The following is a 57,177-nucleotide window of genomic DNA, read 5'->3' as shown; positions in this document are numbered from 1 at the left end:
CCGGCGTTGGTCGTCGTGCCCGCAGTGTTGGTCAGCAGGCCGGATACCGTGCCGCCGGCGTTGTTGTTGAACGTCGCCGCATTATTCACTACGCCAGTGATGGTCGCGTTATTGTCGACGGTGCCGGCGCCAGAGATGTCGACGGTACCGGCAATCAGGTTGTTGTTGACGACCGAGCCGCCGGTCACCGTGGCGCCGCCGTTGAGCTGGCCGGCGTTGGTCGTCGTGCCCGCAGTGTTGGTCAGCAGGCCGGATACCGTGCCGCCGGCGTTGTTGTTGAACGTCGCTGCATTATTCACTACGCCAGTGATGGTCGCGTTGTTGTCGACGGTGCCGGTGCCGGAGATGTCGACGGTACCGGCAATCAGATTGTTGTTGACGACCGAGCCGCCGGTCATCGTGGCGCCGCCGTTGAGCAGCCCATAGTTGGTCGTCGTGCCAGCGGTATTGGCGAGCAGGCCGGATACCGTGCCGCCGGCGTTGTTGTTGAACGTCGCTGCATTATTCACTACGCCGGTGATGGTCGCGTTATTGTCGACGATGCCGGTGCCGGAGATGTCGACGGTACCGGCAATCAGGTTGTTGTTGACGACCGAGCCACCAGTCACCGTGGCGCCGCCGTTGAGCTGACCGGCGTTGGACGCCGTGCCAGCGGTGTTGGTGAACAGGCCCGATACCGTGCCAGTACTCTGGTTGACGAAGGTGCCGGCATTCAAAATCGTGCCGGTCCAGGTGCCGGCGTTGCTCAGCAAGCCGCTGTCGTTGATCGCATTTCCGATCCAGACGCCGCCATTATTGTTGTGAATGGCGCCGCCAGCGCCGTTGCTGGCGATGTCGCCGGTCCACACTCCCGTGGAAGTGTTAGTGATGGTGCCGGTGTTGGTATTGACCCTGGCGTTGTAGGCGCCGCTGTTGGTGACGGTGCCGGCATTGTCGAGATCGTCATTGACGGTACCGCCCTGCGCCACCGTGATGACACCGTTGTTGGTGATGCCAGTCGTGGCCGTCAGCGTGCTGGTGCCGTCGACTCCGATGGTGCCGGAATTGTTGATCGTGGTGGCGGTTGCGGTCGCGCCCGTCAGGTTCAGCGTTCCCGACGTCACCGTCCAAGCCTGGGTGGTGGCACTCGAGGTGTTCGACAGGGTCCAGGTGCTGGATCCTGATTTGTTGAACTGCGTGAAATTCTGATACTGCGAGCCAAGTTGCGACAGATCGAACGAACTGTCGGTGGTGCCGCCGAGCACCAGCGCGCTGGTGCCGTTGCCGATGACGTTGCCGCTGATGCTGGAGCCGGCCCGCAGCTCAAGGCTGTTAGTGCCGCCCGTAAAGTAGATCGCGGTACTGCCGGAAATGGCTCCCGCATTGATGATCGTCAGGTTTTGTCCGACGATGCCATAGCCCGTGGCCCCGTTCGCTCCGACGTTGGAATAACCGGCGGCGTCGCCGCCCAGCCCGCCGCCCCCCGCCGAAATCGTGCCGTTGTTGGTGATTGCGGCCCCGTTGGCGTTGGTCACCGTGATGCCGTTGCCGCCGTTGCCCCCGGCGCCGGCAGCGCCGGTATAGCTGCCGCCGGTAACTCCGATACCGCCGACGCCGCCATCACCGCCCTGTACGGTGACACCACCATTCACGGTGAGGGCGACACCGGTGTTGGCGCCGTTCACAACGATTCCGCTGCCGCCGCCGCCGCCGCCACCGCCGCCGCCAATGGACGACGGAAAGGAAAAGTTGATCATGCCCGAGCCGCCGCTGCCGCCGGTGCCGCCTGTTGCTCCGACGCTGATCGTCGTCGTGCCGGTGGCACTGACCGTGGTGCCGGCGCCGCCAGCGCCGCCGCCGCCGCCGCCCGCTCCTTGAGAGGAGGCGCTGCCACCGCCGCCGCCGTTGTCGGACCCGCCGCCGCTGCCGCCATTGCCGTTCCCGCCGGTCCCTCCGCTGCCACCGCCGCCGCCCGTTGAAGTCCCGTCGCCGGCAAGACCCGCAGCCCCGCCGCCACCCGGGGTGCTCCGGTTCGGTGCGTTACCGCCGTTGCCGCCGTTTTGCCCGATCGACTGGGCGTAGGAAGGTGCCGGTACCGCCAGAATGATGACGGATGCGACGCCGGCCATCCAGCCGAGCCGGCTCCGGTGGCCGGTCGGCTGAATTGGCGTCAATGGAGCCGGCGAACGCCGATCGAAACCTGTTCCGGTTGAAATGATACGCACCGTAAGACCGCCTGATCCGCTCCCGGAGATGCCGGGCTTCCTGCCGGTCGACATCGCCTTTGCAATTGAATCTTGCCGGCGGAGATGTGAGTCGCCGGCCAATGGTCGGCAGTTAGCCACCCATGGGGCGTCGGTGTCCTGAAAGGGGGACGGTTACTTTCTGAAGCTTTTCTGATATTTGCGTTTCAGCCTGCTTCTATTGCCGAAATTTCGGATATTGCCGGGGCAGCGCGAGTCTTGGGCTTCGATCCGTGGAGCGGGATCGAGCTGTATCATGTCGGCCTTGCACAAATTAGAACGGATCGCTTCGAGGATGCGCTGGCGACCTTCAAGCAAGCGGAACCGCTTTGACACGCCGCAGGTCTTGCGCCTAGGCATGGGATGATTGGCGCAGGCTGGGCCAATCTGCCGATGGGCCGCGCCGAAGGCGCTGTGCCCTGGCTGCTGAAGCCGTCAGCCAGCGGTCGCACATATATGCCGCTGGCGGCGGCCTATCAGCGAATGGGACGAATCGACGACACCAGAGCGACGATAGAAAAGAGCCCCCGAATTACGGCCCGGCTCGACCATGCGCAACGCCACCACCAACTGCAACAAACGCCAGCTCAGCGGAGATGTCCGCTCTGCGGCTGCATCTGGAGAAGCGAGGGTTCGCAGTTTTGTTATGGACGATGGGAGTTTGGTGCCCCGGAGGAGATTCGAACTCGCAGATGTGAGTTGCGCCAATTAGCGATGGAAGCGATCAACGTTACCACTCCGCGCCGTCACGTGCCTCCATGATCGAGACATCGGCAGGCCGAATGATTGCTTCAACCGAGTCCCCGTCTCGCGAGCGGTGATGCAGGAGGGAACTATCGATCCACCCACCCAATTCTCGAATCCAGGGAATGCTAGACCAAGCCAGCGCCACGACCTGCAAGGCAAGGCTCAACCCAAAGGCAACTTGGTAGGCAATCAGCGGATAGTGCCCATCTTGAACGGGCCATTGTTCAAGTATGAGTCCAGTTCCACATTGGACCGCGAAGGTCCACCCGAAATGCAAGACGTTCAAGCTTCCATTGGCGCGAGCCGCGAGCTCGGTTGGAAAGTATTCTGCGATCGTCGCGTAGCTGAGGACAGTGGCGGCGCCGACAACGGAAACCACTGACCATGGCAGCATCGACGGGAGCGGAAGACGCAGGATCAGTGTGAGCTCAGCCAACACGAACAGTAACGCCATCGCTGCGAGCAGCGTCTCCGAACCGATACCACGTCTTCGCAACCGGTCGGCAATCGTGCCCAGCAGCAAGGCGCCGCCGCATAGACCAATAGCCATGACGAACAATTGGGTCACCAAGGTTTCGCGGTTCAGTCCCTCGACATCCCTGAGCCAGGGCGCGGCCCACAATGCCTGCAACGACCAAGCCGACCCAACGCAGCTCGCCGAAAGTGGTGCAATTCGCCAGAAACGGCGATCCCTGAAGATCGCTTCCAGCCGAAGTCCGGCGGGTCGCGCTTGCTGCGCAATCTTGCTCTCCGGGACCGCTAGAAAGATCAGAAGGGCGGCTGCGAGCGTTGTGATCGCCAAAACCTCGAATATTCCGCGCCAACCCATCGAGTTCAGCAACCATTCGGCTGGTTGGGTTGCGGTCACCGCTCCCAAAGCGCCCAGCATGATCATATAGCCGTTCATCAGCGCGACCCGCTCTCTGGGAAACCAGAGAACGATCGCTTTCAGCCCAGCCATCAACGCGGCCGCGACGCCGAGTCCAATCATTGCGCGCGCGAGGAGAACCGACATGAATCCGTTCGAAGCACCGAACAGAGTGGCACCAAGGGCCGCGGCGAGCAACAAGACGCTCTGAACCCGGCGCGGACCAAAGCGGTCCAACAGGATTCCGATTGGAATCTGGGCAGCCCCAAAGATCAGGAAATATACCGATGTCAAAAGCCCGAGACTGCCGGCGTCCAAGCCCAGGTCGGCCGACAGAGGTTCAGCAATCAGCGTATTGATGGTACGAAACAGATAGGAGAGGTAGTAGCCTGCCGCAAACGGCAGAAAAACGCTGAAGATCAGCCGCCATTTTGGAAGTCGCCCCGCGGCACTTGTCTCGGGGATTGTGGGTGCGGCGAATGGGACGAGCGGGGCCTGGCCTGCTCTCCTTCCCGCCGCCTCAATCGAGTCAGCAGAACGCGTTTGGCAAATTTCGAAAGTTGCGGTTGCTGCCGTCCTCCTGGACGGCAGCAATCTGTTCGGATTCCGCGACTGGAGCGACGTCCGCGAGGATGTTCGCCTGATCTTCCGAACGACCGGGCACGATTTTCCCATCGCGCTCAGGCGTGGAGGCGTCGCGCTCTGTGATGCTGAGACCGGCGATCGTCTCCCGCATCAGCGGCCGGCCCGAGCGCACACGCCGATCAACCTGCCCGGCCAGGGCCTTGAACCGCCGATAGCCCAGCACACACGCGTCGCGCTGTTGCGACGGCGGCATCGGCGGCGTCACCGTGACGTGATAGCGGGCGTGCAACGCGACCGTCTCGGCAATGATCGCAAGTTCGCTCTCCAGGCGTTCAATCTGATCACCGATCCGATGGAAGGCTTCGTGCACCATTTCTTCCATCGGCGGAGCCGGATTCAGGAAACGTTCGAGAGCTGCCTGTACGACCATGCTCTTGCCAGCCCCCGCCCGGCCGCTTGCAGCTTCCAAGCTCTCGAAAATCGTTTCAGAGAGCTGCACGCTGACCTTTCTGGTTCGAGGTGGGGTTGGGGAGGTGTTCGCCTCAGTTTGATCCAAACTCAGGCTGACCTGTCCATCGCGTTCGCCTTCGACCGTCATAATCTCCCCTCCCCGTGCAACTAGATCGATCGGTGCAGCTCGCGCTCGCAATCAGCGAGGCGAGATGCGATCAAAACGAATGAGCTGTCTTCAACGGCGGCGAAGGACAGAAGGGACAGTCCTGCGATTGCTTCAAGCGCACAGGCACCGATGTCGTAGTCTGGCGTAGGATGAGAAAGAAATGGCGGGCCGATCAGGCGGGATTAGGTTTGTCAGCCGACGGAACACGCGGCTCGACGTCCAAGCTGATTTCCTGCGCGAGGCTCTGGCCTCGGGCGAGCCGCCGGCCCAAGGCTTCGATGAACCCCTCGTAGCGTTCACGACCCTTGGCCTGGGCAGCAGGTTGTGCGGTATCCGGCAGGGGCGGCGTCGCCGTCAACCAGAAGCGAACGAACAACGCCAGCGCTTCATTCGAAATCGTCACGTGACGCTCGAGGCGCTCGACCTGGCGCGTCAGCCGGTCCAACCGCCGGCCGAGGGCCGCTTCCATGCGCTCGGAGCCATCCGGGGACAGGAATGAGGACAGAGCCGATTCGACGACGAGGGCCTGCGGCACCCGCTTCCGATTGGCATAGTCCGCCAACTGGCTGGCAAGATCTGGTGGCAGGCGAAATGTATGCTTGGTCCGCATCGCCTCTCCTCAGAGATCAAGGCCGTCATCGGGATCCATCGCGGCCTGGCGGGCTACGCTCGCCGCCACGCCGCGCAGTTCGCGTACTCGTTGGATATCATCAGAATCTTCGTCGCCGAATTCGAACTCGGTTTTCGCGGGAGGCGCATGTGGTGCCACATCTTCATGCACGGGAAGCTCCGGCTCTCGCCTAATGCCACCATTGGCCGGATCGTCGATGGATCCACTTTGCTGTTCTTGAACCTTCGGTTTCTGCGTGTTGAGCGGGGTGACCGGCAGGGGCAATTTGCTCCAATCATCTTCCGCAAGCGAAACACGGCTCTCCACCCCGCTTGACGTTGCCGGCGGAAGCACGCGCTCACGAAACCGCGAGTCTTCGTAATAGCGCACCTTTTTCGCACGGATCGGCGGGCACCCTGAAACCAGAACCAGTTCATCGTCCGGTGGTAATTGCATCACCTCGCCGGGCGTCAGAAGCGGACGTGCGGTCTCCTGCCGCGACACCATGAGGTGACCGAGCCACGGGCTTAACCTATGGCCAGCATAGTTCTTCATGGCGCGCAATTCCGTCGCGGTTCCCAGCGCTTCCGACACGCGCCGAGCGGTACGTTCGTCGTTGCTGGCGAAGGACACACGGACATGGCAGTTGTCCAGAATCGAATTGTTCGGGCCATAGGCCTTCTCGATCTGATTCAGGGACTGGGCGATCAAGAAACTCTTGAGCTCGTAGCCAGCCATGAACGCTAGCGCCGACTCGAAGAAGTCCAGCCTGCCCAGCGCCGGAAACTCGTCGAGCATCAGCAGCACGCGATGCCGACGTCCCTTGGCCTTCAAATCCTCCGTCAAGCGGCGGCCGATCTGGTTGAGAATCAACCGTACGAGCGGCTTGGTCCGGCTAATGTCGGACGGCGGTACGACGAGGTAGAGGGTTGTCGCCTGGTCTGCCTCCACCAGGTCACGGATCCGCCAGTCGCTGCGGCGCGTGACCTGTGCCACGACTGGATCACGGTAGAGCCCAAGGAACGACATCGCAGTTGAAAGCACGCCAGAGCGTTCGTTGTCGCTCTTGTTCAGAAGCTCTCGCGCCGCAGAGGCGATCACCGGGTGAACGCCGGTATCGGCCAGATGTGCCGTCGACATCATCGCACGCAAGGTCGCCTCGATCGGACGCTTGGGATCCGACAGGAATTTTGCGACACCCGCTAAGGTCTTGTCTTGTTCGGCATAAAGGACATGCAGGATCGCGCCGACCAGCAGGGAATGACTGGTCTTCTCCCAATGGTTGCGCCGTTCCAAGGCACCTTCCGGATCGACCAACACGTCGGCAATGTTCTGGACGTCCCGAACTTCCCACTCGCCGCGACGAACCTCCAGGAGAGGGTTATAGGCTGCCGAGTTTCGGTTGGTCGGATCGAACAGCACGACCTTTCCATGGCGGGCGCGGAAACCAGAGGTTAGATGCCAGTTCTCGCCCTTGATGTCGTGGACGATACAACTGCCGGGCCATGTCAGGAGCGTCGGCACGACGAGACCAACGCCCTTACCCGATCGCGTGGGTGCGAAGCAGAGCACGTGCTCGGGGCCGTCATGTCGAAGGTAGTAGCGATCAAAGCAGCCCAGCACGACACCGTCCGGGCCCAAGAGCTGCGCGCTACGAATTTCATTCTGCAGTGCCCATCGGGCGGAGCCATAGGTGGCCGCGGTCTGCGCCTCCTGCGCTCGCCAGATCGACATTCCGAAGGCGACGATGATCGAGATCACCCCGCCGGACGCCGCGATGCAGGCCCCCTCGACGAAGATCTTGGGGGCATATGCATCGTATGCGTACCACCACCAGAAGAAGGCGGGGGGAAGGTAGATGGGCATTCCGAGCTCAAACCAGGGTGCTCCGAGTCGCGGCTGGAATCCCAGCCTCCAGGCAACCCATTGGGTCGCTGCCCACGTGGTGATGAGCACGATGGCAAGGACGAGCGTGATCTGGCCCCAAAGCACTTTGGTTGTTGACATGGCCGAGATGCAGCAGGGCTACCCGCGCGACATCAAGGATAAGACGCCCCCAAGGGTGTGTCGTGCGGTCCCCGCGCAGAAATCGGACAGGTCAGGATCCGGCCGATACCGCTAGAGGCCCAGTCCGCGCTTGCGACCAAAATCCCAGTCGACCCTGCCGCCTGGCATCATGATGCCTGTGACCTGCTTTCCGAGATGCTGCTCCAAGGCTGGTCGCCATGGTACGAGTTGGAAACCGAGACCATCATCGATCATGGCAAAGCGGCCCGAGGCAAGGGTCACCCGTTGCCTGTAGATGCCGGAGACAGGATCGCCCTCAGCAGTCAAGCGGTGGTCAAGCCCCGTTCCAGCCGCAAGCTTGGTGATCGCCTCCTGCAGCTCGCGCCGCCGCAACGTCGCAAGCAAGTCGCGCGCGAATAGCACGCGCTGCCCCTGCCGGCGGCCCTGGCCCTGCTCGATGAGGTAGTCGACGCGAGCCTCCATCGCTTCCCGCACCTCGGCTCCGAAGCCGCCGTGGCTGAGCGGCAGATCCTTGGCGAGGAGCTGACGGTCGAGCCATGTACTGCCTTTTGCCACTACCTGTTGCTCAATGGACAGGTCCGATCGGACGGCCAGCGACACGCGCCGGCGCCCGTTCGTGTCATCGTATGCGCGTGCCTCGACGATGGCGCCAGCCGGCGCATCGCCAGTCATCTCAATGTCTGCAAAGCGCAGGTGGTGCGTGCGACCATCGATACCGGCGATGATCGCGTAGGCGGATCCTTTGAGCTCATCGTCGAGACCACGTTGAACGAGGCGCCCCAAAACGGGATCGGTCGGTTCTTCGCTGTGCAGAGCAAAGGTGCTGATATCCGGCTCGCGACCGGCCCCACAGAGGGCCTGGTGCATCGTCTTGATGATGTCGCCGCGCATGCCGATCTGGCGAAGCGCCTCGTCAAGGCCAGGTTTCAGGGTCCAACAGGCGGGGCTTGCTGGCTCAGCCAAACCAAGGCGTTCCAGCTTGGCGGCCCTGCCGAGCAGCAGACTGCGCGGGTCGGTATCTTGGATATCCGGGCCTGGCCTGAGATCTACCACGCCCCCATTCGCGTCGGAAATGTCCCGCAGCGCACGGTCGAGGCTGGTCCAGCGCTCCGCATCGACCTCCCGCTCGAGGCTTGCGCGAATCTCATGCTCGCTTCGCGGCCCCAACTCGAGGGTAACTCGGTCGGCCGCCCGATCACGCAAGCCGCGGCTAATATACTCGCGGCTGATCACGAGGTCCTGACCGTCGTCGGCACGCCCGCGGATGAGGATGTGGACATGCGCGTTGTCCGTATTCCAGTGATCTACCGCGACCCAGTCGAGTCTGGTTCCCAGATCCTTCTCGACGTCACGCATCAGCTCACCCGTGAACGTCTTGAGGTCTCCCAGCGCGGCGCCATCCTCGGGCGAGACGATGAAGCGGAAGTGATGACGATCCTCTTCGCAACGCGCGGCGAAGGCGCGCTCGTCCGCCGCATCAGAGGTCTTGTCAAACATGCGCGCGTCTTCGCCGTCACGCGTTACGCCATCGCGCTTGAGATAGGCCAGGTGCTTGGGCAGGGTCGCCGATCGAAAGCGCGAGCCCTTGTGACGCACGACGCGTGCTTTTGTCACCACCCGCCGGGCATTAGAGCGCAGGCGGATCGAGACTGCCGCGCGGCGGCCGCGCCCGAAGTGGGACCGACTGTGAGCCTGGCTTGACCGAAAACTGTTGCCGACATGCCCCGCCCTCTTTGCGGACCGCATCACCTCCCCGACGAAGCTCTTCGGGCGCTTGGCCCCACGGTTGCCGTGGTCGATGCGACCGGGGCGGATCCGCAGGTCGTCGTCGCGTGACGTCACAGTGGAAAACCTTGTTCTGGCGCAGGCGTATGGCGTGCGAGACATTGATTGCACTTGAGAAATCGCGAAAGCGATGGCAGGGGGCATCGCCCGCATGGCAAAAATCGCCCCTCAACCAACCACATAGGCCGGACCGACGGCTGGCCTTTTCCCTTGCCTTCCTAATCGGGCGGGCAAAGTCAACTCATTCCTACGCTTTTCTTCGACTCTTCGAACTTCAGCCATCACCGACTCCCTGCATCGACAACACACAAACGTCACCACAACCGCGTTTGCGATCGGCATTCACCAGGCGGGGTCCATGCGTTCCTTCGCGTTCAGCACTTCGGCCGTCGCATGCTCTTCATCAGGTTCGTAAACAGGGCTGTCCAAGCAGTCCGGCGTTCTCTTCCCCGAAGGGCGGCAGCAGGCAAGAGATAGCGGACATTCCCCGTTTCGCGGCCCCGCCAGGGGACGCTCACCGCGCGCGCGGATCTCTAACTTCGCTCCTCCCCAACATGCTGGGCGCAAACCCAGCGCTAATCCGTCATCATATGCACCGCGGCTACCGTGCAGGTTTCAACCGCAGCCGCTGCGTGACTTTGGCGCCAAAACCAACATGGAAATCGGTCTCGCTGACCCACATCCGGTGCAGAATGCTTGCGAGCTTCCGCGCGACCGCGGTGATCGCGCACAGCATGCTCGACCGTTTGGCGATCCGCAGACCCCAAGCCCGCAGTGCCGACCATTTCCTGACCCGCAGCAGCAGGCTTGCGGCCGCCTCGGAAAGCGCCTCGCGCACTGCTACGTCGCCCTGTTTGCTGATGCGCCCTTCGAAGTCGATGGACGTGCCGGACTGGTGCCGTTTCGGCGTCAGGCCAAAATGGGCGCCGACCGTTCGTGATCGCGCAAAGCAATGAGGGTCATCAACACCAACCTTGAATGACAGGGCCGCAACGGGACCGACGCCGGGAACCGTCATCAGACGCCGACAGACAGCATCATGCTGGACCACCTGCAGCAGCACACGATGCAGCCGATCGTAACCCTCGAGGATGGCGCGGCGCACGTCCAGCATGGCCTCGATGGTCATCACGAAGATCGGATCGCTGCGCTCGAGCAGCCCGCGGACGCGTGCTTCGTAGGCACCTCGAGCGACGGCTCCTACGAGCAGCCCATAGGCCCGCAGCGCACCACGAATGTGGTTTTCGAGGTCGATCAGTTTGCGCTTGAGCAGCTTCCGGCTGGTCAGCAGCGTACGCATCTTCTGCATGTCGATATTCTTGACATGGACGGCGTGGTACCAGCCCAGTCGCATCATCTGCGCGATGCCGCGCGCATCGTTGCGATCTGTTTTGTTGCGCATCGTCGAGAGCGAAACGCGCATATGACGCGCTTCGACGACAACGATCGGGAGCCCCGCTGGATGCAATTCGCGATACAGCCAGATGCCCAGCGATGACGCCTCGACTCCCACTCTATCGAGGCGATCCGCGTAGTTCTCTACAGCGGAGCGGATCGCCTCTGGCTCGGTGCTGACCTTGACTTCGCGGACCGTGAGACCCTCGCTGTCAACGATGCAAAGGCTGGTTTCTTCAAGACCGACGTCCAATCCAACATAGAGTTTCATCGGAGCTCTCCCTTGTGGCAACGACCTTTTAATCGTTGCACCAGGCTCCAGATTCGGCCACACGGCGGCTATCGGCGTGCACCGGTTTCTCGAAGCCCGATTTGAAGAGCCATCCCCGGTCGTCTATCCCCTGCTCCCTTCCTCCGACTTCCGAGCATACGAAAACGCACGAAAGCATCCGACAGAGTGTGATTGCGGTCATCGTGATGATCCCGAATGTGAAGACCGCACAAACAGACCTGTTGCGTGAGGCATCAACGCAGACGTGCCGAGGTTGGGTAGATCGCTGGACCGACCGATTTGGTAAGCGAACGCTGCTGAGTCCCTTCCGACGGAAGACCTCGTCGGAGACTGTACGGCGGCGACATTTTGCAATCGAGAAGGAGAGCTTCCACCCGACGAAGTCAGGGTCTTTGTCGCTTGATACCGATCTCGGCTTCGATCGTTTGAACATAGGCCAATGTCTCGTCGGGGAGCCGGCGGCCTGCTGCCAAGAGCTACTCGCATCGACTAGGCCCCGCGTTATAGGTCGCAAGAACCCTGCGGATCCAAAGCGGTCGAACTCGCCGTCACTCCGAAGCGCGGCTCCCCACAATGGGCTCCAAAGAGTTGGCCGGGATGGCGGACTGGTGCCGCGAGAGGACGCGCTGATAGGTCGCAATCGGACGAAACGTCTCGACATGCTCACTCTTCTCTGGTCCACACAGGAAGCGCTTGTCCGATGACAGTGGATGCCGAAATGAACCCGAAGTACCGACCATCGAGAGAGTCCGCCGACTGCCAATTCATGACGAAGATTTCGCCGGCGTCGATCACGCGACATCCCTGCCAGCTTGGCAATGGCCGGCCGCGGCTATCGCGCTCGCGGGCCTGCCCTAACTCAATGCTATCGACCGTGATCGTGAGTCCGCTCCTACAGACGGTTTGCCCGGGCAATGCGAGGATTCGCTTGAGCATGGGCACGCCGATCGGCAGGTAACCGTTCAAGTCGAGAAAACTCGCAAGCGGTTCCGGCGGTCGTATTGCCACAAGCTCGGTGACGGTCAGTTGCTTCAGTGGTCGCAAATGATACAGGCCGACCGGAACGCTCTCTGAGACGTTCCAGATGTAGGATGGAGGGGCCTCATTGATCGTGGAGAGCACAAGAGCCAGGGCTCCAAGAGTGAGAACGATGGTACACGTCCGGTTCGTCATGACGCTACCCTCCGGCGGTGCAGCCAAGCCTGGTGACGGGCGCGCGTGTAGGCTCTTGGCGTTTCGTTGACCGACAGGCGGTTGTGCACGTGATGCCAATAGTCGGGAGCGGCCTCAGCCGGATCGATGCCGAGCGCCTCGACGGCGTCAACGAGCTGCAGGACGCGCGCGACCTTCGGCCAGCCAGATAGTCGCAGCAGGCTCTCGCCACCGGGACTGATCCAAGGGACGGTCGAGTGGCGCCGACCTTGCTCCGCCGCGCGCAAGATATCGACGCGGGACAATACCGTGCCGAAGTCATTGGAGGTCCAACGGACGAACGCGAACATGCTGCCGGGCGCGAACGAGAGGAGGCGGCGATGACGGTCAATGATCTGTTCGCATACCGGATGGCCGAACCGGATCCGGTTCTCGATACGCTTTTCGACCCACATAAGCTCGACGGTCGTGAAGTCGTTCATGTTGCAGCTCCGTGTCGCCGAGAAGTAATGCGGTCGGACCGGCCAATTGCAGATCCATTCGATTCCTGGATGAACCGCACTAGCGTCGGAAAGCCCGGTGTCTTCTCTCCTGCTAACCGTCTGACTGCGCGTGGAAGGTGGCAGTGGCGAGAGGCGGATCGGCACGGGATCCGGCTCCAGGCGAGTAGTTCGAGTTCGCCAGTCGAGGAGCAGTTTCGCAAGGCCCGGTACCAGTTCGCGAGACCTTGTGAACCAACGCACGACGCGTTCGCTTCCGTTAGAAAGAGTCCGAAGGATTCTAAGCTAGGAAAGTTAAGAGAGCGGGAAGTCCTTGCACAGCAAGATGTCGACCGGATTTGATAGTACGAGGATCCGGTCCCCGATGGCACGAGAGTCTTGGTCCCCGATAACACGAGTTGATTCACAACTTATCCCCCTTACGGCCGTCGCGCTTACGGGAGCGTCCTACAAAGGGATCAACGAGAGCGGGCGCAAAGTTCAATCGTTCGCTGCCGCTTGGATCCCATGTGGTGACGAGTTGGTAATCCCGCAGCGTTTGACGACGGGCGATCTGGCGCAGGTCGTAAGCAAAGTATTTGAGCGGTGACAAGCTGCTAGACTTCGCGTGGAGATGCACGATATCGAAGCTCCAGCCGCCTTCCTGGCGGCCATCCTGCTTGCGCACGAGGCGATAACAATGCCACCGCTCCAACCCGCCCGTGAGATCGAAGTGCGCGCGGTCGATGGTAAGCGCGCAGGCTTCATTCAAGACACCGGTGTAGAACCAATCGGGCAGAATGAGCTCCAGCCCGCGGGGATCGCCGTGCATGTCGGCCGTTTCCTTCCATTCATTGATCCAGGCGAAGCAATACCGCCGGCGTTCCGTCGGCTGGCGGATTGACGTTACCACCACCTTGGTCGACTGCCGGTCGAGCGCAGCCTTGAGGCAGTCGCAATCGCGCACGTTGGTGCCACGGCCGACGAAAGTTAGGATCTCGTACGGCGTGGCCATCAGCCTGGAGGTCTTCAGGCCGACGTCGCGCGCTTCGACAATCTGCGAGGCGGCCCAAATCAGGACGTCCGCATCCCCAATCGTCGCCATGCCGTGTTGCGCCACCGCTTCGACACGAATCGAGACTGTTCCCACATGGAAGTTGATCGGCACGATCCGCTTGGACTTCGCCAGCAAAAAGAAAGGATAAGCCGTCAAGTCTTGAGCATCGCGTGGTGCAAGATCGCCGGGAAGAGCACGGGATAGATCGAGCGGATCGCGCTCGGAGCGCCGGGTGCGTAGAGGTTTTGCTGTCGGACATGGTCAGCGCCGCTCTTTGCCCGCATAGGGAATGGGCGCGTGCCGCTTGGCGGGCAACACACCACCAGCGCCGGGATCGCTGGTCGACGTCTTGGCGCCGCGATCAACCCAGTCCTTCAGGTCATCGAGCGCATAAACGACGCGCCCACCGAGCTTGCGATAGGTTGGGCCCGTGCCAAAGGTGCGATGCTTTTCGAGTGTGCGGCCGGACAGGCCAAGGAGTCGCGCGGCCTCGGGCGTGCGCAGGTATCGCGGCGGCAAGCCGGCATTCGGATCGGACATTTGAAGGGCTCCGTGATCATCTGGCGCGCTCCCGACTTGCAGCGCGTGTCGACGGTCATAATCGCGGAGTGGACCTGCGTAGAGGGATGCCGAAGATAGGGGTAGCGATTTTCGATACCCGGTCGCGGATAGGATAGTTCGAGGGATGAGTTACCGGTTTCGCTTTGCTCGACGTAGTAGCGCGCGATAGCCGCCGCGCATCATCGACATCCCCGTTTGAACGAGGCGTATCGTACGGTTACGCAAATCATGTGTCTTCCAGCCTCGCTCGGGAAGGCGCTGTCGCCCGAACAAGCCGGTTGCGATGTCGCGATAGCTATTTCCCGCCAACCACCCGTCCAGGGCGCGCATCGCGAGGATCGTGCGCTGACGCCGCTGGACGGAAAGTGGAAGAAGAGATGGCCCGAGCGGCCGCCGGTCGAGCGCCGACCAGAACCGAAATGCTGCCTGCGATCGAGTACCGAAATCGGAATCGAATTGCAGTTCGACAGCAATTGATGAACCGCTCGCCGGCAGTTCTTGTAGCCACAGGCGGTGATTCGTCCCTCCCAGCGGCAGGATGGCGTGCCATCCGTCCGCCGCATGACGAAGCTCACCACTTCGCAGCATCGTCAGGTTGAGATCGTACCGTCTGGAATCCGACGGCGCGACTAACGTGCGGACAGTCAGCACGGTGGAGAGAGCCTCGGGTGACCAGAAGATTGTCTGCTGATCGAACGCCTTCTGAGGATCAGCTGCGAAAAGACAGCCCCCATTGCTGTCGGAAATCGTCGGTCATCCCGCTCGATCGTTGGGCGTTGGTCAGGTCTTTATAGGCTCTTTGATATTCGCCATCTCGGCGAAGCCACTCCCAAGCGACATCCGTGGTCTCGGCCTCGTGGACCTTGTCATAGGCGGACTGTGATTTCCAATCAAAGACTGACATCGTACTCATTCCTCACTGGTAATACGAGGAATTGCAGCACAACAAATGCGACAATTTCAGGTTGCGTCGATAGGTCACCCGAATAGCCCGATTGGCCCTCACTATCGAGCGTCACCAAGAAGTCATGATTGCTTCAAACGCCATTCATTTTTCATCCTTCGGCCAACCCCTCTGCAGCAAATGACGATAGCCGTGGCGCGCAGCCCACTTCGCGCGAGCCAAGTGACTTTCGAAACTGCGGCGAGCGCGATCCGGCTGGAGAGTAGGGTCAAGGTGAAGGACAATCCGCGCAACTTCGCGCCAGTCGGCGTTGTCAGCTTCGGCGTCGAGGAGACGCATATACGTGACAGCGTGTTGCTCGTCATACGATGTTAGCATGGGCTCGCTGGGCGCCAAATCTGCAACTTTTGGATCACGCGGCGGCACAGTATGAAACTCCTATGGTCCTAGAAGCTTCGATCGAGCAAATCCTGACTGCATTCATTTTCGTACCGACACGCCCACCGGTCTACGGGTTTTGTGCATACCAGAGATGAATTATTCTTCGGTTAGCGCAGTGGCGGCGCTCCATCTCCGCAAGTGTAGGGAATACTCCGTGGAGAAATACTCATCAAGGCGCTGCCCTCCCGGTTATGAAGATCCGGGAGGTTTTGGCACAGAATGCACGGAAGCTGCGGCAGGCACGAGGCTTGTTGCAGGAAGAGTTAGCGCACCGCGCGATAATCGATCGCACCTATGTCAGCTCGATCGAAAGATGCCACTATTTGGCCGGCGTGAATGAAGATCTGTTGCGTGGAAGAGCGGGGAAACCGCTCCGCCGGCGCGGAATCGTACTTCACCCTTGCCCGCACGAGGGCGGCCCCTTTGCAATCCCTTCAAAAGGAAAGCTCCTTTCCGCTTTCTTCAAAGCGGTGGAACGAGGAAAAAAGCCCCGCCTCCGAGGAGGCGGGGCCGATGGTTCCAAGGAATCAGTCGCCGTTGCGGCGAGACCAGATCAGGGTGAAGCCCTCGTCGCCTTCGACCTTCACCAGCGAAGCGTAGATCGGGGCCAGAAAGCTCGGATCGTCGAGCTTGACGGAGAGGTATTCGCGTTCGCTGTCGCGGGCCGTCTTCTTCCAGGCGGCGCCGAACTCGGTCATACCGGCGAAGATGCGGTAATCGGGCGCCTTGTCGTTGTCCTTCTCGGACGCGGCGAATCTTGCCTTGATGTTCAGCGTCAGAGTCTTGATCAAGCCGACGTAGCCGTTGTCCGCAGCGGTGAAGGTGCCGATGATGGTAGCCATGATAGTCTCCGTTTGTTGCTCGGGCTGCGCCAATCGCAGCCTCGATGGCGATCCTTGGGCCGGGGAGCGATCGGCCCGCAGACTTCAGACCCGCAGCGCTAGCGGAGGACGGCCACAAGCCTGCTCTTTTTGTCTCCCGCGAGGAATGCCGCCTCTTCGCGGCAGGGGAAAAAAGCAGGCGCGGCCGTTGCGGGAAGGCGATCGAGGCTCTTGCCGGCCCTCGGGCCTGATCAGCCCATTCGAGGTTGCGTTGGACGCACACCGTGAACGAACCGACGGAGGCGACCATGGCTTCCGACACCGACGCATCACAAGGACTTAGGCCGGTTCGATCGGACACTTGCTGACGGCAGCGCATTAACGGCAAGGAAGATGCGCCTCGGCAAACGCCAGCGAACCACATCGCACGCGCGCGCGTTTCCCGCCTGCAGTGCTAAGGTACGAATCAGGGCAAGCTGTCGAAGCGCGCAAGAGAGAGAGAGAGAGAAAATCTGCTCGCTTACGGAGGACGAAGTTTCAAAGATTGAACAACTACACGCAGACGCGTTCGGCCAACGCCGAGAGTGACTGACGGTAGATTCAAGGCCGTCTGGCGAGGAACACTTCAATCAGCTCGGCGCTTCGACCCGAGTGGCTCCCGATCAGGCGTTGGCAAAGAAGACACTCGTCTCTAGCCTCGAAGAACTCCGATCTTAACTGCCACGAATGAGACGACATATGTCGCGAGACAAAGGTCAGTCAGAAAGATAGGGTAAGCCCAGCGACATTGAGGACAAATCTCCACCGTCACGGCGCATCTCGATGTTTAGATCAAGACGCGATGACAAAGGTGAAGTCTCGGATGAAATTGGGCTTTGATGAGCGGGCCGGCTCTATCTGGCGTTGCCCACGCGAACCGATTTTCGGCTCGAGTCGCGTAAGACGGCGCTCACGCGCCATCTTTGTGAAATTTCCAGACCGGAATACCGAGCTTCTTCGCCTTGTCGGCGAGGTTGTCCTGTATGCCGGTCCCCGGGAAGTGCATAACTCCGATCGGCATGACTGCCAGCATGGCGTCGTTGCGCTTGAATGGTGCAGCCTTGGCGTGCTTCGTCCAGTCTGGTTTGAAGGTGATCTGTGATACCCTGCGATTGTTGGCCCATTTTGCAGCGATCAATTCAGCACCTTTCGATGAACCGCCGTGGAGCAGGACCATGTCGGGATGCTTCGCGTGGACTTTGTCGAGCCGGTCCCACACGAGCGAAACGTCGTTGAAGTCAAGTCCGCCGGTGAGCGCGATCTTCGGCCCGGCCGGCACCACCACCTCGGCTTCGGAGCGACGCTTGGTGGCGAGGAAATCGCGGCTGTCGATCATCGCGGCGGTGAGCGTGCCGTGGTTGATGATTGATCCAGAGCGCGGCCGCCAGAGCGAGCCAGTGTGGACTTCGAACCATTCGGCAGCTTGGTCGCGAAAGACTTCCATGACGTTGCGGCGCTCCATGATCGTGATGCCCTCGGCGGTGAGCCGTTCTAGCTCGACGGATCGGACCTCCGAGCCATTTTGCTCACGTAGACTCTTCTGCTGCGCCTGCTCGTTTGTGTCGAGCTCGCGTTCGATGCGGTCCGCCGCACGATGGAAGAGATTAACGGCCGACCAGAGCAAGTCCTCAAGATCCGGCTCGAGGCGCGTGTCATTCAGTGTCGCGACTAGGGCATCGAAAATGTCGGCGACCGCACCGGCGATGGCCTTGCCTTCCGGAAGTGGCCTTGGATCGGGTTCATCTTGCAACGGGCGGTACCCATAGAGCTGAAGCTCGCTGAGGATGTGGTCGGTCGCAGACCGAGGGTGCGGCGCTTCGAAATCGGGGTCGTCCTGGTCGGTCATCATAGGTGAGGCCCTTTGCTGGATCGGCCGCGCCCATCGCGGCCTTCGTGGCGATCACTTGACCGCGGGCGGAAAGGACCAGAACCCGAAGTGAAAGCGCAGGGCCGAAGCGACAGCGGAGGATGGCAGAGATGCGGCTATTTTGTTTCGCGATGCAAAGGCGTGAGGCGCCGGCGGAAAATAGCCACAACCTCTGCCGTTGCAGGGCCGCACTCGCCCGCCGTCCGATCGCCCTCTGGAAGGCCCGGGGCGCGACTGTGTCCGGCCGCCGCGGCTTGAACAACCGATCGCAACGCCTCTAAGCGACCCACGTTCAACCCGTTTCAGCAGCCGTCAAGGACATGAAGCGCACGACATCCTGCGGAGCGAGTTGAGCGCGCAAGGTCTCACGAAGCTGGTCGATGCCAAAGGTGAGTAGATCTTCGTTGAAATCCCCAAGCCGGGGCGACAGCGGTATCGCCTCGATACCGGCGTCCAAAGCCCGTTTGGCCAGGGCCGCCAACGCGAAGTCGCCGGCAGCATCACGATCGCGCGCGATGTAGAGTCGGCGCAGCTGCAGCGGAAGTAGCAGGGCAGCAACATGGTTTGCGGAAAGCGCGGCAGCCGCTGGCAGCGCTGGAGTTGCCCGGCGGAGCGACAGCATGGTCTCGATGCCCTCTCCTGCCACCAGCACGTCGTCGGCCGTCCCGAATCGAACCGCGTTACCGAGAAGGTCACCCATGGCCCGTCGCGGCGTATCGATCGGCGCCTTACCCAGGCGCACAACATCGAAACCGTCGGGATCGAGCCAGGTGCGATGCACGCCGGTGATCCGACCATCAAGGTCCGTGACACCGGAGATCAATGCCGGCCAAATCTCGGTGGGCGCGTCGCTATCGGGTCGGTAGTAGCAGCGCGGGTAGAAGCGCAGCGCACGATCGTCGCGTGACGCTAAAATGCCCCGATTACGCAAATAGACCTCACCGAGAGTTCCGGCGACTGGCTGCGAGATAGCGAAGAGTCGCCGAGCCGCCTTGGGCGAACCGACTGACGCTCTGCTGCGCGCAAGTTTCGCTGAAGGCTCTGAGTCCGAGCGAGGTAAATTGAGAAACCGGCGCGCCTCGTTCGCCACGTCGCGGAAATTGAGCAGTCCACAGCTTTCGCGAATGATGTCGAGCAAGTCGCCGTGCTCGCTCGTTGCAGCATCAGTCCATTTCCCCGCTGGTCCCTTGGGCGATTCCTTCAATCGGACGAACATCGAGCGTCCCGGCGTGTTGCGGGCATCGCCAACCAGCCAATAGCGCCCTTGCCGCCGACCGTTCGAGAGATAGTAACGGCACACCGCCTCGGCCTCTCGCGCGAGGCGACGCGCCAGTTCGGAAGCGCCGCGCGACATCACGCAGCCTCCCGATGGCCGACGTACTCAATCTGGAGGCGCTCCAGCGCCAGCTTGTTAAAGGTAAAGTCACAGGCCGGAAACGAGGTGATCGTCGGGACAGCTTCCACCATTTCGGTGCTCCACGGCGGGCGGCCGAGAGCCTCTCTCTTGGCTTCCAACCCGTCGCGGAAACTCCACCTCCCCTCTCACTCTTCCTCCGAGTAGCGACGAGATGCTTCAAGCGGCCTCACGCTCCGTACCGTCACCTGCTATGTCGACGGCGGGATCTGGCAAAACGCCTATGATTTAATCCGACGCCTCACTAACTTGGCTTGCTGCGAGGACAATCGCCCGATTGTCCTCGCCGCCCCTCAAGCCATGAGGCGATGCGGTCGGTGCGCTGCATCGACGGCGCAATGCGAAGTGCGGCATGCAAGAATGAGGCCCGCAGTTTCCGCGATCAACTCCTCTAAGGCACACTTCTTGGTGGCCTGCGATGGCGGGCCAAAGAAAGCAGCCGCAGGAGCGTCAGCATAGCGCCGCCGCCAGGCGGGACGCGGGACCGACTGCAGTCTCGAGACCGGATTAATAAGGCACCCGCAGGAGGGTTAGTATAGCGCCGGCGCGGAACGCGACGAAACCCGGAACCGAGTGCCTCCGGCGAGAGACACATCCGATGCGCGGGATCGAAGCCGTCGGCCGAGACGCAGAGCGGCTCGGTTCACGAGAGCTCGTTGCGGCAAACGCCGCGCGCGCGATGACGCAGATCAAAAGTGTCTCGACGACAGCGATTACGTTCTGGCGGCGACATCCCAATCGCAACTTCGCGAATGTCTTAATACTCCAGCCGAGCCGACGAGAAGCCGAACTACCGCTGCTGTTCCTACGAGGGGTATCATTCCGACAAAGAGAAGACTTGCTGTGCACTCTAATGCAAGTTGATCAATAGGTTTGTCGGATCAAATACTGATAGTTCAGCAGAATCAGCTGTCTCTCACCAAGGGGGCAAGGATGTCGCTTCAGCGCCAAAAGTTGGCATCCGTCGTGTTGCATACACAACCCATTGCTCCGCGGGCTCCGACGCGCTTGGTTCGTCGATCGGTCTCGCTACGCATTCGGCAATTGCACTCCCATCGCCAGATCGAACTTTCCCATCGGCGTTCTAGGCGAGCGGGAGTCTGGTCCGTAAGCGCCGCCATTTTGGTAGCGCAGCTAGCGATCCGTGAGAGACACGCGTCCCAGGCTACTGGGCGCAGATACCGCGATCCTGCCACTACAAGACCCGACGCGCAGGTTGTCGCCGCCTTTGCGGCCGCAATTTTGTTGAACCCGTCAGCGCCCGAATATACCCGTGCGATCGTGATCGTTTCTGTTAGGCTACATCGTTCGTCCTATTTGCACGCCATGCCAGCCGATTGCCACACGAGCTCTCTGCTCTCCTTTTTCTCTGGCGCCTCGGCCTTCATATCGAGGTGCCGGTGACAGGGGGCGTGGAAGTATGCGCGCAAGAGGCAAGATGTTCGAGTGCAAGCTGAAACCATCCAAATCGTTACCTTGTGGGCCTGCCATAGGCCAGAAGCATCTCAAAAGACTTAAGGCGTTGATGGCCCAGCCCGGACATTTAGACCATTGACCCGTGCTCATGGCACTTCGCCCTGCCCTTCCTGCCCGTTATCCGCCCATTGGCACATGGCCTGCACTCATGCGCGCCGACATGGCCGCTGCCTATCTCGATTATCGCGATACAGGTGAACTCGCACGCGCCGTTGGTCGCGGCGAGGCACCACCTCCCACTGGCTATCGCGGAATCGGGCGCGCGCGACAGCCAATTTGGTCCAAGGCCGCCATCGATAACTTCGCGGCACCGGCGAGGACAATGAATCCAGATAGATCGCAAGATTTGGTTTCTCTCGTATGAAGCCACCCCGGTCGAAACTTCCGCGCTACTGCCGACGAAAGCTCTTGAAAAGCGATCGATGGGCTTACTTCTTTGAACCGCCGACCTGGGCCCGCCGGCAGGGCTGCAACGTCAAGGCTGAAGCGTTAGGAGAACAATATGCCGCTGCCGTTGAACGGGTTGAAAATATCCTTCTTCCCGCCTTCGACAGTTGGCGTTCACGAGGGTTGACCGACATGATTCCACCTTCTCCCGTGCCCGGCAGTTTCGATTGGCTGGTCAGCATCTTCCAAGCTCATCAGAAATGGAGAGAAATAGACGAAAAAACACAGCGCCTTTACAAGCAAGGCCTCGCACTCTTTTCCAACCACACGCTGAAGGATGGTAGCCGTGCGGGCTCGAAGCAGCTCTCTGATTTTACGAAAGGCTTCGTCGACGCAATCTACGCGAAACTGCTTGTCGTGGAACACAGGGACGCATGCGGGAACGTCGTCAAGCGCGAGCGTCGCCGCTTTGCAAATGCGGCCATGGCCTCTTGCAGGCGCGCATGGTTTGTTGGGCAGCGTGCCCAAGAAACGAAAGTGCCAGCGATCAATCCATTTTCGCGGATGGGCCTAAAGAGCCGTGCGCCTGGCCAGCCCGTCCGCCAGACACCTACGGCGGCTTGGGACGAACTTGTCGCGTTCAGGGCGGCGGCGACGAAACTGGGTTACCGCTCAGTCGGAACTGCCGCGCTGTTGACATGGGAGTGGTTGCAGCGCGAAGAACACGTCTTTGGAGCTTTCGAAATTTCGCACTACCGGCCAAAGGAGCGGCCGAACAGTGTGAAGATTGTGCATCCGAAAAATGGCGAGGAAGCCTGGTGGCCACTATTCGATGAAATGGACGAGCCTCTCTTCCCCGAACTGATGGCGGAGCTCGACGCCATCAAGGAGACCGTGGTCTCGGGGCTGGTCTTTCGGCGCGACCATGAACATCGCAGATCGCCTACACAGCTCCCTTGGATCACACAACGCAAGGACCTGCGTTATTTGCGCCGCGTCGTAAAAAGAATTGTCGCGGCAGCTGAGCTTCGGAGTGAACTCTCTTTTACCTCGTTCCGTCACGGTGGATTTACGGAAGGAGCGGACAGCGATCTCACGGATGCCGAGTTACGCGCAGCGGGTCGTCATCGATCGGCACGCCAACTGCCAACCTATGCCAAACGCACGCGCAAACAGTTGATCGCAGGCTCCAAGAAGCGCCACGAAGAGCGAGCAAGAGCAGCCCTTATCGGAATCGCCACTACCCGCGCGTCTGAATAGCAGCATCTTGGGCTATTGGGGCCTCCAAGACTCGAACCTAGGCCAGCCGATTTAAGATAGTTATTTCCCTGTCCAGGATGGCTTGCGTTTTTCGCTGAACGCTTTCAGGCCTTCCTTGGCGTCCTCGGTCATCGCGAGCAGCGCGATCTGGCTCTCGGTATAGGCGATGCTCTCATCGAACGACATCGAGGCGATGGCGCGCATGGCGTATTTGCCGCGGCGGATCGCGGTCGGTGACTTGTCGACGATACGGCTGATCAGCCAGTCGATCTTGGCGTCGAGCTCGGCCGCGGGAACGACATAGTTCAGCAGGCCCGCCGCTTGCGCAGCCCTGGCATCGAACGGCTCGCCCGTCAGCGCCCATTCGTTGACGAGCCGCGGTGGCGCGATGTTCTGCAACAGGCTGAGCACCTGCATCGGGAACACGCCCACCTTGACCTCGGGCAGGCCGAAGATGACGTGGTCGGCGGCGACCGCCATGTCGGTCATGCACAACAGGCCCATGCCGCCGGCCATGCAGACGCCACTGACGCGCGCGATCGCAGGCTTCGTCGCGTCCTGCGACAGCCGCAACAGATCGGCGTAGTCGACGTTGGGCCTGGAAAAGTCCATCGCGAAGGCGGCACCGGAATTCTGCAAGTCGGCGCCGGCACAAAACGCCTTGTCGCCCGAGCCCGTCAGCACGATGACACGGACGTCCTTGTCGTCATGCGCATCGCGATAGCCCTTGGCTATGCCGGCGATCACGTCGCCGTTGAGCGCATTGCGCTTTTCCGGACGGTTGATGGTGATCCAGAACGCCTGCCCGCGCTTCTCGGTGATGACGCTGCTCGTATCGGTCATGGCGCGCTCGCTTGTTTGGACTTGCTTGCAAGCCATTTGCGGCAGGTCGGACGGCAGGCGCAAGCGCAATCTACCGACATGTCGCTGCTTAGCGCCTCGACACAACTTTGCACCGCGATGGTGGCAGGAACTCGCGCCTCAGGCGGGCACGGCCTTCTTCAGCCAGACCTTGTTGTCGTGGAACGGCGCGCCACCGATCGGCGCGATCGTGTCCGCACCGGTCAGAACGTTGATGCCGCGGCCGCCGACGTGGTTTTTGTTCGGATGGACGGACTCCGCGATCAGCACGCCGCGCTGCACACCGGCGAACAGCGTCGCAATGAGCGTCGTCTCGCCGCGGGTGTTGCCGAGCGTCACGGCATCGCCCTCGGCAATGTCGAGCGCGGCAGCATCCCGGGGATGGACCATCACGCTCGGCTTGCCCTCGCGGGCCTGCGAGGACGGCGTCTCGTTGAAGGTCGTGTTGAGAAAGCTGCGCGAGGGGCTCGTCGCAAGACGGAACGGATGGTTCTGATCGGCCTCTTCGATCACGGCCCAATGATCCGGCAGCGGCGGCATCTTGTCGAAATCGCCCATCATCAGACCGAACGGCGGATGCGCCCAGTCGGCCTTGAAGTGGAATTTCTTGTCGGCGTGCGCAAAACCATCAAGAAAGTGCGAGGTGCGGAAATCCGGCTGGAGATCGCGCCAGATATCCGCCTCGAGCGCCTTGATATCGCCGTGGCCGCTCAACTTCAGCGTCGCGTCGATCAGTTCGCGCGGCGACATCTCGAAACCCTGGTGGTTGGCGCCAAGACGTGGCGCCAGCGCCTGCAACACCTCGTGGTTGGACCGGCACTCGCCGGGCGGGTCGATCAGCTTGGGACCGACCGAGATATGCTGGTGGCCGCCGCCGTAATAGAGGTCGTCGTGCTCCATGAACATGGTCGCCGGCAGCACGATGTCGGCCATCTGCGCCGTCTCGGTCATGAACTGCTCGTGTACCGCCACGAACAGATCCTCACGTGCAAAACCCTGGGCTACCCGCACCTGCTCCGGCGCGACCGTCACCGGGTTGGTGTTCTGGATCAACATCGCCTTGACCGGACCCTTGCCGTGCAGGGCCTCGGCATCACCGGTCAGGATGCGGCCGATCTGGGACTGGTCGAGCGCGCGTGTCGAGGGATCGATCGCCTCGTGGCCTTCGATGATGGATTCGTCGAAGTGCCACAGCGCGTAATTGTTGAAGAAGGCGCCACCGCCTTCATACTGCCAGGCGCCGGTCACCGCGGGGATGCAGGCCGCGGCATGCATCTGGGCCGCGCCGTTGCGGCTACGGCTGAAGCCATAGCCGAGGCGGAAGAACGTCCGCTTGGTCTCACCGACCGCCTTCGCAAAGGCCTCGATCTCGGCGACCGGAACGCCGCAGATTGCGGACGCCCACTCCGGCGTGCGCGTCTTCAGATGCGCTTCGAGCTCACCGGGACAATCGGTATACTTGTCCATATAGGCGCGGTCGGCATAGCCATCTCGGAACAAGACATGCATCACGCCGCAGGCGAACGCGCCATCGGTGCCGGGACGCAGGATGATCTTGATGTCAGCCTGCTTGACCGTGTCGTTGTTGTAGATATCGACGGCGGCGATCTTCGCGCCACGCTCCTTGCGGGCACGGGAGGCGTGCGTCATCACATTGACCTGGGTGTTGACGGGGTTGGTGCCCCAGATCACCACGAGGTCGGAGACACCCATCTCGCGCGGATCGACGCCGGCGATCTTGCCGGCGCCCACCGCAAAGCCGACGCGCGCAACGTTGGCGCAGATCGTCGAATAGAAGCGCGAGTATTTCTTCACATGCGTGAGGCGGTTGAGACCGTCGCGCATCACCAGCCCCATGGTGCCGGCGTAGTAATAGGGCCAGACCGCCTCGGCGCCGAATTCGCGCTCGACCGCGTTGAAGCGATGCCCGATCTCGTCCAGCGCCTCGTCCCAGGAGATCCGTGCAAACTGGCCCGAGCCCTTCGGCCCGGTGCGGCGCATCGGATACATCAGCCGCTCGCGGTGATGGATGCGCTCGGCATAACGCGCGACCTTGGCGCAGACGACGCCCGCCGTATAGGTCTGCTGTTTCGAGCCGCGGACGCGACCGATGCTCCGGCCCCCGATGACCTCGACGTCGAGCGCGCAGGCCGACGGGCAGTCGTGCGGACAGGTGGAGTGTCGGATCGCGATCTTGGCGTGCTGGTTCATGGGCAACTTCGTAACATCAAACTACCGGCCAGCCGAGCGCATTTATCCGGGATTGCCCATGCAAATAGCAGGGGCCGACCCGGCCTGTTCCGGGGCCGCGGCCACACCGGAAACCGCGCAATATTCCCGGCCAGGATTCCCGGCCAAGTCGACTTTGTGAGGCGTCGACATGCGGCTTGGCCTGTCGCTACAGTGCGCGCCAACAAGAACGACGTCAGGGAGGCGGGCATGACGAGCCCAAGATTGGTGCTGGCATTGGCCGCCGGGCTGCTCGCCCTGTTCTCTGCGCCCCGCGGTTTCGCGCAGGACTATCCGGCACATGCGGTCCGGATCATCGTCCCCTTCGGCGCCGGAGGCCCCGCGGATGTTGCAGCGCGGCTTATCGGGAACGTGCTGCAGGAACGTTTTGGCCAGCCCTTCGTGATCGAGAACCGGACGGGCGCCGGCGGCGTCATCGGCACATCGGAGGTCGCGAAATCGCCGGCCGACGGCTACACGCTCTTGATGATGTCCAACACCCAGACCGCGAACGAATCGCTGCTGACGCCTGCGCAGCGCAAATACGATCTGATGCGCGACCTCGTGCCGATCGCGCCGGTTAACTATTCCGATCTCGTCATCGTCGTTCATCCGAAGGTCGAGGCGAAGTCGCTCCAGGAATTCATTGCGCTCGCAAAATCGCAGCCGGGCAAGCTGAACTACGCGTCATCGGGCCAGGGCACGCCCTATCACATGGCCGGAGAGTTGTTCAAAGCAATGGCAGGGATCGACGTCGTGCACGTCCCTTATCGCAACAGCGGCGAGGCGCGCAGCGGCGTGATCGGCGGACAGGTGCAGATGATGATCGACGCTGTCCCCGCGATGGCGCCCAACGTGACCGAGAACCAGGTGCGTGCGCTCGCGACCACCGGCAAGCAGCGCTCCGCAGTGCTGCCGAACGTTCCGACCGCCGGCGAAGCCGGCGTGCCCGGCTATGAGGCAACCATCTGGCTCGGCCTGATGGCACCGGCGGGTACGCCGAAACCGGTCATCGACAAGCTCAACATCGCTGTAACTGCACTGGTGAAGCGGCCCGATATCGTCAAGCTATGGACCGAACAGGGAGCGATACCGATGGCGATGACGCCGGACGAATTCGAAAAGTTCCTGCGCGGCGACATCGTGAAATGGGCAGACGTCGTCAAGAAGTTCGACAAGTCCTGAGGTCGTCGCCGGTCATGCCAACGATTCGATTTCGTCTGAACGGCTCCGACACCGCGATCGACGCCGACTCGGATCAGATGCTGCTCGTAGTGCTACGCGGCAAGCTTGGCCTCATGGGCAGCCATTTCGGCTGCGGCGCCAATGAATGCGGCGCGTGCTACGTGATGGTCGATGGCCACGCGCTCGCCTCCTGCGACATGCCGCTGTGGTCGGTGGCCGGCAAGGAGGTCACGACCGTGGAAGGTCTCGGCACGCCCGAGCACCCGCACCCGCTACAGCGCGCCTTCGTCGCCGAACAGGCGATGCAATGCGGCTATTGCGTGTCGGGTATTTTGATCAGCGCGGCAGCCCTCTTGAAACGCAATACGACGCCGACGGAAACGGAGATCCGTGAAGCGCTCGATCGCAACCTCTGCCGCTGCGGCTCGCAGAACCGCATGGTGCGGGCGGTGCTGCGCGCAGCATCGGAAATGGCCCCGCCATGAGCACGCCGCCCCCTGCACCGCAATTGCCGCCCAGCCTGGCGGACAATCCAAGCCTGTCGTCATGGGTGAAATTCACGCCCGACGGGCGCGTTGCGATCTCCCCGGGCAAGGTCGAGATCGGCCAGGGCATCGTCACGGCGCTGGCGCAGATCGCAGCCGACGAGCTCGATGTCGATATCGGCCGGATCGCGATGATCCGCGCCTCGACGGGCGCGAGCCCGAACGAAGGAGTGACCTCGGGCAGCCTCTCGATCCAGCAATCGGGCCGCGCGCTTCGCCAGGTCTGCGCCGAGGTGCGCCGATTGTTCCTCGCAGCGGCGTCGGAGCGGCTCGGCGTCGACGCGTCGACGCTCGACATCGACGATGGCACGATGTCCGGACCGGGCAATGTCCGGACCAGCTATTGGGAGCTCGCCGGCGAGGTCTCGCTCGATCGCAACGCGACGGCAGAAGGGATCGCGAAGCTGACCGCTGCGCGCCGCGTTGCCGGACAGTCCGTTCAACGGATCGACATCCCCGACAAGGTGTTCGCGCGGCCGCGCTTCATTCACGACACGCCGCTGGCGAACATGCTGCATGGCCGCGTGCTTCGAGCGGAGGTGTCGGGCGGAAAGCTCGTCACGCTCGACGAAGCGGCAGCGCGCGCGGTTGCCGGGTTCATTGCCATCGTACGAGACGGCAGCTTCGTGGGCGTCGTCAGCGAGACCGAGGACGGCGCCGAGACCGCGTTGAGAGCGTTGCGGAAGGGCGCGTCCTGGTCGGCGGGAGAGCTGCTGCCGGACGAGAACGACCTGGCTGGGTTCCTGAAGAGCCAGTCGGTCGAGACGAGGATCATCGACAGCAAAACCGCAGCCGCGCCGAAGCAGGTCGCGCGCACGATCCACCGGCAATACACGCGTCCCTATATCGCGCACGCCTCGATCGCGCCGTCCTGCGCGATGGCGCAATGGGAGGGAAATCGCGTCCACGTCTGGACGCACAGCCAGGGCGCCTACATGCTGCGCGCCGACCTTGCGATCGTGCTGAAGCTGCCGGCCGAGAACATCACCGTCGAGCACATGGAGGGTGCCGGCTGCTACGGCCACAATGCGGCCGATGACGTTGCGCTCGACGCGGTGCTGCTGGCACGAGCAGCCGGCGGACGTCCGGTGCGGGTGCAATGGTCGCGGCACGATGAGATGTCGCATGCGCCGTTCGGTGCGGCGATGGCGATCGAGATCGAGGCGGATCTCGACGCGCATAGCGAGATCGTCGGCTGGCGGCACGCGATCTGGAGCAACGGCCATACCGCGCGGCCGGGACGCGCGGCGCAGCCTGCCTTGCTCGCGGCAACCGAGCTCGCAACGCCCTATCCGCGCCTGATCTCGTCGGATCCTCCGGCGGCCAATGGCGGAGGCAGCGACCGCAATTCCGTTCCGTTCTATAACCTGCCCGCTTGGACGATCGAAAGCCATCGCCTCCTCGCCATGCCCGTCCGCACCTCGGCGCTACGGACCCTCGGCGCCCAGGGCAATGTGTTCGCGATCGAGTCTATGCTCGACGAGATCGCGGCCATCAGCGGTGACGACCCCGTTGAGTTCAGGCTGCGCCATCTGCGCGACGAGCGGGCAAAGGATGTGATCCGCGCCGTCGCAAAGCGAGCGAATTGGAAGCCGGAGAAGAAGGCCGGGACCGGCTATGGCATCGGCTTCGCGCGCTACAAAAACACCGGTGCCTATTGCGCGGCGATTGCCGAAATCGCGGGCGAGGACGACATACGTGTCAAGCGGTTGACGCTTGCGGTCGACGTCGGCGAGGCCATCAATCCGGATGGTGTGATCAACCAGATCGAGGGTGGCGCGATCCAGGCCACGAGCTGGGTCTTGAAGGAGCGCGTCCGCTTCGACCGCACGCACATCGCCTCCACGTCCTGGACGGATTATCCGATCCTGACCTTCAGCGAGGTGCCCGCCGTTGACGTCGAGGTCATCCAGCGGCCGGAGGTCGCGCCGGTCGGCGCCGGCGAAGCCGCGCATGGTCCGGTGACGGCCGCGATTGCGAATGCGGTGTTCGATTGCCTCGGCGTCCGCGTGCGCGACTTGCCGATCACGCGCGAGAGGCTGATCACAGCAATGGAGCTTGCGTCGTGACGGCGATCCATATTTTAAGCGGCGGCGCGGCGCAGGGCCTGGTCGCCCAGCTTGCCGAGAACCTCAAAGCGCGGACCGGCTGTGGAATCGAAGGCGAGTTCGGCGCGGTTGGTCTGATGGCCGACAGATTGCGTGGAGGCACGCCGGCCGACATCGTCATCCTCACGCGCGCGCACGTGACCAGGCTTGCCGACGAAAAGCTTGTCGATCCGACTTCAATCGCCGATGTCGGCGTCGTCGAGACCGCGCTCGCCGTCCGCGCCAACGACCCCGAGGTCACCGTCAAGACCGAGTCCGACCTGCGGGACGCGCTGCGCGCGGCCGATGCAATCTTTGTCCCCGACACCAAGGTCTCAACAGCCGGAATTCACGTCGCCATGGTGATGGAGCGGCTCGGCATCGCCGGCGAGGTCGCGTCACGCCTCAGAATCTTTCCGAACGGCGCGACCGCGATGCGGCAGCTCGCGGCATCCGATGCCAAACGGCCGATCGGATGCACGCAGGCGACCGAAATCATCGCGACTGAAGGGACTGTGCTGTCCGGCTCGCTCCCGCCGGGGCACGAACTCGCGACGATGTATACGGCGGGTGTCACGACGCGCGCGGCACATGTCGCCGCGGCGCGCGTGCTGATCGAACTGCTAACCGACGGAGATCAGAGAGAGCTGCGCCGGCGTGTGGGCTTTGCGGCTAAGTCCTGATGAGATCAAGTTCCGTCGATCGCCTGGAAGTCCACCTCTCCCTTCGGGAGAGGTGATCCGAGTCCTCGGCTCACTCTGAATAAAGCCATTCCGCTTTAGATAAAGGCGCTCGCGCTATTTGCTGAGCTGCGTGAGACCGGTCGGCGGACCGTCGACGGCCGTCCAGCCGCCATCGACGAACAACGTGCTGCCGCTGACATAGCTTGCGGCATCCGAGGCGAGATAGGCCACGGCAGTCGCGACCTCGTCGGCGCTGCTCCAGCGGTTGAAGACGGTATGCCGGGCATAGAGATCGTAGATGTCGGGACGCTGCTTGAACGGGCCGGTCAGCGCGGTCTCGGCGATGCTCGGCGCAATCGCGTTGACGCGAACGCCGGCATGCCCGACCTCGGAGGCAAAGCCCTTCACCAGGAGACCGATCGCCGCCTTGGTCGATCCGTAGATGCCAAGACCGGGCTCGATGGTGACAGCACGCACCGAGGAACAGGCGATGATGCTGCCGCCCTTCTGCTCGACCATGATACGGCCGAAGGCCTGGAAGAACCAGACGGTGCCCTTGACGTTCAGGTTGAGGACGCGGTCGAGATCCTCCTCGGTATAATCGAGAATGGTCTTGCGGATGTTCAACCCCGGCGTCGTCACCGCGATGTCGAGCCGCGGGAATTTCTGCATCACGGTCGCGGCCAGCGCATTGACATCGGCGGCGCTCGCAGCATCGCACGCAGCCGCCTCAGCCCAGCCGCCCTTGTCGCGAATGCCGGCGGCGGTCGCTTCCGCTGCGTCCAGCGCACGATCGGCGCAGACGATGCGGGCACCGAGCCCGGCCAACGCCTCGGCCGACGACTTGCCGATGCCCGATCCGGCACCCAGCACCACCGCGGTCTTGCCGGTGAGATCGAACAGCTTGCGATAGTCCGTCACGGATAGCCTCTCCCTGTTGCGGCTACCCCTTGTACCCCATCAGCAGACGCGGCAGCCAGAGCGAGAAAGCAGGGACGTAGGTCACGAACATGAGCGCTGCGATCAGCGCGGCGTAGAACGGCAGGATGGTGCGCATCACCGCGCCCACCGAGATGCCACCGATGGCACAGCCCACGAACTGCGTCGTTCCGACCGGCGGGGTGTTCAGCCCCAGGGCGCAGTTGATCAACATCAGCATGCCGAACTGCACGGGATCCATGCCCGCCTTCATCGCTATCGGGAGGAAGATCGGGGTGCAGATCAGGATGGTCGCCGCCATGTCCATGAAGGTGCCGAGCAAAAACAGGATGACGTTGATGAGCAAGAAGATCATCCAGGGTTCCGAGGACACCTTATTCATCATGTCGCCGGCGAGGTCGGCTACCTCGTAGAGTCCCATCAGATACTGGAACATGGTGGAGACGCCGATCAGCAGCAGCACCACGCCTGTCGTCTTCACCGCCTTGGCCGCGGCCCGCAGGAAGTTCTGCAAGGTCATCGTGCGGTAAATGAAGAACGTCAGCAGGATCGTGTAGGTGACTGCGACGGCTGCAGATTCGGTTGCAGTAAAGACGCCGGACAGGATGCCCGCCAGGATGATGCCGACGATCAGAAGGCCGGGCAGCGCGGCCGCGAGCGAGCGGAACACCTCGGCCCAGCCCGGGAACTTGCCGGCCGGGTAGCCCCGCTTCACCGCGACCGCGTAAGCGGCGACCAGCATGCACGCCATCAGCACGAGCGCCGGCAGGATGCCGGCGGCGATCAGCGCGCCGATCGATACCTTGCCGCCGGCGGCCAGGGCATAGATGATCATGTTGTGGCTGGTCGGCATCAGCGCTCCGACCAGCGAGGCGTGGGTGGTGACGTTGACGGCGTAGTCGGTGTCGAAACCTTCCTTTTTCATCATCGGGATCATCACCGCGCCCATCGCCGACACGTCGGCCACGGGCGAGCCGGATACGCCGCCGAACAGCGTGCAGGCGACCACGTTCGACATGCCGAGCCCGCCGCGGATGTGTCCGACGAGATTCTTGGCAAGCTGCACGATCTTGTCGGCGACGCCGCCATGCAGCATCAGCTCACCGCTGAAGACGAAGAACGGGATGGCGAGGAAGGAAAAGATGTTCATCCCCGACATCATCTGCTGGAAGATGACGGCAACCGGCAGGCCTTCGTAGAGAATGGTGCAAATGGCCGAGAGGCCGATCGCAAACGCGACCGGGACGCCGAGGACGAGGAAGCCGAAGAAGGTGGCGCCGAGAATGATCAATTCCATGAGGGGACGACCTCTTCGCCGCGCAGGAGAGCAATGATGTGCTCGATTGAAAAGGAGACGATCAGGACGCCGGAGGCGATCAGCGGTACGTAGCGGACGACCTCAGGAAGGCCGAGATTGGGGATCTTCACGGTGCCGACCGACGCCCCGAGGATCCAGCCGTTGTAGACCATCGCAATGCCGAACAAGGCCACCAGAACGTGGATCACCAGCTCGATCTTCTCTCGCAAATGATCCGGAAGCATCACCAGCAGACTGTCCATGCCGATGTGTCCGGCATCGCGCACGCCGACGGCGGCACCGATCAGCGTGACATAGAGGATGAGAACCAGCGCAAGGTTCTCCGTCCAGGTCGGGCTGGAATTGAGCACGTAACGTCCGAACACCTGGTAAAACACGATGGTGACGATGACCAGCAGGCCGCTCACGGACAGGTACATGCCGACGCGAGCGATGACGGCGTTGATCCGCGACAGCAAGCCGGTCGACGGGCGTGCGGCAGCCTCCGGCTCGTGGCTTGCGACGTGTGGGTCTGTCATTCCCGCGCCTCCTTGCGAGGGTCCGGCGTCGCCGCTCGGCGACGCCGGAAGCCGACGCGTTCTTCCTACTTCGTGTCCTGGATACGCTTGACGAGGCTCTTCAGCTTTTCGTCACCGGCGAACTTGTCGTACACCGGCTTCATCGCATCGACGAACTCCTGCTTGTTGGCGATCGTGACGACCTGAACGCCGGCCGCTTCGACGGTCTTGCGGGAGGCCTGCTCGCGCTCGTCCCAGAGCTTGCGCATCACGGGCACCGAGTTCTTGGCCGCCTTGCGGATCATCGCCTGATCCTCCTTGCTCAGCGTGTCCCAGACCTTCTTAGACATCACCAAAACTTCGGGCGCCAAGGAGTGTTCGGTGACATTGTAGAACTTGGCTGCCTCGAAATGCCGCGACGATTCGTAAGAGGGCCAGTTGTTCTCGGCGGCGTCAACCAGACCGGTCTTGAGCGCGGTATAGACCTCGCCATACGGCATCGGCGTCGGGTTGGCCCCGAGGGTCTGGATCATGCCGACCCAAAGGTCGGATTGCTGGACGCGGATCTTCAGGCCCTTGACGTCCGCGAGCGACTTGATCGGCGCCTTGACGGTGTAGATGGAGCGCGCGCCGCTGTCGTAATAGGCAAGGCCGATGAGACCCGCGGGCTCCATCGCCGCCAGGATTTCATCGCCGATCGGCCCGTCGAGAACGTTGCGCATGTGCTGCGTGTCCCGGAAGACGAACGGCAGACACAATGCGATGGTTTCCGGCACGAAGTTGTTCAACGGCGATGCGTTGATCCGCATCATGTCGAGCGCGCCGATCTTGAGCTGCTCGATGGTGTCCTTCTCAGAGCCCAGGGCTCCATTTGGAAACACCTTCACGCCGAGCTTCCCACCGCTCGCCGTTGCGAGCTCCTTGCCCATTGACCTGACGGCTTCGACGGTCGGATAATCGGCGGGGTGTACGTCGGCGGAGCGGAAATCGCGTGCGGTCGCCAGGGGCGCTGTGACCGCCAGCGCAACGGCCGTGATGATGCCGGTTAGTGTCTTCATCTGGTCTTTCCTCCTCACTTGATTATGTCGTCGTTGCGCAGGTGCTGCGGGCCGCCTTAAGGCGCTCCTCTTCAGGTGCGAAGTCAAGCGTCACACGCGCACCACCTTGGTAGCATTGTGTGCGAGGGAGTCGGGCGGATTCGGCTGCTTCATCATCGCGGCCGCGAAGTCCTCGGCGTCGCGAAGGTTGACCTCCCCGCCGTGGTGCTGCGGCGGGATCGAAGGCCCCAGCCAGCGCAGCGCGTGGTAACGATGCTCAATGTACCCATGGATGTTCCTCTCGTCTTATGCTCGACCGCTATTGGTTGCGGTTTGGAGGTTCGGTCGAGACGGTCGCCCCGTCCCTGAGCGGACGCGCTGCATCAGCGCGAAGTCGCCCTTGTCGTCCCTAGGGCGGGCGGCATTCCCTGTCCAAGCCAAATACGGCATCGATCAATGCAAGAGTTGCATCGATGCACCCGGCCGCGACTCGCCTTCGGCAGGCTGGCTTGATGTCGCCGGCGCGTCCCCTGACCTCGCCAGCGCGTCACTTGACGTCGCCGGCGCGTCACTTGACGTCGCCAATGGAGGCCCCCCAAGATGCCCGAAACACCGGACCGTCTTGAGGGAATGCCATGCCGCGGAAGCTGATCGACATCTCGGTGCCGTTGCAGAATGACGTGCCGGCCGACCCGCCCGGCAACCATCCGACGATCCAGTACATCGATCATCAGCAGGGGCTGCCGCGCATGCTGCAGTTCTTCGACGGGCTGAAGGCCGAGGATCTGCCCGATGGTCAAGGCTGGGCGGTGGAGCAGGTATCGCTGTCGACCCACAATGGCACGCATCTCGATGCGCCCTGGCATTTCCATCCCACCATGAACCGCGGCGAGCGCGCCTGGACGATCGACGAGGTGCCGCTCGAGTGGTGCCTGCAGCCCGGCGTCAAGCTCGACTTCCGCCATCTGCCAGACGGCCATGTGGCGACCGCCGCCGACGTGGAGAAGGAGCTCGCGCGTATCGGGCACACGCTATCGCCGCTCGAGATCGTCGTCGTCAACACCAGCGCCGGCGCGAAATTCGGGCGCGCCGACTACGTCAATTCAGGCTGCGGCATGGGCTATGAGGCCACGATGTATCTGCTCGAGCGCGGCGTGCGGCTGACCGGCACCGACGGCTGGAGCTGGGACGCGCCGTTCGTCCATACCGGCAAGAGATATGCTGAGACGAAGGATGCGAAGCTGATCTGGGAAGGTCACAAGGCGGGGCGTCACATCGGCTACTGCCATCTCGAGAAACTGCACAATCTGGAGAAGCTGCCGTCGACGGGCTTCACGATCTCCTGCTTCCCCGTGAAGATCGAACGGGCTTCGGCAGGCTGGACGCGAGCCGTCGCTATCATCGACGGCTGACACCGAACGTTGTCACCCGCCTTCGAGACCGCTTTCGGCAAGCTCGCGCAACGCGTCGATGTCGAGCACGACGATGGCGCCATGCTCGAGGCGGACCCAGCTCCGCGCGGCCCAGGCGCGCAACTGCTTGTTGATGCTCTCGCGGGTCATGCCGACCATCTCGCTGATCTCCTGCTGGGTGATCGCGAGGGTTCCGCTGCCGGAATCGAGCTTGCGCTCCTCGGTCAGGCCGAGCAGCGCACTGGCGAGCCGTCCCGGCAGGTTCTGCAAGATCACCTGCTCGACCTGCTGGCTGGTCCAGCGTAGCCGGCCGCAGAGCAGCTCGATAAACTTCATCGCCAATTCAGGCTGGCTCTTCACGAACGGAAGGAAATCCCGCCGATCGATGATGTAGAGCTCGCAATTGGTGTTGGCGGTGGCGTCTGCCGACCGTGGCGCACCATCGAGCACCGCGATCTCACCAAAAATTTCTCCTGGACCGATCAAATTGAGGATGGCGTTTCGGCCATCGGGCGAAGAGGAGGAAATTTTTACAGTTCCGGTGATGACCGCAAAAAGGTTGTTGCCGGGATCGCCCTTCGCGGCGATCGTCGCGCCGCGCTTGACGGTGGTGTGCTTGGCATAGCGGCAGAGCTGGTCGAGCGCCTCCGGCTCCAGATCAGCGAAGATCGGATGCTTGCGCAGCACCGAAAGCTTGTTGCCCGACGACTGTCGGGGATCGCTGGTCTTGTCCTGAGGCACGCCGTCGGACTCCTAAGACTGCGAGGTACTGGGGTTCCTGCGTAGTCAACGTTACCGGGCTTTTCAACCGGAAACCACACATATGCACTTTAGGGCAAGTGCCGGGAAAGGGAGCGTTCCCGCCGCCCCAAGGTGCGCATCCACAGGCTGCATCAAAGGGATGCGCGCGATGCTGAGTTGCGAATTAACCATAAGCGCGGCGATGCACGGCCTTTGCCTCGCAGGGCCAAGATGGACCTTCCACCAACTCCATCTCAGGTCACGCCAATGAGGCTATGACCTCAGCCGCCTCAATGTTTGAAGGCTGTTTCGTTCGACTTGAGCTGGTTAGGCCTCGTTTGGCGGTCCGCCCATGCCAACACCGCCGCGAAGGCGACGAAGACGGTCACAACGGCAATGGTCATCAACAGCGCATCGATCGGCATGGTGCTGCCCCCCTGAGCTTTCATCAACCTGGGCAGTATGCGCGGCCGCCGATCGTCGTCCTTGATCGCGATCAAAAATCAGCGATCACCATGGTAAAGAGGTCTCTCAGGCAGCCGCCAGTGCCTCGGCGCGCGCCGGATCAAGCAGGCTGATACCGCCATGGAGGATCTGGATCACGCCGACACGCTCGAGCTTGGTGAAGGTGCGGCTGACCGTTTCGATGGTCAGTCCAAGATAGTCGGCGATATCCTGGCGGCTCATCGGCAGGGGCACCGTGCCTGACGGCCCGTTGAGCAGTGTCAGGCGCTCGCGCCAGCCCAGGAGAAAGGTTGCGACCTTCTCCTCCGCCGAACGGCGTCCCAGCAGGACCATGTGATCGCGAGCCTGGCTCAACTCGCGCACGGCGAGCTCGTTGATACGGCGCAGGAGATGCGGCCTGTCCTCGATGAAACGGCCGAACGCGGCCTTGGCAAACTGGCAGACCGTCACGGGGCCGATCGCGTCCGCAGAGAAGTTGTAGCGACCGGAGACATTCATCCCCAGGAAGTCGCCGGGCAGCGCGAAGCCGACGATTTGCCGCCGCCCATCCGGCAACAGCTTGTAGAGTCGCATCACGCCTTCGAGAAGATTGTAGAAGGATGTCGTGATGTCTTCCTCGGAAAATACCGTCTCGCCGGCGATAAAATGCACACGGCGCCCCAGATGCTCGAACTCCCTGAGTTCAGCCGCATCGAGCGAAGCGCACATGCTGAAATCACGTATCGAGCACTCCCTGCAGAAGTGCCTGTTGGGTTCGATTGCAACCAGGGAAGACTTCATTCATCGCTCCAGCCAGGCGCACCCGCCTCCGGCCTTAAGCCGAGTCTGCCGCGCTTCGGCATTTTACTGCCTTGTCACAGATGCAGTTGACCCAGATCAATTTTGCGATGCGCCGCCTCCGTATTCTCTGTGCCGGCCCCTTCGAGACCAATCCCTTCATGCTGCAATTCACGCTTCGTCAGATCCTGATCGCGCTTCTCCTGGCAACACCGGCCCTCGCCGCCTCCAAGGCCGAGCAACGCGGCAAGGCCTACGCGCGCGCCAATTGCGCGCGCTGCCATGCCATCGACCGCAGGTCGGAAAGCCCGCTGAAGATCGCTCCGGCATTCCGGACGTTGCATCAACGCTACCCGATCGAGACGCTCGGCGAAGCGCTCGCGGAGGGCATCTATACCGGCCATCCGGACATGCCCGCCTTCGAGCTCAATCCGGACCAGATCCACGATCTCCTGTCTTATCTGAAGACGCTGGAATAGCGCTGGCTAGACCGACTGCACGGTCCAGCCGATCAGTTCCTTTGCAATCTGCGCAAACGCAGCGTTGAAAGCCTCGACTGCGGCGGCCGGCTCGATCTTGTCGAGCTTTTCGCTGGCCTCCAGAAGACGCGAGGCGATCACCTTGCCGTTCTTGTCGACGATCCTCGCCGACAGGCCAATCTCGGCAACCGGATCACCGTCGGTCGAGATCCGGAAGCGCCTGATGTCGATCAGGAGCTGATGGTCCGCCTGACCGATGTCGCTCGTCCGCAACGGCGCATGCGCCATGTCATAGTTCTCGAAACTGTCGATCAGCCTCGCCTGCAGAAGCTTGGGAATGCTGTCGGCCCACAGGAACTCGGCGAAGCCGGGATAGTCGCCGGTCGGCGAGAACAGCATCCGCTGTGTCTGCAACATCGCGACCGCGGTCGGCTCGGGGATCGCCAGTGCCTCCGTCAGGGTCTTGCCGACAGGACCGATATTTTGCGGGGCACGGAGATCATAGGTGATCTTCTGGGCTGGAGCACCACCGCCCGTCATCTTCTCCAATCCGGCGACAATGCCGTCGAGTTTGCCGGTGTTGCGCGCAAGCCCTTCCGAGAAGGTCTTGAAATTGGCGATCGTGTCCTTGAGCGGCCCGGAGTTCTCTTCGAGCACCGAATCCACGCGGCGCAGAGCATCGCGCGCCGCCTGAGTCATGCTCTGTCCGGCGCCGGCATCTGCGATCAGCACCGGCATCTCGCCCGGCTTTGCGACGATCATCCCGCCCTCGAGCGCCACCACCGGCACGCCGGTCAGGCCCTGGAAATCCAGGCCTACCCTGGTGTCGGCACGCACTGGCGTGGCGGAGGCCACCGAGATCGTCGCATTGACGAAGCGCGGATTGTCCGGAGCAAGCGCAAGCGCGGCGACCTCACCGACGCGGATGCCGTTGAACAGCACGCCCGCGCCGACCAGAAGTCCGGGCACGGGGCCCTGGAACTGCACGTGGTAGCTCGTCCGCGGCCCAATACCGCCGGTGTTGTTCAGCCAGTAGATGAAGCCGAAGACAGCAAGAATCGCAGCCATCACGAAGGCGCCGATCAGAACGTAGGGTGCGCGGGTTTCCATGTCTCATCTCATCTGAGGTTGCAGCATCTGGGAGCGCTTGCCGTGGAAATAGGCTCGCACCCAGGGATGCTCGGATTGAAGCAGCTCGCGCATCGGCCCGATGGCCACGATCTTTCCGTCCGCAAGTGCAGCGACGCGATCGCATACGGTCGTAAGGCTGGCCAGATCATGGGTGACCATGAACACGGTGAGCCCCAACGTCCTCTGCAGGGTCTTGATCAACGCATCGAAATCGCCGGCGGCGATCGGATCGAGGCCTGAGGTCGGCTCGTCCAGGAACAGGATCGGCGGGTCTAGTGCCAGCGCGCGCGCCAGCGCGACGCGCTTGGTCATGCCGCCGGATAGTTCTGCCGGATATTTGTCGCCGTCCTGCGGCCGCAACCCCACCATCTCGAGCTTTGCAGTCGCGATCTCGTCCATCAACTCCTGCGACAGGACGAGATTTTCGCGGAGCGGAAACTGGATGTTCTGCCGCACCGTCAGCGATGAGAACAGCGCACCCTGCTGAAACAAGATGCCCCATTGGCTCGCGACGCTCTGGGTGCTGCGGTCGTGCGTCGAGCCGATCGGCTGGCCCATCACGTCGATCTCACCGCTTCGGCATGGGATCAGGCCGATGATGGTGCGCATGAGAACCGATTTGCCGCCACCCGACGCGCCGACCAGCCCGAGGATCTCGCCACGGCGGACATCGAGCGACAAATGATCGAGCACGGTCTGGTGGCCGAAGCCGACTACGAGATCGCGGACGCGGATCGCAAATGCCTGTAACGTATCCGCCATCGTCACATTCCGATCGAGGCAAAGAAGATCGCAAACAGGCCGTCCAGCACGATGACGAGGAAGATCGACTTCACCACCGATGTCGTCGTCTGCTTGCCCAGCGATTCCGCGCTGCCCTTCACCCGCAGCCCCTCGCTGCAGGCGACGATGCCGATCACCAGCGCCATGAACGGCGCCTTGAGGATGCCGACCTCGAAATGGGTGACCGAGATCGCCTCGTGCAGCCGCGCGAGATAGATAGCCGGCCCCATGTCACCGTAAAATTGGGCGACCAGGCCGCCGCCATAGAGAGCGGCAATCGATCCGATGAAGGCCAGGATCGGCAGGGCGATGACGAGCGCCATCACGCGCGGCAGGATCAGCACGTCGACCGGATCGAGCCCCATGGTCGCGAGCGCATCGATCTCCTCCCGCATCTTCATCGAGCCGAGCTCGGCGGTATAGGCACTGCCCGACCGCCCGGCGACCATGATGGCGACGATCAAAACGCCGAGCTCGCGCAGCACCAGAATGCCGACCATGTCCACCGTATATGACTCGGCGCCGAACCTGCGGAAATGGAAAAAGCCCTGCTGCGCGATGATCGCGCCGATCAGGAAAGTGATGAGCATGATGATCGGGATCGCCTGCCAGCCGATGCGGTAGAGCTGATAGACCAGCGACGTCAGCCGCAACGACCGCGGCCGCCGCACCACGCCAATCAAGGCCATGAACAGCGCGCCCAGCATTTGCAGGAAGATCGCGATGTCTTCCCGCGCGCCGACCGTGGCTTTGCCGAGCTCGTTCAGCCGCAGCAAGGCCGGGTTGGGTATCGGCAGGGACGTCGGGTTGTGCCGATTGACCTGACGAACCTCGTCCATGAGCCCGCTATAATTGTCGGCAACGCCGACGATCTCGGCGGTGCTGCCCGTCGACGGGCCCCGGCGGGACAGCTTCTCGAGCAACCATGCGCCGAGCGTATCGAGCTCGCTCACCTCGCTCATGTCCAGCTTCACGGCCCTCGACCGGTCGACATCGGCCTTCACCGAGCGCGACAGCGATTCGAGCTTCGAGACATTGGCTGCGATCCACGGCCCGGCTGGGCGCAGTTCGAGCACGTCACCGGACGGCATCGCCGCCAACAAAGGTTCAGCGTTCAAGATCACACCTCCTCGGGACGACCGGTCCCAAGCTAGCATGCGTCGTTTCTAGGCCGGCGCATGGCAGCCCGATTGACCTGCCTCAAGCCGGCCACACGTCTCCATGCTTGACGCAAATGATAGTTGCCGCGAAACACGTGCCCTCCTCTCTCGCTTGCGGGCAATGTAACAAGAGCCCGTCATGCCCGGACTTGTCCCGGGCATCCACGTTCTTTGGGCTGCAAAGTAAGGCGTGGATGGCCGGGACAAGCCCGGCCATGACAATGTGGAAACTTCAGCGCCCCAAGCGCTTACGTCATATGCGATTACGCTGCCTGCCAGCGAGAGACGTTGAGCGAGCTTCCGCGGCCACGCTACGCTTCAGAGTTTCAGCCGTACGTCGCAGATATCAGGCTCGACCGGGTCCGGCTTCACTTCGAAGCCGAGCTGGCGGCACATGTCGAGCATCACGATGTTCTCCTGCAGCACATCGCCCGATATGACCTTCAGTCCTTCCGATCTCGCATATTCGATGATCAGGTGCATCAGGGCCCATCCGAGTCCCCTGCCCTTCAGATCGGACCGCAACAGAATAGCGTATTCGCCGGTCTCGTAGATCGAGTCAGAATGGATGCGGACCGCGCCAACCATGTCGCCGGTCGCCTCGTCGAAAGCGATGAAGGCCATGGCGCGGGCATAGTCGAGTTGCGTCAGACGCGCGATGAACTGGTGGGTGAACTCCTTCATCTGCGCGAAGAAGCGCAGGCGAAGATCGTGCGGCGTCACGTGCCGCAGGAATTCGTGAATGGTCGGCTCGTCCTCGGGACGCATCGGCCGCACGAAGATGCGCCAGCCCTCCTTGAGCTCGAGGTGACGCTCCCATTGCGACGGATAGGCGCGAACGGCAAAATTGGCCGGCCCTGAGCCTGCGAACTTTCGCTGCGGCGCCCCTACCGCGACGCGCGCATCGACCGCCGTCACCCCGGTCTCGTCGGCAAGCAGCGGATTGATGTCCAACTCCCGGATCTCGGGAATGTCAGCGGACATCTGGGCGAGCTTGACCAGCACCATGGCGACGGCGTCCTGCTTGACCGCCGGCACGTCGCGATAGGCGCGCAGCAGGCGCGAGACGCGGGTGAGCTCGATCAGGTCGCGCGCAAGCTGCAGATCGAGCGGCGGCAGCGCCAGCGCCTTGTCGTTGATGATCTCGACCGCGGTGCCGCCCCGCCCGAAGACGACGACCATGCCGAAGGTCGGGTCGTCGGCAAGGCCGAGGATGAGCTCGCGCGCCTTCGCCTTCACGACCATGGCCTGCACGATGACGCCGGAAATGCGCGCCTCGGGCCGCAGCTTCCTCGCCCGGGCCAGAATGTCGGTAGCGGCAGCGCGCACGGCGTCGGGTGTGGTCAAGTTGAGGACGACCCCACCAACATCGGACTTGTGCACGATGTCGCGCGACAGGATCTTGAGTACGACGGTGGCGCCCTGCGAGAACATCTCCCTGGAATGAGCGACCGCCTGCTCGACATCGGCAGCCGCGTAGGTCGGCACCATGGCAATATCGTAGGCCTCGAGCACCCGCTTGATCTCGACCGGCTCGAGCCATTTGCGGCCATCCGCGATGGCGGCCCTCACGATTTGTCTTGCGGCTTCGACGTCGGGCGCAAATGAGTCAGGCATCGCGGGCGGCACCTGCGTGATCTCCTCGACCAGCTCGCGATGCCGCACCAGGTGCATGAACCCGCGCACAGCATCGTCCTCTGTCGGGTAGTTGGGGATGCCGGCGCTTGAGAGCGTCTCCACGATTGTCTGTTCGGCCCCGACCCAGGCGGCGAGCACGGGCTTGGCCCAGCTACGATGCTGCTCGCGGTATTTCCTGACGAGTTCAGTCACGGTGGTCGCGATATCGGACGCGGACGCGATCGCGGTCTGGACGTTGAGCACCAGCACGGCGTCGTTGCCGGGATCGGCGAGCAGTACTTCGAGCGCAGCCGCGTAGCGAGAGGCGTCCGCATCGCCGACGATATCGACGGGATTTGCGCCCGACCAGGTCGAAGGCAGTATCGCGTCGAGGTTTTGCCGCATCTCCGGCGTCATGGGCGCGGGAATGCCGCCGAGCTCGACGAGACGATCGACCGCGAGAACACCGATACCGCCGCCATTGGTCAGAATGGCAAGCCGCTTTCCGCTCGGCGATTCGACGCGCCCGAGCGTCTCCGCACAGTCGAACAGCTCGCGCAGGTCGGACACGCGCAGGATGCCGGCACGGCGGAATGCTGCGTCGTAAACGGCATCGGCGCCGGCGAGAGCTCCAGTGTGCGTCGCGGCCGCGCGCGCGCCTTGCGCCAGGCGGCCGGACTTCACGACGACCACCGGCTTGACCCGCGCCGCGGCGCGCGCCGCCGACATGAATTTCCGTGCGTCCTTGATCGCCTCGATATAAAGCAGGATCGCGCGCGTCTTGTGGTCGAGCGCGAAGTAGTCGAGGAGATCGGCGATATCCACGTCGAGCTGGTCGCCGATCGAGACGATTCCGGAGAAGCCGACGCCGCGCTGTGCCGCCCAATCCACCATGCCGGCAGCGATCGCGCCCGACTGCGAGATCAGCGCCAGGCTGCCTGCGCCGGGCATGTGAGCTGAGAAGCTCGCATTCAGGCTCGCGCCGGGCATCATGATCCCGAGGCAATTGGGACCGATCAATCGCATGCCGTATCTTTGCGCTGCGACGAGTGCCGCTTCTTCGAGAGATCCGGGACCATGCCCGAGCCCCGCGGTCACGATCAGCGCGCCCGCCGAGCCACGGCGGCCGGCCTGCTCGATGATGCCGGGCACCTCGCCCGCCGGCGCGGTGATGGCAACGAGTTCCGGCACGAATGGCAGCCTGTCGAGACTGTCGACGGCCGGAACGCCGGCGATCTCGGCATAGCGCGAGTTCACCAGCCCTAACTCGCCCTTGAAGCTCGCCTTGCGGATGTTTTCCAGGACCGCACGACCGACCGACACGTGCCGTGGGCTGGCCCCGACGAGTGCCACCGATCGGGGCGACAGCAAATTCTTCAGACGATAGGTCGACATGTCGCAATCATTCACTCGGCGCCGGGCGACGTGTTTGGAACCCGGCCATGACAGATGGCTGAAGCATCTAATGCGACATCATAACCCAACAGGGTGGCTCACCGATGACGGTCTTGGTCACGCCGCCCCAGACGATCTCGTTCAGGCGGGAATGGTGGTAGGCTCCCATGACGATCGCATCGATGGCATGCTCCTTTGCCCAGCTTCCGAGCACCTTGCCGATCGAGCTGCCGTCGATCTTCACGGTTTCAAAGGACGCGGGGACTCCGTGCTCCCTGAGGTGGTCGACGAGGCCGGTCCCGGATTTCATGATGTCGTCGGCCGCGTCGTCCGTCACCGTGATGATCCGAACCGAGGCCGCCGCCTGGAGGATCGGCAGGGCATCGCCGACGGCTCGTGCCGCAGGCGCGGAACGGTCCCACGCGATCATGACGTTCTCGAATTCAACCCGCAGCTTGTCGGCATGCGCTTCGGGACAAAGCAAAAGCGGTCGGCCGGATTCGAAAATCAATTGCTCGATGAGGTGTTCCGACCGGCTGTCGTTGGCCTTGACCGGGACCAGCGTGAGATCGCTGTAGCGCGCGCGCTCCGCCACCGCCGCCGCAATCGCCTCCGCTTCCACTTTGTGCAACTGGCCGTCAGCCCGAATGTTCAAGCGGGATGCCGCGATCCTGAATGCATTCAACAGATCCTGCACCCCCGTCACACTGCGCAGGGCATGAGCCTCCGCCGCATTGTCCAGATCCGATGAGATCACGACTTTCGGCCGGACGAGAACATCCTCCTCCACCGCGAACGCGGTGATCTTCGCACCGAGATCGGCGGCTGCCGCCACACATGTCTCGATCGCGGCCAGTGCCGACGTGCTCGGCTCACCAACAAGCGGCAACAAGACGTCCTTGATGGGCATCGGGATTCTCCTCTGTCGGTCAAAATAGACCGCCTCCCCGCCCGGCCCTTGATCCTTATCAAGGCCAAGGGGAGCCGCCGGCCGGCAAGTCGCCGATTTGATGGACGTCAAGGACTTGCCGCGTTCGCACGCTAAAGCGCGATAAGATTGGGGAATCGTCATCGCGCTTTAGGTGGTTGTTTGAGCATGATCTTTTCGGAAAAACCGCTCCACACTTTTCCGGATCATGCTCTAGGATTGACATGATACCTGCGATGGGTTCGGGAGAGACTGATGCGTGCGATGGTGTTGCCCGGCCCGCGAGCGCGGCTGCGGATGGATGAGCGGCCGGACCCGATCCCTGGCGACGGCCAGATCCGGGTGAAGGTCAGTGCCTGCGGCGTCTGCCGTACTGACCTTCATGTGGTTGACGGCGAGCTGCCTGACATCCGCTATCCGATCGTCCCCGGTCATGAGATCGTCGGCCGCGTCGATCTCGTCGGGCCTGACGTGACCACGCATCGGCTAGGGGATCGCGTCGGCATCCCCTGGCTCGGCTACACCTGCGGCACCTGCCGGTTCTGCCGCGAGGGCATGGAAAATCTCTGCGATCATCCATTGTTCACCGGCTGCACCCGCGACGGCGGCTATGCGACGGATGCCATTGCCGATGCGCGCTACGCATTCCCGCTTGGCGAGGATGGCGACGACGTCGCGATCGCGCCGCTGCTATGCGCGGGCCTGATCGGCTGGCGTTCGCTGGTGATGGCAGGATATGCGGAAAGGCTCGGGATCTATGGCTTCGGAGCCGCGGGCCACATCGTCGCCCAGGTCGCGGTTTGGCAGGGGCGATCAGTCTACGCCTTTACGCGCCGCGACGACATCGCGGCGCAGGATTTTGCGCGCAATCTCGGTGCCGTCTGGGTTGGCGCTTCGGACGAACTGCCCGATGCGCCGCTCGACGCCGCGATCATCTACGCGCCTGCCGGCGAGCTCGTGCCGGCCGCCTTGCGCGCGGTCCGCAAAGGCGGCCGCGTGGTCTGCGCCGGCATTCACATGAGCGACATTCCGAGCTTTCCCTACAGCCTGCTGTGGGAGGAACGGCAACTGCTTTCCGTCGCCAACCTGACCCGTCACGATGGGTTGGATTTTCTGAAAATTGCGCTGCAGGCCGGCGTCCGGACCGAAACCACCGTTTTTGCACTGAGCGAGGCCAACGAAGTTCTGGGCAGGTTGCGGGGCGGGCAGATTTTGGGAGCGGCCGTGCTGCGGCCTTGACGATATCGGCACATGACGACCTCTCACCCGGACACTTCGACCCAGGAACGGATCTTCGCATTCCTGACCGAGCAGCCCGCCGTAACCCGGATCGATACGCATGCGGCCTCGGTTTTTCTCGACGGCAACCGCGCATTGAAGATCAAGCGGGCCGTCCGCTTTCCCTTCCTTGACTATTCGACGCTGGAGAAGAGGAAGGCGGCCTGCGAGGAGGAAATCAGGATCAACCAGCCCTTGGCGCCGCAAATCTACCGGGGCGTGGTGGCGATCACGGAGGATGATGACGGCTCGCTGAGAATTGGAGGAGATGGTCGGGCGATCGAGTTCGCCGTGGACATGATCCGCTTCGATGAGAACCGGACGCTGGATCACCTGGCACAAGCGGGCCCGCTGGATGCGCATCTCGCGGCAGGCATCGCGGATGCGATCGCGGCCTCGCATGCGATCGCAGCGCGCGTCGAGGCACCTCGCTGGATTGCAACGATCCCGGCGCTCATCGACGGAAATGGCGAGGGTCTGCGACGGGGCAGCCATGTCGCGACGACCGAGATCGACGAGTTGGCACGGGCTTCACATGACGCATTCCTGCGCGTCCGCGACCTGCTCGGAGATCGCGGACGTCGGGGCTTCGTGCGACGCTGCCACGGCGATCTGCATCTTGGAAACATCGTGCTGATCGACAATCAGCCGGTTCTGTTCGACGCCATCGAGTTCGATCCGGAGATGGCTTCGATCGACGTACTCTATGATCTCGGATTCACGCTGATGGACCTGCTGCACTACGAGCAGCAATCGGCCGCAAATGCGATCCTCAATCGCTATCTCGTCACGGCTGAGGCCGAAAACCGCGACGCGATCGGCGCGCTTCCGCTGTTCATGTCCATCCGCGCAGCGATCCGCGCCCAGGTGCTGCTCGCGAAGCTGGCGCGGCCTCACGCCGATGAGAGCGGGATCATCGAGGATGCGCGCCGTTATTTTCGGCTGGCCCAGGCGCTGATCAATCCGCCGGCTCCCCGCTTGATCGCAGTCGGCGGCCTTTCGGGGACCGGAAAATCGCTGCTCGCGCGCATGCTCGCACCCCTCGTCCCGCCACAGCCGGGCGCCGTCGTGCTGCGCAGCGACGTCGTTCGAAAACAGCTGTTTCAGATCCGGGAAACGGATCGGCTGCCGCAATCCGCCTATCAGCCCGACGTCACCGCGCGGGTCTATGATGTCCTGACCGAGCGCGCGCGGCACGTTCTGGCGCAGGGACATTCCGTCATCGTCGATGCGGTCTTTGCGCAGCAGTCTGAGCGGAACGGGATGGCCGCGCTGGCGCAGGCGTGCAACGTCCCTCTGAGCGGGCTCTTTCTGATTGCGGACCTGGCGACGCGCCAGGCGCGTATCGACAGCCGGCGGGACGACGCGTCAGATGCAACGCGAGAGGTTGCCGAGCTTCAGGAGCACTATAATATCGGCGATCTGGACTGGAGGATCGTTGACGCCTCAGGAACGCCAGAGCAAACGCGCGACCGTTGCCGGACGGGGATGGCGGGGGGCAGGTAACCAAGGCGATGGCGCGACGCAGCACGACACCGGAGGCCCCCGCCCGCGTCAAGCCGGCGTCGGCACGGAGCGCCTCACCGGCTCGCCTGAGCGCGGCAATGGCCTGCGATACCGCATTTCGAATCGTGGCTCGCCGTCACCTCAATGCCGTCATGGCCCAGCACGAGGAAACATGCAGCGGCGATCCCGACGCCCTGCACCAGATTCGCATAGCGCTCACACGCCTTCGCGCCGCCATCCGCTTCTTTTCTCCCATAGTCGACGACGCCATGCGGCCGGTCGTCTGGGCCGAACTGAAGTGGCTACACCGGCAACTCGGCATGGTGCGCGATCTCGATGTGGCGATCGAACGAATTGTTGCCGCCAGCGGCGAGGAGCTTGCCCTGATTGCCGAGCTTCAGTCGTGGCAGGAAAAGCGCGCAGAAAGCCATCGTCTTTTGGCGCGGGCGCTGCGATCGGTCCGATATCGCCGCCTGATCGAGCAGACATCCGGCTGGATCGAGAGTGGACCCTGGTCAACCCGACGAGGCAAGGAGGCCATCAGATTGCGCCGCTCCCCGCTTGCCGAACACGCGGCGCAGCAGCTGGCCGCGTGGGAAAGGATCCTCCTGAAGAGGTCTCGCAAGCTCGCCGAACTCGGCGTGAAGAAGCGGCATCACTTGCGCCTGCTCAACAAACGACTGTCCTATGCGATCGAGTCCCTCGAGGACTTGTTCGTCGATGAGTCGCTTGAAAAGCAGAAGGCCATTCTGAAACAGTTGCGTCGGGCGCAACGCAGCCTGGGGCAACTCAATGACGATGCGAGAGGCCGCGTGCTTGCCAAGACGTTGAATGATGAAGGCTCGGCCGTAGGCTTTCACTTCCTCGGTCGCAAGCGCAAGAAAGAGCTGCTGAAGAAAGCGGCGACTGCCTACGAGAAGCTAAACAAGACGAAGCCTTTTGGAGCTTCACGCTTGAGGCTCGGCACGGAGCCTGCTGACTAGGTCAGAACGTATTCGCCGGGCGCATCCGGGAGTCGATCGACATTGCCGAGCCCCATTTGAGGCGATTCGCAAAGATCGCCAGATCGCGCGACAAGCCATTTGGTCCATTCCGGCCACCACGACCCCTTGAAATGCGGTGCGCGTTTGAACCATTCGTCACAGCCGACATAGGGTGCTTCTGCCGCCTTGGTCATCACCTGGTAGCTGTGCCCCGGCTCGCCAGGCGGCGCCACGATGCCCGCGTTGTGGCCGCCGCTGGTCAACAGGAAGGTCACGTCGGCATCGACCTGATAGTGAATCTTGTAGACGGATCGCCAGGGCGCCACGTGATCCCTCAGCGTGCCGACCACGAACATCGGCGCGTGAATGTCTGACAATGCGATATTGCGCCCGTCGACATGATAGCGCCCCTCCGCCAGATCGTTGTTGAGGAACAGTCGACGCAGATACTCCGAATGCATCCGATACGGCAGACGCGTGGCATCCGCATTCCAGGCCATCAGATCGCTCGGCGGTGCGCGCTCGCCCAAGAGATAGTCGTGGGACAACCGCGACCAGATCAGGTCGTTCGAGCGCAGAAGCTGAAAGGCGCCGGCCATCTGCGTGGTGTCGAGATAGCCGCGCTCCCACATCATGTCCTCGAGGAATGCGACCTGGCTCTCGCTGGTGAATAACGTCAGCTCGCCCGCTTCGGTAAAATCCGTTTGCGCGGCCAGCAACGTGATGGACTTCAAGCGGTTGTCGCCGTCGCGCGCCATAGCGGCGGCGGTGATCGACAATAGGGTTCCCCCAAGGCAGTAGCCGAGGGCATGGACCTTCCGACGCGGCTGGATGCAGGCGATCGCATCAAGCGCCGCCTTCACGCCCAGCTTCCGATAATCGTCGAAGGCAACGTCGCGGTCGCCGACGCCGGGATTGCGCCACGAGATCGCGAACACGGTTAAACCCTCGCCGGTGAGATACTTCACCAGGGAGTTCTCTGGTGACAGATCGAGGATATAGTACTTCATGATCCAGGCCGGAACGATCAGCACTGGCTCAGGCCGGACATTCTGCGTGGCAGGGTGATACTGGATCAACTCCATCAATTCGTTGCGGTAGACCACCTTTCCCGCCGAGGCCGCCACCGTCTTGCCGACCGAGAACTCTCCGTCACCGACCGCCTTGTTGGTGGAACGCATCCGCAGAAAGTCGCTCCACCAATTCTGCCAACCGCATACGAAATTTTGGCCGCCGCTCCGAAAGGCCCTTTGCAGCACTTCCGGGTTGGTCGCGACGAAGTTCGACGGCGCCAGCATGTCGAGGACCTGGCGCACGGAGAACTCCACGACCGCCTCGTTGGCGGATGCCACACCTCGAACACCTGTCGTCGCCTTGTGCCACCACTGCTCACTCAACAGAAACGCCTGAGCCAGCAGGTTGAACGGAGGACTTTCCCATTCGGGCCTGGCGAAGCGACGATCCTGAGGCTGCGGTTTGATTACGGACCAGGGGTCCTGATTGGGTGTCGACGCATGTGCCGCGGCCTGGAGCAGCCGGCCCGCATCTCGAACAGCGTCCTTCGCAATCTCCATTTGTCGCTGCGGCGCGCCCACAAGGTGCGAGGCCCAATCGAGATAGGCGAGCGACAGAGCGATGGGCGAGATGCCGCCGGTCAGCCGCGCCAGCATCGCATGCAAGGCTCGGTCAACCGGATAGGATTCCGCTGATGGGGCTGGCTCAGCGGCCACTGCTTCGGCCGATTTTTCGGGATCGGAGGCCTCAGTGCCTGCCGGCGCGTCGGAAATCAGATCCGCCGCTGCAGCAGGCTCCTCAGCCCGCGGGAGGAGAGAGGTCTTTCCGGCGCTCATGGCTCGCATTTCGTCCGTATTTTACGATTTCGGGCTCAATCGCGAGACGCAACATTGAAGAGGCCGGCGGTGGTCGCGATCACTCTGTCGCCGTGCTTGAAGATCCGGTCGCAGTCGCGCCGGATGAAATCGAGCTGATGTTGGCCGCATTCGGCGCAGAGCGTTCTCCAATCCTTGACCGAGTGCGAGGCGGCCAGTTTCGAGAGGAACTCCGCGAACAAATGTGTCTCGGTCTGCGTCCGGTCCAGGAGCTCGTTGGCGACAAATACAATCTCGTCAAGGAACTGCCGTTGCACGCTGAACATGAGATCGCACGCACGCTGGTTCGCCTCCGCGACCTGCCGGGCGGGATCCGATACCAGCTTTCCGGGCGCAAAATCCTGCAGTCTGGCGAGTTCGCTCAAGGTGACCTCCTGGCTGGCCCTGGAACTTATAAATTCCAGAATATGCCCATGGGCCGGGCGCACCTTGAGCTGCGTCAAGCGCGGCCGCGCTGCCCCATTGACCTGCGTCAAACCGCCAAACCCGGCCTGCATTAGCCTTGTGAGATCGAATTCTGCCAGGACATGCGGAGTTATTCCATGCGCGCCCACCAGATCATGACCCGGTCGGTCATCTCGGTCACGCCCGACACCACCATCGTCGAAGCCGCCAACATCATGCTCAAGCGCCATGTCAGCGGTCTTCCCGTGGTCGACGAGAGCGGCAAGCTGGTCGGAATCGTGTCGGAGGGCGACTTCATCCGGCGCAGCGAGATCGGGACCCAGCGCAAGCGTGGCCGCTGGCTGAAGTTCATCCTAGGCCCCGGCCAATCGGCCAGCGATTTCGTTCAGGAACACGGCAGCAAGGTTTCCGAGGTGATGACGACGTCGCCGGTGACCATCACCGAGGATACGGCCCTTGCCGAGATCGTCGACATCATGGAGCAGAACAACATCAAGCGCCTGCCCGTGGTGCGCGGCGACAAGGTCGTCGGCCTCGTCTCTCGCGCCAACCTGCTCCAGGCAGTAGCGAGCCTTGCCCGCCAGGTGCCGGATCCCACGGCGGACGACGATCACATTCGCGGCCGCATCATTGACGCGATGGAAAAGAACGACTGGTGCCCGTTCGGACTGAACGTGATCGTCAGCGACGGCATTGTCCACCTGAGCGGCGTCATCACGGACGAAAGCGCACGCCGGGCGGCAATTGTCCTGACCGAGAACATCGACGGCGTGAAGAAAGTGCACGACCACCTGTGCTGGGTCGACACCATCTCCGGCGTCTATCTGAACTCACCGGAGGACGACGATCTCGCCAAGGCGAGCTGATCGGTGCATCAGCGCGGGATTACGGCGGTGGCTTCGATTTCGACGCGCGCCGCCTTCTCGACCAGCCTGACGACCTGCACCAGCGCCATCGCTGGATAATGCGCGCCAAGAATCTCCCGGTAAATCTGGCCGAGCGCCTTCAGGTTGGCCAGGTACTCGTCCATATCAACAACATACCACGTGAGACGCACGAGGTGCTCCGGCCGCGCGCCACCCTCGGCTAGGATCGCCGCGATATTGCTCAACGTCTGACGTACCTGCGCGACAAAGCCATCCGCGAGGCGCTCTTCCGTATCCCAGCCGATCACACCGCCGGTGACGACGATGCGTCCCTCCGCGGCCACGCCGTTGGCATAGCCCTTCGGCATCGGCCAGCCGGAGGGCTGCAGGATCCGGATCGGGGCTGCATCTTCCCTGATTGGCAGCGTTGCGAGCTGCGGGCTTTTCGGCGTCGTTGCAGACAATCGTCCATTCCTCTCTTATTTGGGACCGACGCCAGGCGACGAGGCCGCCGCCTGCGCCATCTGCCGCAGGGCAAAGCGCTTCAACTTGCCCGTCTCGGTCTTCGGCAACTGCGCCACGAACTCGATCGCGCGCGGATACTTGTAAGGCGCGATCTCGCGCTTGACGTGCTCCTGCAGATCGCTCGCGAGCCGCGCGTCCGGCACGACGCCGGGGGCGAGGACCACATACGCCTTCACGATCATGCCGCGCGCCTCATCGGGCGCCCCGACGACGCCGCATTCGGCGACCGCCGGATGCGTCAGAAGAGCGGCTTCGACATCGGTACCGGCAATATTGTAGCCGGCCGAAACGATCATGTCGTCGGAGCGCGACTGGTACCAGAAGTACCCATCGGCATCCATCACATAGGTGTCGCCGGTGATGTTCCAGCCATTGTGGACATATTTGCGCTGCCGCTCGTCGGCAAGGTAGCGACATCCGGTCGGCCCGCGGACCGCGAGGCGCCCCATCGTGCCTGATGGCACGTCGTTGCCGTCATCATCGACGATCTTTGCCTCATAGCCCGGCACCGGCTTGCCGGTCGCGCCTGGGCGAATCTCGTCTTCCGTCGCGCTGATGAAGATGTGCAGCAATTCGGTGGAGCCGATGCCATCCATCAATTTGATGCCCGTTGCGTGCAGCCAGGCGTCGAATGTCGGCTTGGGCAAGGTCTCACCGGCAGACACGCACTTGCGCAACGACGAGATATCGCGGCCTGCGATCTTGCCGAGCATCGCGCGGTATGCCGTCGGCGCCGTGAAGCAGACCGTGGTCTTGTAACGCTCGATGGCCGCGAGAAAATCGTCCGGCGTGGTCTTCTCCAGGACGACGAAGGACGCGCCGATATGCATCGGGAACAACACGCCGCCGAAGCCAAACGTAAAGGCGAGCGGCGCAGAGCCGATGAAACGATCGTCCTGCTTCGCCCGCAGGATATTGCGCGCATAGCCGTCACAGACCGCCAGCATATCCCGGTGGAAATGCATGGTGCCCTTGGGATCGCCGGTCGTGCCCGAGGTGAACGCGATCAGGCAAACATCGTCGGACGCCGTGTCGACCGCCTCGAACTCGGAGCTTGCGTCCGCGGTCAGCGCTTCCAGCGAGTCGGCAGCACCGGTGCCCCAGTAGACGACGTGCTTCAGCCCGGGCGCTGCCGCTTTCGCCTTCTCCATATCCTCGCACAGCTTGCCGTCGCACAGCGCCAGCGTGATCTCGGCCTTCTGAATCGGATACAGAAGCTCCTTGGCACGCAATAGCGGCATGGTCGCAACCACGATTCCACCGGCCTTGATGACCGCAAGATAGGTCGCGACCATCATGGGATTGTTCGCCGAGCGGAGCAGGACGCGTCCGCCGGTCACGAGGCCAAGCTTGCCAACCAGCACGTTGGCAATGCGGTTCACGAGCCGTTGCAGCTCGCGATAGCTGTAGCTCACGGAAGGACTGATCGCGCAGGGCGCATCGCCATGCCCCTCTTCGACCCAGCGATCAAGGAAGTAACTGACGCAGTTCAATCGCGGCGGATATTGCAGCTCCGGCCGCGTGAAGATGAATTCGGGCCATAGATCGCGGGGCGGCAGATGTTGCAGGGCAAAGGTGTCGGCGTGAGCCGTTGCAACCCTGCCATCATACGAGCCCGGAAGTTGAACCTTGGCGGCGTTAGCCATCGCACGCTCCTTTCAGCTTGGAGAGCACCCGGCAGCAAAATCATTTTAGGCTTAAAATAATTTGGCGCAATAGCAGATTTTGGACATCACGCGTTTTTTCTGACGGCAGGGGGAGAGTTCGCCGCGGAACGGCCTACAGTTTGCGGCGCGAAGCGGATTTCTGGGCGGACGCTTTGGTCTTGGCCAGCAGGCGCATCAATTCACGCACGTCCTTTGGCGTGAGATCGGCAAAGACGTCGGCGATCCAGGTCTCGTGTTCCGCGGCCATCTTGCGAAACTCGGCGCGGCCAAGCTTCGTCAGCCGGATCACCTGGACGCGGCGGTCGGTATCGGACGTGCGGCGGTCGAGGTGCCCGGATTCCACGAGACGTTCGACGAGCCCAGTGACGTTGCCGTTGGAGACCATCATGCGCTTGGAGACATCGGACAGGGTCATGCCGTCCGGCGCCTTGTCGAGCTGCGCCATCAGATCGAAGCGAGGCAACGTGACGTCGAACCGCTCCCGCAGGCGGCTGCGCACCTCACCCTCGATCAGGGTCGTGCAGGTCAACAGGCGCAACCACAGCCGTAGCTCTTCGGCGTGGTCTTCCGGAAGTTCAACAGCCTTGGTCTCGGAATCGAGCATCGTGGTGCGGTCACTATGTCACAGCACTGGCGGCAGAAGCGAGCCAACTGTCGTTTTGAGCTTCAAGTAATTTTCGCGCCGCCGCAAGCCCAAAACGCGCCGAACAACCAGTGCGGGTCGAATTTCTTTAGGCTTCAAGCAATTGGCGCGCCGCTTGCATATGGCGCCGGGCTGATGACGCCGGGCTGATGGCGCCGGGCTGATGGCGCGACGCAGGATGCAGCAGGCTTCGGCCCTGCTTGCCGCGGATGCCGTCATCAGAATAAGCTTGGATCGAACGACAGGGCTGTAGCGTGAGCGCAAGCATATCGGGAAAAAGATCATGAAGAAGAAACTGAGGTTGGCCGGATTGGCTTTGCTCGTCGGTACCGCACTGGACCCGGCATTTGCGCAGGAGAAGATCAAGCTCGGCGTGATCGTGACCCTGTCGGGCCCCGCCGCCGCGCTCGGCCAGCAGGTTCGCGACGGTTTCGCGCTCGCGGTCAAGGATCTCGGCGGCAAGATGGGCGGCCGCGATGTCGAGGTCGTGGTCGTCGATGACGAGCTGAAGCCGGATGCGACGGTGACCAAGGTCAAGGGCCTGCTCGAGCGCGACAAGGTCGATTTCGTGGTCGGGCCGATCTTCTCCAACATCCTGCAGGCGATCCACCGCCCGGTCACGGAATCAAAGACATTCCTGATCAGCCCCAATGCCGGCCCATCGACATTTGCCGGCAAGGACTGTAGCCCGTTCTTCTATGTGACCTCCTACCAGAATGACCAGGTGCACGAGATCCTCGGCAAGGTGGCCCAGGATCGCGGCTACAAGCGCATGTATTTGATGGTGCCGAACTATCAGGCCGGCAAGGATTCGGCGGCCGGCTTCAAGCTCGACTACAAGGGCGAAATCGTCGAGGAATCCTATATGCCGCTCAACACGCTGGACTTCCAGCCGGAGCTTTCGAAGATTTCCTCGCTCAAGCCCGATGCGCTCTTTACGTTCATGCCGGGTGGCCTTGGCGTCAACCTCGTCAAGCAGTACCGGCAGGCGGGGCTTGCCGATACGATCCCGGTGCTATCGGCCTTCACGGTGGACGAGTCAACCTTGCCGGCGCAGCAGGACGCGGCCGTGGGCATGTTCGGCGGCGCGAACTGGGCGCCCAACCTCGACAACCCGCAAAACAAGAAGTTCGTCGGCGCCTATGAAGCTGCCTACAACAGCGTGCCCGGCACCTATGCTTTCCAGGCCTATGACGCCGCGATGTTGATCGACAGCGCAGTCAGGGGGGTGAAAGGCGACCTCGCCAACAAGGACGCCGTAGGCGCGGCCCTGAAGAAAGCCGACTTCACCTCGCTGCGCGGCGCCTTCAAATTCAACACCAACGGCTATCCGATCCAGGATTTCTATCTGACCAAGGTCGCCAAGCGTCCTGACGGAAAATTCCAGACCGAGATCGTTCAAAAGGTCTTCGAGAACTACGGCGACCGTTACGCAAAAGACTGCAAACCGGCGAACTGAGTGCCGAGTCGATGGTCGAGTAAAGGGAGGAATTCAAGTGAAGAGCGAGATCACCGGCATCACGAGGGCCAATGAAGGTATCCAGGGCATTTCCTGGAACATTCTCGGCCAGACCTACGTGCCAAAGAGCTATGCCGAGCACAGCTTCTCCTGGCATGCGACGCTGCCGCCCGGCACTTTCGTGCCGCCGCACATCCATCCGGACCAGGACGAGTATCTCTATATGCTGGAGGGAAAGCTCGATTTCGTGCTCGGCAATACCGAAGCGCAGGCGACGCCCGGTGACCTGATCCGCCTCGGCATGGGCGTCCCGCACGGCATCTTCAACAAGGCGGAGCAGACGGCGAAGGTGCTGTTCTGGGTATCACCGAGCCGCAAGCTTTATGACCTGTTCTGGGGCCTTCACAACATGAAAGAGCAGAAGCCCGAGGACGTTGTCGCGATGGCTGCGGAGTTCAACATCCACTTCCTGCCCCCGCCGCCATCCTAGCCGAAGGGCGGCGTATCACGCCTTGACAGCCGCAAGGCCTGGCACCGCGGCGAAGCCGGCCTTCGTCGCATAGCCGCGCACGATCGCCTCGCGCTGCGAGTAGCTCAACACGTTCTCGACATTGTCGAAACCATTCGGCGCGAGTTGCTCGACCGCGTCGATCACCCCTTCCGGGCCGCCCCGACGAT

49 protein-coding genes and 2 pseudogenes are annotated in these 57,177 nt (G+C 62.4%); 14 read left to right on the top strand and 37 right to left on the bottom strand.

Annotation, left to right across the window (positions count from 1 at the left end; translation table 11 throughout):
* From SO139_RS07940 to SO139_RS07875, 14 genes are all read right to left on the bottom strand, one after another.
* Positions 1-2,153 (bottom strand): beta strand repeat-containing protein (locus tag SO139_RS07940; RefSeq protein WP_498539877.1); only part of this gene is annotated, 2,153 nt, incomplete at its 3' end.
* A gap of 799 nt (positions 2,154-2,952) precedes the next feature.
* A complete protein-coding gene (locus SO139_RS07935) occupies positions 2,953-4,302 on the bottom strand; it encodes an MFS transporter (RefSeq protein ID WP_449380175.1) in 1,350 nt (449 codons plus the stop codon).
* Positions 4,303-4,366: 64 nt separating this feature from the next.
* Positions 4,367-5,020, bottom strand: a complete 654-nt coding sequence (locus SO139_RS07930; RefSeq protein ID WP_449380144.1) for a hypothetical protein — start codon at positions 5,018-5,020, stop codon at positions 4,367-4,369.
* 193 nt (positions 5,021-5,213) lie between these two features.
* On the bottom strand, positions 5,214-5,651 hold the full coding sequence (locus SO139_RS07925) for a CopG family transcriptional regulator (protein ID WP_449380143.1): 438 nt from the start codon (positions 5,649-5,651) through the stop codon (positions 5,214-5,216).
* A gap of 9 nt (positions 5,652-5,660) precedes the next feature.
* Positions 5,661-7,658 carry a conjugal transfer protein TraG gene (locus tag SO139_RS07920; RefSeq protein WP_498539876.1) on the bottom strand — a complete coding sequence of 666 codons (1,998 nt, stop codon included), beginning with the start codon at positions 7,656-7,658 and terminating at the stop codon, positions 5,661-5,663.
* A gap of 111 nt (positions 7,659-7,769) precedes the next feature.
* The gene (locus SO139_RS07915; protein ID WP_498539875.1) at positions 7,770-9,521 is read right to left on the bottom strand and encodes a relaxase/mobilization nuclease domain-containing protein; all 1,752 of its coding nucleotides are present in this window, start codon (positions 9,519-9,521) and stop codon (positions 7,770-7,772) included.
* Positions 9,522-10,065: 544 nt separating this feature from the next.
* On the bottom strand, positions 10,066-11,130 hold the full coding sequence (locus SO139_RS07910; protein ID WP_498539941.1) for an IS110 family RNA-guided transposase: 1,065 nt from the start codon (positions 11,128-11,130) through the stop codon (positions 10,066-10,068).
* Positions 11,131-11,814: 684 nt separating this feature from the next.
* On the bottom strand, positions 11,815-12,324 hold the full coding sequence (locus SO139_RS07905) for a S26 family signal peptidase (RefSeq protein WP_449380140.1): 510 nt from the start codon (positions 12,322-12,324) through the stop codon (positions 11,815-11,817).
* Complete coding sequence (locus SO139_RS07900) at positions 12,321-12,785, bottom strand: DUF2840 domain-containing protein (RefSeq protein ID WP_449380139.1); 465 nt, start codon at positions 12,783-12,785, stop codon at positions 12,321-12,323. The genes SO139_RS07905 and SO139_RS07900 overlap by 4 nt, the downstream gene beginning before the upstream one ends.
* Positions 12,786-13,206: 421 nt before the next feature.
* Entirely contained in the window at positions 13,207-13,995 is a 789-nt protein-coding gene (locus SO139_RS07895) for a replication initiator protein A (protein WP_498539874.1), read from the bottom strand.
* Between the two features lie 105 nt (positions 13,996-14,100).
* Positions 14,101-14,379: a helix-turn-helix transcriptional regulator gene (locus SO139_RS07890; protein WP_449380137.1), complete on the bottom strand. Its 279-nt coding sequence runs from the start codon at positions 14,377-14,379 to the stop codon at positions 14,101-14,103.
* 150 nt (positions 14,380-14,529) lie between these two features.
* Entirely contained in the window at positions 14,530-15,051 is a 522-nt protein-coding gene (locus SO139_RS07885) for a DUF2285 domain-containing protein (protein WP_498539873.1), read from the bottom strand.
* Between the two features lie 58 nt (positions 15,052-15,109).
* Entirely contained in the window at positions 15,110-15,304 is a 195-nt protein-coding gene (locus tag SO139_RS07880) for a transcriptional regulator domain-containing protein (protein ID WP_449380135.1), read from the bottom strand.
* A gap of 144 nt (positions 15,305-15,448) precedes the next feature.
* Positions 15,449-15,682 carry a DNA -binding domain-containing protein gene (locus SO139_RS07875; RefSeq protein ID WP_449380173.1) on the bottom strand — a complete coding sequence of 78 codons (234 nt, stop codon included), beginning with the start codon at positions 15,680-15,682 and terminating at the stop codon, positions 15,449-15,451.
* Between the two features lie 254 nt (positions 15,683-15,936).
* On the opposite strand from SO139_RS07875, the pseudogene SO139_RS07870 reads away from it, so the two are divergent.
* Positions 15,937-16,047 (top strand): annotated as a pseudogene (locus tag SO139_RS07870) (helix-turn-helix domain-containing protein); the annotation flags it as partial.
* A gap of 225 nt (positions 16,048-16,272) precedes the next feature.
* Here the strand turns inward: SO139_RS07870 and SO139_RS07865 are convergent.
* The 3 genes from SO139_RS07865 to SO139_RS07855 form a co-directional block, all read right to left on the bottom strand.
* Positions 16,273-16,587, bottom strand: a complete 315-nt coding sequence (locus SO139_RS07865; protein WP_498539872.1) for a DUF736 domain-containing protein — start codon at positions 16,585-16,587, stop codon at positions 16,273-16,275.
* A gap of 928 nt (positions 16,588-17,515) precedes the next feature.
* Positions 17,516-18,451 (bottom strand): DUF2493 domain-containing protein, encoded by a 936-nt coding sequence (locus SO139_RS07860; protein ID WP_449380172.1) that lies wholly within the window; start codon positions 18,449-18,451, stop codon positions 17,516-17,518.
* Between the two features lie 313 nt (positions 18,452-18,764).
* On the bottom strand, positions 18,765-19,826 hold the full coding sequence (locus SO139_RS07855; RefSeq protein ID WP_474799036.1) for a DUF7146 domain-containing protein: 1,062 nt from the start codon (positions 19,824-19,826) through the stop codon (positions 18,765-18,767).
* Positions 19,827-21,770: 1,944 nt separating this feature from the next.
* Here SO139_RS07855 and SO139_RS07850 point away from each other — a divergent pair.
* The gene (locus tag SO139_RS07850) at positions 21,771-23,009 is read left to right on the top strand and encodes a hypothetical protein (protein ID WP_449380132.1); all 1,239 of its coding nucleotides are present in this window, start codon (positions 21,771-21,773) and stop codon (positions 23,007-23,009) included.
* Positions 23,010-23,069: 60 nt separating this feature from the next.
* Here the strand turns inward: SO139_RS07850 and SO139_RS07845 are convergent, their stop codons facing one another.
* On the bottom strand, positions 23,070-23,852 hold the full coding sequence (locus tag SO139_RS07845) for an enoyl-CoA hydratase/isomerase family protein (RefSeq protein WP_449380131.1): 783 nt from the start codon (positions 23,850-23,852) through the stop codon (positions 23,070-23,072).
* A 138-nt stretch (positions 23,853-23,990) separates the two neighbouring features.
* Complete coding sequence (locus SO139_RS07840; protein WP_498539871.1) at positions 23,991-26,081, bottom strand: molybdopterin-dependent oxidoreductase; 2,091 nt, start codon at positions 26,079-26,081, stop codon at positions 23,991-23,993.
* Positions 26,082-26,309: 228 nt separating this feature from the next.
* On the opposite strand from SO139_RS07840, the gene SO139_RS07835 reads away from it, so the two are divergent.
* From SO139_RS07835 to SO139_RS07820, 4 genes are read left to right on the top strand one after another with little or no spacing between them, the layout of a single operon-like run.
* Positions 26,310-27,284, top strand: coding sequence for a tripartite tricarboxylate transporter substrate binding protein (locus SO139_RS07835; RefSeq protein WP_498539870.1), 975 nt, complete (start codon positions 26,310-26,312; stop codon positions 27,282-27,284).
* Between the two features lie 14 nt (positions 27,285-27,298).
* Positions 27,299-27,769 carry a (2Fe-2S)-binding protein gene (locus SO139_RS07830; protein ID WP_449380128.1) on the top strand — a complete coding sequence of 157 codons (471 nt, stop codon included), beginning with the start codon at positions 27,299-27,301 and terminating at the stop codon, positions 27,767-27,769.
* Entirely contained in the window at positions 27,766-29,898 is a 2,133-nt protein-coding gene (locus SO139_RS07825) for a xanthine dehydrogenase family protein molybdopterin-binding subunit (protein WP_498539869.1), read from the top strand. Before SO139_RS07830 ends, SO139_RS07825 begins: the two co-directional genes overlap by 4 nt.
* Positions 29,895-30,599: a molybdate ABC transporter substrate-binding protein gene (locus SO139_RS07820; protein ID WP_498539868.1), complete on the top strand. Its 705-nt coding sequence runs from the start codon at positions 29,895-29,897 to the stop codon at positions 30,597-30,599. Before SO139_RS07825 ends, SO139_RS07820 begins: the two co-directional genes overlap by 4 nt.
* A 114-nt stretch (positions 30,600-30,713) precedes the next feature.
* On the opposite strand, the gene SO139_RS07815 is transcribed toward SO139_RS07820, so the two are convergent.
* The 4 genes from SO139_RS07815 to SO139_RS07800 all read right to left on the bottom strand — a co-directional run bounded on the left by SO139_RS07815 (position 30,714) and on the right by SO139_RS07800 (position 34,411).
* A complete protein-coding gene (locus SO139_RS07815) occupies positions 30,714-31,520 on the bottom strand; it encodes an SDR family NAD(P)-dependent oxidoreductase (RefSeq protein WP_498539867.1) in 807 nt (268 codons plus the stop codon).
* Between the two features lie 22 nt (positions 31,521-31,542).
* On the bottom strand, positions 31,543-32,835 hold the full coding sequence (locus SO139_RS07810) for a TRAP transporter large permease (RefSeq protein ID WP_449380124.1): 1,293 nt from the start codon (positions 32,833-32,835) through the stop codon (positions 31,543-31,545).
* The gene (locus SO139_RS07805) at positions 32,826-33,374 is read right to left on the bottom strand and encodes a TRAP transporter small permease (protein WP_498539866.1); all 549 of its coding nucleotides are present in this window, start codon (positions 33,372-33,374) and stop codon (positions 32,826-32,828) included. Before SO139_RS07805 ends, SO139_RS07810 begins: the two co-directional genes overlap by 10 nt.
* 65 nt (positions 33,375-33,439) lie before the next feature.
* On the bottom strand, positions 33,440-34,411 hold the full coding sequence (locus tag SO139_RS07800; RefSeq protein WP_498539865.1) for a TRAP transporter substrate-binding protein: 972 nt from the start codon (positions 34,409-34,411) through the stop codon (positions 33,440-33,442).
* Positions 34,412-35,025: 614 nt separating this feature from the next.
* On the opposite strand from SO139_RS07800, the gene SO139_RS07795 reads away from it, so the two are divergent.
* Complete coding sequence (locus SO139_RS07795) at positions 35,026-35,802, top strand: cyclase family protein (protein ID WP_498539864.1); 777 nt, start codon at positions 35,026-35,028, stop codon at positions 35,800-35,802.
* A 12-nt stretch (positions 35,803-35,814) separates the two neighbouring features.
* Here the strand turns inward: SO139_RS07795 and SO139_RS07790 are convergent, their stop codons facing one another.
* The 3 genes from SO139_RS07790 to SO139_RS07780 all read right to left on the bottom strand — a co-directional run bounded on the left by SO139_RS07790 (position 35,815) and on the right by SO139_RS07780 (position 37,788).
* Positions 35,815-36,543, bottom strand: coding sequence for a Crp/Fnr family transcriptional regulator (locus SO139_RS07790; protein ID WP_449380120.1), 729 nt, complete (start codon positions 36,541-36,543; stop codon positions 35,815-35,817).
* Between the two features lie 290 nt (positions 36,544-36,833).
* Positions 36,834-37,043: a hypothetical protein gene (locus SO139_RS07785; RefSeq protein ID WP_449380119.1), complete on the bottom strand. Its 210-nt coding sequence runs from the start codon at positions 37,041-37,043 to the stop codon at positions 36,834-36,836.
* A 31-nt stretch (positions 37,044-37,074) separates the two neighbouring features.
* Positions 37,075-37,788 (bottom strand): Crp/Fnr family transcriptional regulator, encoded by a 714-nt coding sequence (locus tag SO139_RS07780; RefSeq protein ID WP_498539863.1) that lies wholly within the window; start codon positions 37,786-37,788, stop codon positions 37,075-37,077.
* A gap of 158 nt (positions 37,789-37,946) precedes the next feature.
* Here SO139_RS07780 and SO139_RS07775 point away from each other — a divergent pair, with 158 nt between their 5' ends.
* Complete coding sequence (locus tag SO139_RS07775) at positions 37,947-38,264, top strand: c-type cytochrome (RefSeq protein WP_498539940.1); 318 nt, start codon at positions 37,947-37,949, stop codon at positions 38,262-38,264.
* 6 nt (positions 38,265-38,270) lie between these two features.
* Here the strand turns inward: SO139_RS07775 and SO139_RS07770 are convergent, their stop codons facing one another.
* From SO139_RS07770 to SO139_RS07750, 5 genes are all read right to left on the bottom strand, one after another.
* Complete coding sequence (locus tag SO139_RS07770) at positions 38,271-39,374, bottom strand: ABC-type transport auxiliary lipoprotein family protein (protein WP_449380117.1); 1,104 nt, start codon at positions 39,372-39,374, stop codon at positions 38,271-38,273.
* A gap of 3 nt (positions 39,375-39,377) precedes the next feature.
* Entirely contained in the window at positions 39,378-40,157 is a 780-nt protein-coding gene (locus SO139_RS07765) for an ABC transporter ATP-binding protein (protein WP_498539862.1), read from the bottom strand.
* Between the two features lie 2 nt (positions 40,158-40,159).
* A complete protein-coding gene (locus tag SO139_RS07760; protein WP_449380115.1) occupies positions 40,160-41,296 on the bottom strand; it encodes an ABC transporter permease in 1,137 nt (378 codons plus the stop codon).
* A gap of 360 nt (positions 41,297-41,656) precedes the next feature.
* Positions 41,657-44,350, bottom strand: a complete 2,694-nt coding sequence (locus SO139_RS07755) for a bifunctional acetate--CoA ligase family protein/GNAT family N-acetyltransferase (protein ID WP_498539861.1) — start codon at positions 44,348-44,350, stop codon at positions 41,657-41,659.
* Between the two features lie 67 nt (positions 44,351-44,417).
* Entirely contained in the window at positions 44,418-45,260 is an 843-nt protein-coding gene (locus SO139_RS07750; RefSeq protein WP_498539860.1) for a universal stress protein, read from the bottom strand.
* Between the two features lie 273 nt (positions 45,261-45,533).
* On the opposite strand from SO139_RS07750, the gene SO139_RS07745 reads away from it, so the two are divergent.
* From SO139_RS07745 to SO139_RS07735, 3 genes are read left to right on the top strand one after another with little or no spacing between them, the layout of a single operon-like run.
* Positions 45,534-46,517, top strand: a complete 984-nt coding sequence (locus tag SO139_RS07745; protein ID WP_498539859.1) for a zinc-dependent alcohol dehydrogenase family protein — start codon at positions 45,534-45,536, stop codon at positions 46,515-46,517.
* 12 nt (positions 46,518-46,529) lie between these two features.
* Positions 46,530-48,062, top strand: a complete 1,533-nt coding sequence (locus tag SO139_RS07740; protein ID WP_498539858.1) for a bifunctional aminoglycoside phosphotransferase/ATP-binding protein — start codon at positions 46,530-46,532, stop codon at positions 48,060-48,062.
* Positions 48,063-48,070: 8 nt separating this feature from the next.
* The gene (locus SO139_RS07735; protein ID WP_498539857.1) at positions 48,071-49,045 is read left to right on the top strand and encodes a CHAD domain-containing protein; all 975 of its coding nucleotides are present in this window, start codon (positions 48,071-48,073) and stop codon (positions 49,043-49,045) included.
* Here SO139_RS07735 and SO139_RS07730 read toward each other — a convergent pair.
* On the bottom strand, positions 49,042-50,895 hold the full coding sequence (locus SO139_RS07730) for a PHA/PHB synthase family protein (RefSeq protein WP_498539856.1): 1,854 nt from the start codon (positions 50,893-50,895) through the stop codon (positions 49,042-49,044). The two genes, SO139_RS07735 and SO139_RS07730, sit on opposite strands and share 4 nt — an antisense overlap.
* Positions 50,896-50,930: 35 nt before the next feature.
* The gene (locus SO139_RS07725) at positions 50,931-51,377 is read right to left on the bottom strand and encodes a hypothetical protein (RefSeq protein ID WP_449380108.1); all 447 of its coding nucleotides are present in this window, start codon (positions 51,375-51,377) and stop codon (positions 50,931-50,933) included.
* 99 nt (positions 51,378-51,476) lie between these two features.
* On the opposite strand from SO139_RS07725, the gene SO139_RS07720 reads away from it, so the two are divergent.
* A complete protein-coding gene (locus tag SO139_RS07720; RefSeq protein ID WP_449380107.1) occupies positions 51,477-52,205 on the top strand; it encodes a CBS domain-containing protein in 729 nt (242 codons plus the stop codon).
* Positions 52,206-52,213: 8 nt separating this feature from the next.
* On the opposite strand, the gene SO139_RS07715 is transcribed toward SO139_RS07720, so the two are convergent.
* From SO139_RS07715 to SO139_RS07705, 3 genes are all read right to left on the bottom strand, one after another.
* Complete coding sequence (locus SO139_RS07715; RefSeq protein ID WP_449380106.1) at positions 52,214-52,669, bottom strand: RidA family protein; 456 nt, start codon at positions 52,667-52,669, stop codon at positions 52,214-52,216.
* Positions 52,670-52,684: 15 nt separating this feature from the next.
* Positions 52,685-54,376 (bottom strand): benzoate-CoA ligase family protein, encoded by a 1,692-nt coding sequence (locus SO139_RS07710; RefSeq protein WP_449380105.1) that lies wholly within the window; start codon positions 54,374-54,376, stop codon positions 52,685-52,687.
* Between the two features lie 133 nt (positions 54,377-54,509).
* The gene (locus SO139_RS07705; RefSeq protein WP_449380104.1) at positions 54,510-55,001 is read right to left on the bottom strand and encodes a MarR family winged helix-turn-helix transcriptional regulator; all 492 of its coding nucleotides are present in this window, start codon (positions 54,999-55,001) and stop codon (positions 54,510-54,512) included.
* 322 nt (positions 55,002-55,323) lie between these two features.
* Between SO139_RS07705 and SO139_RS07700 the strand changes: the two genes are divergently transcribed.
* Together SO139_RS07700 and SO139_RS07695 are read left to right on the top strand one after the other, a co-directional pair.
* A complete protein-coding gene (locus SO139_RS07700; protein WP_498539855.1) occupies positions 55,324-56,499 on the top strand; it encodes an ABC transporter substrate-binding protein in 1,176 nt (391 codons plus the stop codon).
* A 37-nt stretch (positions 56,500-56,536) separates the two neighbouring features.
* Positions 56,537-56,989, top strand: coding sequence for a cupin domain-containing protein (locus SO139_RS07695; RefSeq protein ID WP_449380102.1), 453 nt, complete (start codon positions 56,537-56,539; stop codon positions 56,987-56,989).
* 15 nt (positions 56,990-57,004) lie between these two features.
* On the opposite strand, the pseudogene SO139_RS07690 reads toward SO139_RS07695, so the two are convergent.
* Positions 57,005-57,177, bottom strand: a pseudogene (locus SO139_RS07690) (flavin-dependent oxidoreductase); the annotation flags it as partial.

It is taken from the genome of Bradyrhizobium sp. UFLA05-89 (assembly GCF_059803475.1).
Note: the sequence above shows the minus strand (reverse complement) of the source record. Positions and strands in the feature narration are given on the sequence as shown.

Bases quoted from the DNA above. Each gene is read 5' to 3' on its own strand.
- SO139_RS07745 (WP_498539859.1), top strand. From the start codon at position 45,534: ATGCGTGCGATGGTGTTGCCCGGCCCGCGAGCGCGGCTGCGGATGGAT.
- SO139_RS07865 (WP_498539872.1), bottom strand. From the start codon at position 16,587: ATGGCTACCATCATCGGCACCTTCACCGCTGCGGACAACGGCTACGTC.
- SO139_RS07750 (WP_498539860.1), bottom strand. From the start codon at position 45,260: ATGCCCATCAAGGACGTCTTGTTGCCGCTTGTTGGTGAGCCGAGCACG.
- SO139_RS07905 (WP_449380140.1), bottom strand. From the start codon at position 12,324: ATGACGAACCGGACGTGTACCATCGTTCTCACTCTTGGAGCCCTGGCT.
- SO139_RS07775 (WP_498539940.1), top strand. From the start codon at position 37,947: ATGCTGCAATTCACGCTTCGTCAGATCCTGATCGCGCTTCTCCTGGCA.
- SO139_RS07810 (WP_449380124.1), bottom strand. From the start codon at position 32,835: ATGGAATTGATCATTCTCGGCGCCACCTTCTTCGGCTTCCTCGTCCTC.
- SO139_RS07700 (WP_498539855.1), top strand. From the start codon at position 55,324: ATGAAGAAGAAACTGAGGTTGGCCGGATTGGCTTTGCTCGTCGGTACC.
- SO139_RS07805 (WP_498539866.1), bottom strand. From the start codon at position 33,374: ATGACAGACCCACACGTCGCAAGCCACGAGCCGGAGGCTGCCGCACGC.
- SO139_RS07830 (WP_449380128.1), top strand. From the start codon at position 27,299: ATGCCAACGATTCGATTTCGTCTGAACGGCTCCGACACCGCGATCGAC.
- SO139_RS07855 (WP_474799036.1), bottom strand. From the start codon at position 19,826: ATGTCGCGCGGCGCTTCCGAACTGGCGCGTCGCCTCGCGCGAGAGGCC.
- SO139_RS07710 (WP_449380105.1), bottom strand. From the start codon at position 54,376: ATGGCTAACGCCGCCAAGGTTCAACTTCCGGGCTCGTATGATGGCAGG.
- SO139_RS07890 (WP_449380137.1), bottom strand. From the start codon at position 14,379: ATGTCCGATCCGAATGCCGGCTTGCCGCCGCGATACCTGCGCACGCCC.
- SO139_RS07835 (WP_498539870.1), top strand. From the start codon at position 26,310: ATGACGAGCCCAAGATTGGTGCTGGCATTGGCCGCCGGGCTGCTCGCC.
- SO139_RS07845 (WP_449380131.1), bottom strand. From the start codon at position 23,852: ATGACCGATACGAGCAGCGTCATCACCGAGAAGCGCGGGCAGGCGTTC.
- SO139_RS07900 (WP_449380139.1), bottom strand. From the start codon at position 12,785: ATGAACGACTTCACGACCGTCGAGCTTATGTGGGTCGAAAAGCGTATC.
- SO139_RS07720 (WP_449380107.1), top strand. From the start codon at position 51,477: ATGCGCGCCCACCAGATCATGACCCGGTCGGTCATCTCGGTCACGCCC.
- SO139_RS07920 (WP_498539876.1), bottom strand. From the start codon at position 7,658: ATGTCAACAACCAAAGTGCTTTGGGGCCAGATCACGCTCGTCCTTGCC.
- SO139_RS07880 (WP_449380135.1), bottom strand. From the start codon at position 15,304: ATGTCAGTCTTTGATTGGAAATCACAGTCCGCCTATGACAAGGTCCAC.
- SO139_RS07770 (WP_449380117.1), bottom strand. From the start codon at position 39,374: ATGGAAACCCGCGCACCCTACGTTCTGATCGGCGCCTTCGTGATGGCT.
- SO139_RS07780 (WP_498539863.1), bottom strand. From the start codon at position 37,788: ATGAAGTCTTCCCTGGTTGCAATCGAACCCAACAGGCACTTCTGCAGG.
- SO139_RS07925 (WP_449380143.1), bottom strand. From the start codon at position 5,651: ATGCGGACCAAGCATACATTTCGCCTGCCACCAGATCTTGCCAGCCAG.
- SO139_RS07735 (WP_498539857.1), top strand. From the start codon at position 48,071: ATGGCGCGACGCAGCACGACACCGGAGGCCCCCGCCCGCGTCAAGCCG.
- SO139_RS07800 (WP_498539865.1), bottom strand. From the start codon at position 34,411: ATGAAGACACTAACCGGCATCATCACGGCCGTTGCGCTGGCGGTCACA.
- SO139_RS07755 (WP_498539861.1), bottom strand. From the start codon at position 44,350: ATGTCGACCTATCGTCTGAAGAATTTGCTGTCGCCCCGATCGGTGGCA.
- SO139_RS07910 (WP_498539941.1), bottom strand. From the start codon at position 11,130: ATGAAACTCTATGTTGGATTGGACGTCGGTCTTGAAGAAACCAGCCTT.
- SO139_RS07840 (WP_498539871.1), bottom strand. From the start codon at position 26,081: ATGAACCAGCACGCCAAGATCGCGATCCGACACTCCACCTGTCCGCAC.
- SO139_RS07740 (WP_498539858.1), top strand. From the start codon at position 46,530: ATGACGACCTCTCACCCGGACACTTCGACCCAGGAACGGATCTTCGCA.
- SO139_RS07705 (WP_449380104.1), bottom strand. From the start codon at position 55,001: ATGCTCGATTCCGAGACCAAGGCTGTTGAACTTCCGGAAGACCACGCC.
- SO139_RS07730 (WP_498539856.1), bottom strand. From the start codon at position 50,895: ATGAGCGCCGGAAAGACCTCTCTCCTCCCGCGGGCTGAGGAGCCTGCT.
- SO139_RS07875 (WP_449380173.1), bottom strand. From the start codon at position 15,682: ATGCTAACATCGTATGACGAGCAACACGCTGTCACGTATATGCGTCTC.
- SO139_RS07795 (WP_498539864.1), top strand. From the start codon at position 35,026: ATGCCGCGGAAGCTGATCGACATCTCGGTGCCGTTGCAGAATGACGTG.
- SO139_RS07765 (WP_498539862.1), bottom strand. From the start codon at position 40,157: ATGGCGGATACGTTACAGGCATTTGCGATCCGCGTCCGCGATCTCGTA.
- SO139_RS07930 (WP_449380144.1), bottom strand. From the start codon at position 5,020: ATGACGGTCGAAGGCGAACGCGATGGACAGGTCAGCCTGAGTTTGGAT.
- SO139_RS07825 (WP_498539869.1), top strand. From the start codon at position 27,766: ATGAGCACGCCGCCCCCTGCACCGCAATTGCCGCCCAGCCTGGCGGAC.
- SO139_RS07860 (WP_449380172.1), bottom strand. From the start codon at position 18,451: ATGACCGACCAGGACGACCCCGATTTCGAAGCGCCGCACCCTCGGTCT.